This window comes from Corynebacterium sp. HMSC05E07 (genome assembly GCF_001807225.1).
Lineage (GTDB): Bacteria > Actinomycetota > Actinomycetes > Mycobacteriales > Mycobacteriaceae > Corynebacterium > Corynebacterium singulare.
In genome coordinates this window covers 1-56,919 of the sequence record NZ_KV788209.1, presented here as the reverse complement: position 1 = coordinate 56,919, position 56,919 = coordinate 1, and the positions used below count along the sequence as shown (strand labels likewise).

Here is a 56,919-nt window from a genome sequence, read left to right as displayed (position 1 = left end):
TATGCGTTCACACCACGGCGTTTAGCACGAAGGAGCCTGCCACCATGGCGTCAGCTGACCGCACCGCACACCGGGCTCCGGCCTGGGACACAGCCGTTGAAAGGCTCACCAACCTCACTTTCGCTCTTCATGGAGCCGCCCACCAAGGCGGTGTCCCTGACCGCAGCGCTGCATGGATCCGAACTCACGTTGAGGGTTATCAGAGGAAGAGCGATGAAGCCTTTAACAAGCAGCTGTCCCGCGACATCGTGACGCTGCAACGTGCGGGTGTTCCCGTCGTTCACACCAGTGGGCCAGAAGGTCCGCTCTACCGGCTTAACCCTGAGGATTACCAGCTACCACCTGTGGATTTCACCCCCGAAGAAGCCATGGTTCTGGGCGTTGCCGGGGGTATTGGCACGCCCGGTGGGTTGAGCGATTTCAGTCTTTCGGCATGGACCAAGATCGCAGCTTCAGGTGCGTCGCGCGATCTTTCTGGGGCTCCGGTGTATACCGCAGTCAATGACATGACAAAACTCAGTCCGGAGCTGGTGAAGGCAATTATCACCGCGGTACGGGCCGGAGTGCGCATCTCCTTTGATTATTACCCTACGCCGGCCTCCGAACCTATACGCCGCCTCATGGACCCGTGGGGGCTTGTCAACCACCGTGACCGTGTCTACCTCGTCGGTTGGGATGCTGATCGCGAGGCTCCCCGTACTTTCCGTGCCACGCGCATGAGAAATGTTCGCCGCTCCCGCCAGGAAGCCACGCATCTGGAGCCAAGTGCACCACTGCAAGACCTCGTTATCGCCGCACTGGATCGGGGTGAAACCATCAGTGCCGTTCTCAGCGTGCCGGAAGGCCAAGCAGCCGAGCTCGTCGAGGCGGGAAACCGCCGCAACGATGGGCTTCTCGAGCTCACAGACGTTCAGCGCGATTGGCTGGTTCGTACTGCCGCTGGCTATGCGCCCGATGTCATCGTGCTGGAGCCTGAGGAGATCCGCGTCGACATTCTTAGCCTTCTGCGCGGTGGCAGCACTGAGGAGGGGCCCCATGACTGATCACTCACGTAAGCTGCAGGCGCTCGTTCGCTCGCTCAATCTCATTCCGTATCTGCGCAACCACCCGGATCTCACCCCGATGGAAGCGGCAGAGGATCTCGGCATGACCCCAGCGGAGCTGAAAGATGCCGTGGATAGACTTTTCTGCTCAGGCGTGGGGCGTAATACCGAAGAACTCATTGACTTAAGCTTCAGCTACCGCGATGGCATTGAGATCTACAACGACCAGGGCTTAACCCAGGCACTGCGCCTTACTCCGACGGAGGCCGGGGCGCTGTTGCTGACGCTTGAATCTCTAGAGGCAATGCCAGGGCTTGTCGACGTCTCCTCTGTCCATTCCGCCGCCGCCAAGCTGCGCGACATCATGGATGAGAAGACCGCTGCTATCTATGACTCTCTCGCCGCAACTGACCCGGAAGAATCCCAGGTCCAGGCGGCATTGGCAGGAGCTATAAACAACCACAAGCAGGTGCGCTTCACTTACTGGAGTATGTCCTCCAACCGCACACGCGAGCGTACTGTGCACCCCGCTCGTATCTTCATCGTGGACGGTGAACCTTACCTCGTGGCCTGGGATGAGTCCGCCGGTAGAGAAGCGACGGGAGAGCATCGCACCTTCCGTCTCGACCGTATGAAGGACGTGGAGGTGCTGGACGCACCGGCAACCCCGCACCTCCGCGAGCTAGACTTCAACCCTGATTCACCGTTTGGTCTAGATCACACTCTCACCGCTGAGCTCGAGATTCACCAAGAGTTCACCTGGCTAGCAGAGCACTATGACATCACCCTGGGTAAGGACCTTGGAAATGGCCTCATAGCTGCAACGATGCCGATTGGCTCTGAGGCGTGGTTCACCCGTTTTGCGCTCGGCCAAGGCGATAGGTTGCGGGTTACTGGCCCTGCAAAGCTCGTCCTCGCTATTTCGCAGCATAGAAATCGCGCCATCGAGCGTTATACTCAACTCCCAGATTAAGTGCTCTCCGCGTGCGCTCGTTGCGAGGTGTTCTCCACATCCGTAACACGCACCACCGACTATGAAAGAAGGGGCTTCCCCATGACTGTGGGACCTTTGGAAATCGGCCTTGTCGTCCTCGTAATCGTGCTGCTCTTCGGCGCTAAGAAGCTTCCGGAGCTCGCTCGTTCCGTGGGCCGTTCCATGCGCATCTTCAAGTCCGAGGTCAAAGAAATGAAGGACGAGAACAACACCGCTGACGGTCAAGGCCAGATCGCTGCCGCTAAGAAGAACGACGAGGACTTCTGGAACAGCCCGGAGATGCAGCCGCGCTCCACCAAGCCGGTAGACGGCACCCAGAACTAAGCACCATTCACGCCATCTTTCTGCCTGAGAGGGGAGGACGTGTGCCTTGAGCGATATGCGCACACCATCTGCTACAAGTAAACCCACGAGCAGGCAGAAGTGGACCTCAAAGCTACGGCGCAAGCCGAAAAACCCAACCGGGGAAATGACCTTAGTGCAGCACCTTCAGGAGCTGCGCAAGCGCATTGTTATCTCCTTGCTCGCCCTGATAGTGGGCACCATTCTTGGCTTTCTGTGGTACCAGCATTCACCCTTCGGATTATCACCGTTGGGCGAAATCCTGCGTGGCCCGTACTGCTCTTTGCCAGAAGAGCGCCGTATTTCCTTTAGCGCAGACGGTGAATGCCGTCTGCTTGCTACCAGTCCTTTTGAGATGCTTCTCCTGCGTCTGAAGGTTGGTGCTCTCGCCGGTGCGGTGCTTGCCTCCCCAGTGTGGCTCTATCAGATTTGGGCCTTTATCGTGCCCGGGCTGCACAAGAACGAGCGCCGCTTCACTTTCTTCTTTGTCTCCAGCGCCGTGGTTCTCTTTGTTCTCGGTGCCGTTCTGGCGTACTTCATCCTCTCGGTGGGACTGGAGTTCCTCATGGGGATGGGTGAGGAGTTCCAGACCGCAGCGCTCACCGGTGAGCGCTACTTCTACTTCCTGCTCACTCTGCTCATGATCTTTGGCGTGAGCTTCGAAATTCCGCTGCTCATTGTCTGCCTCAACCTTATCGGTGTGCTGGAGTACGAGCACGTCAAGGACAAGCGCCGCATCATCATTGTGGTCATCATGATCTTCGCAGCCGTGGTGACTCCAGGACAAGAACCTTTTTCCATGCTGGTGTTGGCCCTCGCGCTCGTCCTGTTGGTGGAGATTGCCTTCCAGTTCTGCCGAATCCACGATAAGCGCGCTCAGCGTGAACGTCCTGCGTGGATGGACCTCGATGATGAGACGGCCTCGCCGTTGGGCGAGGGCCCCGGGGGCATTGGCGCGCCGACTCCAGTCGAGGCCCCGACGAGTGTCTCTGCCTCCGCTGCACCAGTGAGTAGCCCATCTCCACGGACCACGGGGGCATCGCCAAGCACCAGCACCGCTCCGCGCACCACGCAGCCGCCACAGGGCGGATTCTTCGATGACGTCCTTTAAGGACATACTCGTTAAAGCCGACCTGGCAAAGGCACTGACCGCGTTTCTCCTCGCGCAGCGGTCACCGACTGCGCCGCGGTAACGCTGGGCAGGTACCCTGGTTGCTTATGACATTGACGCATCTGGACGAGTTCACCCGCGCCCTGCCGTACTCCCTGGATGACTTCCAAATCGAGGGTTGCCAAGCCGTCGAGGACGGCCACGGCGTGCTGGTGTGCGCGCCTACTGGTGCTGGTAAAACCATCGTCGGCGAATTTGCGGTCTCCCTTGCGCTGAGCCAGGGCACCCGCTGTTTCTACACCACGCCGATTAAGGCACTGAGTAATCAGAAGTACCACGACCTCGTCGAAGCCCATGGTGAAGACGCCGTGGGCCTGTTGACGGGTGATGTCTCTATCAACTCTTCCGCAGACATCCTCGTGATGACCACTGAGGTGCTCCGCAACATGATTTACGCTGGCTCCGGTGCGCTCGAGCGGCTTACCCACGTGGTCATGGATGAGATCCACTTCCTTGCGGACGCCTCGCGCGGTGCAGTCTGGGAGGAGGTCATCCTCAATCTTGATGAACACGTCTCCATCATTGGCCTCTCCGCCACCGTGTCGAACTCGGAGGAGTTTGGACGTTGGCTGAGCACCGTGCGCGGTGATACCACTGTCATCGTCAGCGAGAACCGCCCCGTACCACTGGACCAGTGGATGATGGTGGGCCGCAAGATATACCCGTTGTTCGAACCGAATTCTGGCGGTCAGGTCAACGCGGAGCTTGCCCGGCGCATCGAGCGCTTGGAGTCGGGGGAGCGCTCGGCTGGTAGCTCTTCTGACGCCTACGAGAATAAGCGAGCTAGCTTCCGCTCGCGGGCACGCCACAAGGGCGGGGGTCGTGGCAGGCACGGTGACCGCAACGGTGGCGGTCACGACAGGCGTAGTGGTGCACCCCGTGCACAGGACCGCTATCGCCCGCTCGGCCGCCCAGAAGTGCTCAAAGAGCTGCAGTCCATGAACATGCTGCCGGCAATTACCTTCATCTTCTCCCGTGCAGGGTGTGACGGGGCGCTCTACCAGTGCTTGCGCTCGCGCATGGTGCTCACCTCCCCGGAGGAAGCGACGGAGATCAAAGCCATCGTGGATAAAGGTGTGGAAGGCATCCCCGAGGAGGACCTCCAGGTTCTGGACTTCAAGCGCTGGCGTGAAGCTCTGTCGCGTGGGTTCGCTGCTCACCACGCAGGCATGCTTCCGGCATTTCGGCATATCGTTGAGGAGCTCTTTGTCAAGGGTCTCGTCCGAGCCGTGTTTGCCACTGAAACCCTTGCCCTCGGCATCAACATGCCTGCCCGCACCGTGGTGTTGGAGAAGCTCATCAAGTTCAACGGCGAAGCGCACGTTGACCTCACGCCAGGCCAATACACGCAGCTCACTGGTCGCGCCGGCCGCCGTGGCATCGATACGCAAGGCAACGCGGTGGTGCAGTGGGCGCCGGCCATGGACCCCCAGGCGGTGGCTGGCCTTGCCTCAACGCGTACCTACCCGCTGATTTCTACGTTTGAACCCGGCTACAACATGGCCATCAACCTGTTGGGGATGCTGGGATTCGAAGAATCCCTGCGCCTGTTGGAGAAGTCCTTTGCCCAGTTCCAGGCAGATGGCTCCGTGGTGGAGGAGACCCGTGAGATCGAGCGTGCTGAGCATCGCGTTCGCGAACTACGCGCACAGCTCGACGACGCGATTTCTCATTTAGCACCACCCACCACGGATGGTGAGGATGCCGCGGAGGTCCTTATGGACTACATGCGGCTGCGCCACGCCTTGAGCGATGAGGAAAAGGCAGCCCAAGCCAACAAGAAGAATGAGCGCCGTAAAGAAGTCGCCGCTGTTCTCGCGCGTCTCCAGGTCGGTGAGGTTATCGCCATCGCAACAAGGAAGCGCCCCACGTTAGCCGTTGTCATTACCCCTGCCAACCAATCTGCTGACCCCCGCCCATGGGTGACCACAGAATCGGGATGGTCCGGGCGTATCGACGCCGAGGGCATTGAGAATCCTCCCATCTCCGTTGGCCACATGAAACTGCCGCGCGCGGCGCAGAAGAATCCGCGCCGCCACATCAAGTACGTTCAGGATGCCTTCAAGCGGGACTTTTATAAGCGTCCGAAAAAGATGCGCACTGCGCCGCGGAATCGCCCCAACAGGAAGGTCGGGGAGTTGCGTGACGCCATCCGCCAACACCCGGTTCACCACTGGCCGGCAACTGATCGAGAGCAACTTGCTGGTGTAGCCCAGAAACTTGCCCGCCGCGAGCGCGACCTGGCCAAGCTCGAAGCCAAGGTAGAGCGTGCTACCGACACCCTCGGCCGCACCTTTGAGCGCATTGTTGATCTACTCTCTGAAATGGACTACGTGGAGTTTGAAGGCTTCGGCGAGGACCGTGAGCCAGTGATCACTGATGAGGGCGAACGCCTTGCCAAGATCCATTCCGAATCGGATCTCCTCGTAGCGCAGTGCCTGAAACGCGGTATCTGGAATGACTTGGATCCCGCGGAGCTGGCAGGTGTGGCATCGCTGTGTGTCTTTGAAAATCGCAAGGCCACGCGCGGTGAGCCCGGTGCAGCCACGGATCCCATGGCGGATGCCATGGACGCCACTTGGCGTATCTACACCGAGCTCGTGGCGGATGAGAGGCGCCACAACCTTCCGCAGACGCGTGAGCCGGAACCTGCCTTCGCACTGGCCATCCATCAGTGGACCGCGGGCGCGCCGCTGGCCTACTGCATGGCAGCGGCCAACGAGGCTGGCGCCGAGCTTACCCCCGGTGACTTTGTGCGCTGGTGCCGCCAAGTAGTGGACCTGCTTCAGCAGGTGGCTAAAACCGGCTACGAAGAGGGCATTCGCCGCAATGCCCGGCGCGCCATCGATGCTATCCAGCGCGGTGTCGTCGCCATCGGCGCCTAATCCCATTCCAAGGCTCAGTTCACGGCTTCTTGGACCGGGTCTCATGTTCATCCGCCCCTGCAAGGAGCGCGGTCGCAGCAGCCACGAGTGCTGGGCGGTGTGTACCAACGAGTGCGAGCGTGGCAATGCGCAGGTTCTTCCCGAAGGGATTGAGTATGAGCGCTTGGGTGCCCACGACGTCATCGCCCACCAGTGCCGGTCCGCCGGAATCACCTTTCACCGCGGGCACTGTGTTGAACACCATGCCGGCGGGGGAGACGGTCGTCAGAAAGTCAACGGACCACGTGCGGAAGAAAGGCATGAGAAAGCGCCCTCGGCGTTGTTGGGCGCGCCGAGCCTTACCGCCGTAGCCCCACGTCACAATCTCCTCGCGGAAGCCTGGGGTCCGTGTGGTCAGCCCCGGCACATCACGGGGAGGAGCTGGGCTGTCCAGCAAGCACAGGGCCATGTCTGTGCCATCAATGGTGCGCACGGCTGTGAGCCTGCGGTTGAATCCGCCGCTAACTTTGTAGTGGTCCCCTTCCTCAATCCCATCACGGAAGAAATGGGCGCAGGTGAGCACCAGCTGGGCGCGGAGCTGCGGGCGGGGTAGAAGGGAGGCGTCAACAAGCACACCCGAGCAGTAACCCTGTCGGGTGCGAATCTTGACGGCAGCGGGATGAGGCTCCATGAACTCCAGCCTAACGAGGAGCCCGCGTACAGCGCGGTAGGCTGGCGGGCATGACTGATTATCCTTCCCGCCTTCAGCGCGCCCGTGAGGCAGTGGCTGCCCAAGGAATCGATGTGGCACTGGTAGGCACCGGTGCCGAGTTTGCTTATCTCACCGGTTCCTGGGTGTCCTCCCATGAACGTTTGACCTGCCTAGTGATTCGCCCTGATGCTGAGCCAGTTATCGTGGCTCCCCGCACGGATATCGAATCCCTTGAGGGCGTTGCTGCCCGTTTGCGTGGCTGGAGTGACGGCGAGAATCCATACGCACTGGCGTTAGAGGGGTGTACACCAAAGAAGGTTGCCCTGGGTTCAAGCCTGACGGCCGATCACGTGTTGCGTTTCCAGGAAGTGCTTGATGGCTCTTCCTTCGTTCTCGCCACCACCGCCCTCGCTGATCTGTTTACGCGCAAAGAGGACGAGGAGATTTCGGAACTGCGCCACGCCGCACGAGCGATCGATGCGGTACATGCGCAGGTACCTGGACTCTTGCAGCCTGGACGTACCGAAGCCGAGGTTGCCGAGGACCTTCGGACCCTCATCTTGCGAGAGCACACGTCGGTGGATTTCATCATCGTTGGTTCCGGTGCCCACGGCGCGAACCCGCATTATGACTTCGGAGAACGCATTCTTGCAGCAGGGGATCCGGTTGTCGTCGACATCGGAGGTACTGTGCCCTCGGGTTATCACTCCGATTGCACGAGGACTTATGTCGTAGGCGGCGATCCAAGTGCTGCACCAGAGGACTTCCTGGACGCCTATGCGGTGCTGGAGCAGGCCCAAGCCGCCAGCCGCGCAACCATCCGCCCGGGAGCGACCGCCCAGGACATTGACCGCGCCACCCGTGAGGTCATTGAGGAAGCTGGCTGGGGAGAGTTCTTTACGCACCGCACTGGCCACGGTATCGGGCTCTCAACCCACGAAGAGCCTTTCATCATGGCGGGAAACAGTTTAGAACTAGCTGCGTCTATGGCCTTTTCCATCGAGCCGGGCATCTACGTGCCCGGGAAATGGGGAATGCGCTTGGAAGATATCGTGGTGACCACTGAGGATGGTTATGAGTCCCTCAACCAGGCACCGAGGGAGCTGCGCTAATGGGAGCACTGCTCATTCTGGGTGGACGCAGCGACATAGGTGGCGAACTCGCCCGCAGGCTCTGCCAGGGCCGCCCGGTGGTGTTGGCTGCGCGTGGTGATCAAGGCATGGAAGCCCTCAGCGAGGAACTCGTTCATGCCGGGGCAACCGCCGTCCATACACTATCTTTTGATGCCATCCAGGTAGACCAGCACCGCGAAGTAGTGGCACAAGCTGCCCAGCTGGCCGGCGAGGAGATCACAACCGCCGTGGTGGCCTTCGGCATCTTGGGGGATCACAACCGCGCAGAGCACGATGAAGCCCACGCTTTCGATATCGCGCTGGTGGACTATGCAGCGCAGGTGTCCATGCTCACCGTGCTAGCTGATGTCATGACGTCGGGCCACATCGTCGCCTTTTCCTCCATCGCTGGATGGCGAGCCCGCCGCGCCAATTATGTGTACGGCTCGACCAAAGCCGGACTCGATGCCTTTTGCCAGGGTCTGGCAGATCGCCTCCATGGCAGCAAGCTCGCCCTCATTACCGCACGCCCCGGATTTGTCATAGGTTCTATGACCAAGGGAATGAAACCTGCTCCGTTGTCCGTTACGCCAGACAGTGTGGCTGAGGCCGTCACGAAAGCCATTGAGTCGGGGACTGAGTCACGAACCGTGTGGATCCCTCGTGCGCTCCAACTCCTAGCCTGGGTCATGAAGCTCGTGCCGCGTCCCATCTGGCGGCATATGCCGCGCTAATCCTGAAGGTGCGGCGAGTTCACGTCGAAGATAAAGCCCCGCGGGGCAAGCACCCGCAGAACAACGTCGGCATCGCCATCGGCAAGGTCGTGGATAACGAGGCCGCGCCACGGAGTGACAGTGACCGGCGCATCGAGCTGTGCAATCAGTCCGGCGTATTCACCTGGCAAAGCGCCCTTGTGGAGACCCGCGCCCAGATCGACTCGTCCTTCGGCAGTGTGCTCGGTAAGCCAACCAATTGGTGCGGGGTGCAGGGATTCCGCTGCCTCCGCTGCCGAATCTGAAGTAGGGCTATCTACCTCATCTATGGTCTTTAGGAGAGCGGTGATGAGGGCGGGGAGGGCGTCGTCAAGCGCAAGCTCCTCGCCTTTTACCTGACCTGCCTCGATGAGGCGAACAACCGTCGAGTCCTCAGGTGTGCGCAGCTGCAAGCCAGTGGACACGCCCTGGCTGAGGATGTCACCTAGGCCGCCATCGATACCAATAACGGTCTCACGTAAAGCGTTCCCCTCCGCTTCGTGTTCAGCAAGTGCAGCCGAGATCTCTTCAGCCACGCGGGCAGCAACCGCTCGCGCCTGCGCAGACAGGGGAGAGGCCACGACGCGTGGAGGAGTCCGTGGAAGAGACACACTGCTCACCGCAGCCTCATCATCAACTCCGCGAAGGGTGAGCACGCTGTGCTCTTCGAGATACACATAGCCATCGGCGTGCTCGCGCGCGACCTGGCCCAGCGCTAGCCACTGCTCAGGGGTGACCACGCCGCCGGCGGGATAGAAGTGCAGGGTATGGGACATGGTGGGCTAGTCTAATAGGCCTGGGAGGGGCAACAGCGAACCGGCTGGTAAAGCAAGTAGGGTAGGCAGCATGCCCTTTGTTCTGTTCATCGCGTACATCCTTCTGGAAACCCTCGCCTTCTGGGCCGTCGCGCAGTGGATCGGCGTCCTCTGGGCCCTACTTGCCCTAGCGCTGACCATGTTCTTCGGCATGACCATTGCCAGCCTGGAGGTGCGCCGCATGATGTCGAGCCGCATCCGCCAGGCAGGTGATGGCATGTACGTCATGGAGGATCCGACCCCTGGAAAGACAGCCGGCAACGTGGGCCTGACGATGGTGGGAGGCATTCTGCTATCCATGCCTGGCTTCGTGTCTACTGTGCTCGGTGCGCTGTTTATCTTTGCACCAACGCGTTCGCTGATTCGCATGATGCTAGCAGCGTCGATGTTTAAGAAGATTGAGGACATGGGCATCCGCGCCTATGAGGCCTCTCCGATGGCTCAGCACCGAGACTCCTATGGTTCCTTCGGCAACGCCGGCCCGATGACGCCGAATACCCCGTCTCCTGAAGTGATCGACGAGGACGAGCTGCGGGATTGGACCAAGAACGTCAAGCCTGAGGACTTTGAGGACGGCAAGAACTAGTGCTGGGGATTATCGCTCGACTGATCCTGGCGGCCACATCCGGCGCCGTCACCTACCTCGCCATCGAACCGCGGGGTTGGTGGGCAGCCGGAATTATCGGCGTGGCGCTGCTGGTGGCTGCGCTCGCGCCGTGGCGCACGACTGAGCCTTCCTTGGCATGGTCCGCACTCATCGCCGCAGTGCACAGTGCTGTGCTCTACGTGTTCACGCTGCCGTGGATTGGCGAGCTTGTGGGCTCGATGCCCTATATCGCACTGGCGTTGTTTTTGTCCCTCTACAGCATCCTGCTCGGCATCGGCGGGTCTGCGCTGCTGCGCTGGAAGTACGGCTTCGCGCTCTTCCCTTTCTTTTATGTTGCGGTGGAGATGCTGCGCTCTTCGGTACCTTTCGGCGGCTTTTCCTGGGTCCGCCTGGCCTGGGGGCAAATTGAGGGGCCACTGGCTAACCTCGCACCGTGGGGAGGCCCCGCTCTCATCACCTTCGCAGCAGTGTGTGCAGCGGCAGGTGTGGTGGGATTGGCTCGTGCACCGAGGCTCGCCTGCGCGCTCATTGCGCTTCCCCTGTTGGCAGGCATTCTGGCAGGACAGGGGATAGGTCGTGATTCACGGACCACGGGAACGGTGACCATCGCGGCAGTGCAGGGCAACGTCCCGCGGCTTGGCCTGGACTTCGCAGCGCAACGCCGCGCGGTGCTGGACAACCACGTGCGCGTCACTGAACAGGCCGCCCACGACGGCGCACACCCTGACATCGTCATCTGGCCCGAGAATGCCTCCGATATCAATCCGTTCACTAACAAGGACGCACGGATGCTTATCGACGCCGCCTCCCGCGACATCAACGCCCCCATCCTCGTCGGCACATTAACGACAGATGAGGTGGGCGCGCGCAACACCATGCAGGTGTTCAACCCGGATGGTTCGGCAGGTGAGCATCACCACAAGAAGTACCTGCAGCCTTTTGGCGAGACCATGCCGATGCGCGACTTCTTTGCCAAGATCACCGATCTGGTGGAGCTTGCAGGGGATATGAAACCCGGAGATGGGCCCGGTGTAGTCACCATGGCTGGCACGACGGTGGGCATTGCCACTTGCTATGAGGTGAGCTTTGACCAGGCCGTCCGCACTGCCATAGATAACGGCGCGCAGATCCTGACCACGCCTACCAACAACGCCACCTTCAGCGATTCCGACATGACCTACCAGCAACTCGCGATGAGCCGGTTGCGAGCGATGGAAGCTGACCGGGCCGTCGTCGTGGCCGCGACCTCTGGAGTCTCCGCCATCGTTCATCCAGACGGCAGCGTGAGCCAAGCTAGTGGCATCTTTGAGCCTGCCTACCTTGAAGAAGAACTCCCGCTACGAGAAGGACGTACTTTTGCGGTGCGTTATGGTTCGATCCTGCAATGGCTCATGACTATTATTGGAACGGTCTGCGCGCTGCTGGCGGTCTATTCCACTTCCTTTACTACCCGGAGCAGCACGCCTCGTCTTAAACCTAAAGGAGCAAAGAACTAGTGAGCTCGACCCGCGAATCCACCCTGGTCATTATCCCTACCTACAATGAGATTGAGAACCTGCCGCTGATTACCGGCCGCGTGCGTAAAGCCACGCCTGAGGTTCACATCCTCATTGTTGACGATAACTCCCCGGACGGCACCGGCGAGGCAGCCGACAAGCTGGCAGCGGAGGACTCCAACCTTCACGTGCTGCACCGCGAGGGCAAGGGTGGCCTGCTGGGCGCTTATATCGCTGGCTTTGAGTGGGGTCTGGAGAAGGATTACCAGGTTCTGTGTGAAATGGATGCGGATGGCTCCCACGCACCAGAGCAACTGCACCTGCTGCTCGAGGAGATTGAGAAGGGAGCCGACCTCGTCATTGGTTCCCGCTACGTGCCGGGCGGCGAAACCGTCAACTGGCCGGCCAACCGTGAGCTTCTCTCGCGTCTGGGCAACAAGTACATCTCCGTCGCACTCGGCGCAGGAATCAGCGACATGACCGCCGGCTACCGTGCCTTCCGCCGTGAGCTGCTCGAGCACCTTGACTTCGATGACCTGTCTAAGGCCGGTTACATCTTCCAGGTGGACGTGGCTTTCCGCGCCATCAAGGATGGTTTTGACGTTCGCGAGGTGCCGATCACCTTTACCGAGCGTGAGCTGGGAGAATCCAAGCTGGACGGTTCTTTTGTTAAGGACTCCCTCCTTGAGGTCACCAAGTGGGGCGTTGCTCACCGTTCCGAGCAGGTCAGCGATTTCAGTGGTGAAGTGTCCAAGCTGGCCAGCCGCACCGTGGAAGATCTCGAACTCGGCGCAAAGGCCACCAAGATCAAGAACGCCGTGAGCGAGTTTATCGGTGACGTTACCCACTTGGTTCAGCGCTCGAGCAAGCGCTAGACGTCCTGCGTGAACCGTGGTGGCCCGTGAGCAGATTCTGCTCGCGGGCCTTTGTGGTAATGACCAGTTGCGGTGCTAATGTCGTAGGTAGCACTATCCCCGGTGCGGCGTGATTCAATTCACGCCACTCTCACACTATGGATCGTTCGGCACGTACCTGCCGATGGAGGAGTTCTTGCTATGGCAACCGTACAGTTTAAAGATGCGTCCTTGACCTATCCGGGCGCTTCAGAACCAACCGTAAAGAAATTCAACCTCGATATCGCCGACGGCGAGTTCCTCGTACTCGTCGGACCTTCCGGTTGCGGAAAGTCCACAACGCTGCGCATGCTGGCGGGGTTGGAGAATGTTACCGATGGAGCCATCTTCATCGGTGACAAGGACGTCACTCACGTTGCTCCGCGTGACCGTGACATCGCTATGGTCTTCCAGAACTACGCGCTCTACCCGCACATGACCGTGCGTGAGAACATGGGCTTCGCCCTCAAGATTGCTGGCAAGTCCCAGGATGAAATCAACCAACGTGTGGATGAGGCCGCGGCCACCCTGGGCCTTACCGAGTATCTAGAGCGCAAGCCAAAGGCACTGTCGGGTGGTCAGCGCCAGCGCGTCGCCATGGGCCGTGCCATCGTGCGTAATCCGCAGGTCTTCCTTATGGATGAGCCGCTGTCGAATCTCGATGCAAAGCTGCGTGTTCAGACTCGTACCCAGATTGCAGCCTTGCAGCGCAAGCTCGGCGTCACCACCGTATACGTCACCCACGACCAGACTGAGGCCTTGACCATGGGTGACCGCATTGCAGTACTCAAGGACGGCTATCTGCAACAGGTGGGCGCACCTCGCGAGCTCTACGACCGCCCAGCAAACGTCTTTGTCGCTGGCTTTATTGGCTCGCCAGCGATGAACCTTGGCACCTTCACTGTCCAGGATGGCGTCGCTACATCCGGCCACGCACGCATTAAGCTCTCTGAGGAGACGCTTGCTGCGATGACTCCGGAAGACAACAATCGCATCACGATTGGTTTCCGCCCCGAGGCCTTGGAGATCATCCCGGAGGGCGAGCCGACTGAGCATTCCATTCCCATTACCCTCGACTTTGTTGAGGAACTCGGCTCTGACTCCTTCCTCTATGGAAAACTTGTCGGCGACGGGGACTTGGGCTCATCCGCAGAGGACGTTCCCGAATCCGGCCAAATCGTCGTACGTGCGGCCCCGAATACTGCACCGGCTCCGGGCAGCGTCTTCCACGCTCGCATCGCGGAAGGCGGCCAGCACAACTTCTCGGCGTCGACAGGCATGCGCCTACCGTAGTTCACACGAGGGAAGGGTGGCTCACCGTGAAAGAGTCCATGAGCATCACCTCTTCGACCTATGCGTCTGCACTCCTCACGCTGCCATGGGATACGCCCTTGGAGCAGTGGCCGCATGAGCTCATCGCGGCCTTGCCCAGGGGAATTTCCCGGCACATTGTGCGCTTCGTTGGGGTCAACCGCGGCATCGTCGCGGTCAAGGAGATTGGTGTGCGCACCGCTCACCACGAATACAAGATGCTGCGCGAACTCCAGCGCCTTGGCGCGCCCAGCGTTCGGCCCGTAGCCGTGATCACTGGGCGCCTTCCAGCGGATGAAAGCTACGGCGAACTCACAGCAGCTCTGGTGACCGAGCACTTGGAGTTTTCGCTTCCGTATCGCGAGATTTTCTCTCGGCAGCTCACCACCATAGAAGCCGAGAAGTTGATTCGGGCCTTGTCTGTGTTGCTCGTGCGTATGCACCTGCTCAACTTCTATTGGGGCGATGTTTCTCTGTCCAATACTCTCTTTCGCCGTGATGCCGAAACTTATTCGGCTTACCTGGTGGACGCAGAGACTGGCGAGTTTCAGCCCAATCTGTCGGAGACACGCAGGCTTTACGACGTCGACATTGCCCGTGTCAACATCATTGGTGAACTCATGGATCTGCAGGCGGGAGACTGCTTGGACTCCACCATTGACGTTATCGCCCTCGGTAGTCTCGTCGAGAGCTCCTACCTGGAACTCTGGGAAGAACTCACCGCGGAAGAAGCAGTCGATGCGAGCGAATACTGGCGTGTTTCCGAGCGAATCGATCGGCTCAACCAGCTTGGCTTCGACGTTGGTGAGCTCAAAGTCACGAAAGATGACTCCAAGCACACGGTTCGCATCCGCCCCGTTGTTGTAGATCCAGGGCATTATCGTGCCGAGTTGCTCAGTCTTACAGGTCTGCGGGTCGAAGAGCACCAAGCCCAGCGTCTGCTGAGCTCCATCCAGGCTTATCACGCAGTGGAATGCGGACCTCACGTGGGGCTAACTCAAGCCGCGCATCGTTGGATGACACAAGAATATGAGCCCACCATTGCCGCCGTTCCCGAGGACATGATGGGCAAGCTCGAGCCCGCCCAGATTTTTCATGAAATAACAGATCATCGGTGGTTCCTTGCAGAGGCTAGGGGAGAGGCGGTATCGCTTCCAGAGGCCACCTCCTCCTATCTCGCCACAGTGCTACCCGCACGCCGCGATGAGGCCCGCCTGCTGCGCACCGAATCCATGCCAGAGGAGACGGGCTAAGTCGATATCACCGCGAGCTTTGTTATAACCGCATCAGTGTCCCCGCCCGTAGCATCAAAGCAACATGGGCGGGGATTCTTGCATGGAAGTTCCCTGCGCTTGTGTGGGTTTTAAGCCCGATTGCCCCATAAATGGGGCCTTTTATGGTGAGTTGATATGCATATAGTCACAATCGGGCGTTCTCACACAAGAATGTTTGGTTCATGTGGATTGCCTCACTAAAGTGGAAGACAGGCTAACTAGTTCATAACCGGGTATATCCCGTTAAACATGCAACTGGTGGGCACCGGGTGTCACTTCTGAACACCAGAAGGTTACAGCTCGGAGACAACCACATAACTGGGGGGCCGATGGTAAATCCTCGGCCTACGCACCCCACTTTTCATCAAGAAAGATGAGGATTCAATGAAGCGTCTCACTCGCATCGCGTCGATCAGCATGGCCTCTATGCTCGCCGCCGCAAGCCTCGTAGCGTGCTCTTCCAATTCCGCTGACGACGAAGGCGACGTATACTTCCTGAACTTTAAGCCAGAACAGGACGCCGCATACCAAGAGATCGCCAAGGCCTACACCGAAGAAACCGGAGTCAAGGTCAAGGTTGTTACCGCTGCGTCCGGCTCGTATGAACAGACCCTCAAGGCGGAGATTGGCAAGGATGAGGCTCCAACCCTCTTCCAGGTCAACGGCCCTGCAGGGTTCATCACGTGGCAGGACTACATGGCAGACATGTCCGATACTGAGGTTGCCAAGCAGCTGACTGAGGACATTCCACCACTCACCACGGACGACGGAGAAATTCGCGGGGTGCCTTTCGCCGTCGAAGGCTTCGGCATCATCTACAACGACGAAATCTTCGACAAGTACATCGCGACCTCCGGCGCGAAGATTAAGTCCACAGATGAAATCATCAGCTACCAGAAGCTGAAGGACGTTGCTGAGGACATGCAGTCCAAGAAGGACGAGCTCGGCATCGAAGGTGCTTTTGCTGCTACCTCGCTGACCTCCGGTGAGGATTGGCGTTGGCAGACCCACCTAGCAAACGCACCGATTTGGCAAGAGTTCCAAGACAAGGGCGTTGAGGACACGAACGAGATTGAGTTCTCCCACAACAAGGAGTTCAAGAACCTCTTCGACCTTTACCTCGATAACTCCACGGTAGAAAAGACCGTGGCCCCGTCCAAGACGGTGTCTGATTCCATGGCAGAGTTCGCTCAGGGCAAGGCCGCTATGGTCCAGAATGGCAACTGGGCATGGTCCCAAATCTCCGAGACTTCCGGCAACGTAGTTAAGGAAGACAAGATCAAGTTCCTGCCGATGTACATGGGCCTGCCGGATGAGGAAAAGTTCGGCCTCAACGTCGGCACCGAGAACTACCTCGGCATCAATTCCGAGGCCTCTGAAGCAGACCAGCAGGCCACCAAGGACTTTGTGGACTGGCTCTTTACCTCGGAAGCAGGCAAGGAGCACGTGGTCAAGGACCTCGGCTTCATCGCTCCGTTCGACTCCTACACGGCGGAGGACACCCCGAATGACCCGCTGGCAGAGCAGGTTGCGGACGCCATCGCGAACAAGGATCTCTCTACCTATCCGTGGAACTTCCAGTACTTCCCGTCCCAGCAGTTCAAGGATGATTTTGGCCAGGCTCTCTCGCAGTATGCCTCCGGCACCCTGAAGTGGGACGACGTCGTCTCCCAGTTCAAGGACAACTGGGCCGCAGAAAAGGAAACCAACTGGGGCTAAGAGGAGCCGCGCGCTCTGATTAAAGGGGGAGCGGCGCCTGCCATGCGGAGCGCCGCCCTCCACGCACCCCACGTGGGGGCGCGTGCCACCCCGCCCACCTGTGCAAGGGGAGTGGTTGCAGGCGCTCTCACTGTCACACGGCGCTTATCGCAAGCACCTTCACACTTACATAGTTTCGTTACATTAAGGTCTCACCACCATGCAAGCAACGCTGAAGAAGTATTTCCCAGTCTTTGTCTTGCCCACTCTGCTGGCATTCATGATTGCCTTCTTGGTCCCATTCATCGTGGGTTTCTTCCTGTCCTTCACGAAGTTCACCACGATTACTAACGCCAAGTGGGTGGGCATTGACAATTACGTCAAGGCTTTCTCCCAACGCGAAGGATTCATCGCAGCCTTCGGCTTCACAGTCCTCGTGGTCATCGTTTCGGTGATCACCGTAAACGTCATTGCCTTCCTCCTGGCATGGATGTTGACGCGCAAACTGCGCGGTACCAACTTCTTCCGCACGGTCTTCTTTATGCCCAACCTCATCGGCGGCATCGTGCTGGGCTACACCTGGCAGACCATGATCAACGCGGTCCTGGGGCACTATTCCACGACAATTGCTGCGGACTGGAAGTTCGGTTATGCCGGTCTCATCATGCTGCTCAACTGGCAGTTGATCGGCTACATGATGATTATCTACATCGCTGGTCTGCAGAACGTCCCACCGGAGCTTATTGAGGCCGCCGAACTCGATGGAGTCAACAAGTGGGAGATGCTGCGACACGTTACTATCCCGATGGTCATGCCATCGATCACCATCTGTCTGTTCCTCACCCTGTCGAATTCCTTCAAGCTCTTCGATCAGAACCTGGCACTGACAAACGGCGCTCCTGGCGGTCAGACGGAGATGGTGGCGCTCAACATCGTTAACACCCTGTTCAACCGCATGAATGTTGAAGGCGTTGGCCAGGCGAAGGCAGTTATTTTCGTCGTCGTTGTGGTCGTCATTGCATACTTCCAGCTGCGTGCGACCCGTTCCAAGGAAATCGAGGCTTAAGTCATGACTAGCAACGCGTCTACCCAGGCCGTTCCGGCCTCGAAGAAGAAGGACCACCAACTGCCTTCTGACAATGAAACCCGCATGTCTGGCGGGGCCAAGTTCGTGGTCTACGCCATCTTGGTGTTCTTCACCATCGTCTTCCTCGGTCCGATTCTCTTCATCTTCATTAACTCTTTTAAGTCAAAGTTCGCCATTTCCTCGGACCCATTCTCTCTTCCTCTCGGTGAGACGTGGGTGGGCTTCGAGAACTTCATGGTGGGTCTGACCAAGCAGGGTTTCTTGGAGGCCACGCTGTGGTCCTTCATCATCACGATTCTCTCCGTCATCGTCATCGTCTTTTTCTCCGCCATGACGGCCTACTACATCACGCGAATCAAGACGTGGTGGACAAACCTGCTGTACTACCTGTTCGTGGTCTCCATGATTATCCCGTTCCAGATGGTCATGTTCCCAACGGTCAAGATTGCGGATATGCTCCATCTCAATAACCCACTAGGCATCGTTGTCCTGTACTTGGGCTTTGGTTCCGGTCTCTCGGTGTTTATGTTCGCGGGTTTCGTGAAGTCCATCCCGATCGATGTCGAAGAAGCCGCAATGATCGACGGCTGCGGTCCAATTCAGAATTACTTCCGCGTCGTATGGCCCATGCTCAAGCCGACTGCCGTGACGGTGGCCATCCTCAACGCTATGTGGGTCTGGAACGACTACCTGCTGCCGTACCTCGTCATCGGCTTGTCTACTCGCTACAAGACGATTCCGGTGGTTATCCAGTCCTTCGTGGGCTCAAACGGTAACCGCGATATGGGTGCCATGATGGCCATGCTTGTGCTCGCTATTATCCCGATCGTTATCTTCTACTTCTCCACCCAGAAGCACATCATCGAAGGTGTCGCTGCCGGCGCGGTCAAGGGCTAAGTACTGGAACCGGATAGCGCCTTTACTGCAGACGTCAAGCCTCCCGTCTATGACTGGGAGGCTTAAAGTCATTCTGTCCACTCGTATCCGATAGGTTAGGAAAACATGAACCGCTTCTTGGGCCCTGAGTCGAAGTTCTATGCCGTGCTCAGCTTGTTTGCTGACCTCGTCATCGTCAACGTTCTCCTCATCATCACGTGCTTTCCGGTATTTACTGGGGGAATGTCGCTCCGTACAGCCCATGAGGTTACGGGCCAGATGGTCCGGGAAGAAGGTTCACGCCGCGGCTCCATGTTTGTCCGCAGACTACTGACACGCCCCAGCATAAACACCGCTTGGTGGCTCATCTGTCTCGCTGTGTTAGGACTGGCAGCGTACGAGTTCGCCATCATCGCTCAGGCGGATCTCGGACGGATGGAGCTCGTCCTTCGCGCAGCGCTCATCTCTGGGCTGATTGTTCTTGGATGCATAAGCGTATGGTTTTTTCATCTCGATGCCCCCGATTTCAGCTTTCGCCAGCGTTGCACAGCAGCGATTACCCACGCGGTCTCGCATTTGCCGCGCACGGTATTGGCCATCCTACCCACAGCGCTGCTGGTGCTGTATCCGCTCTTTTTCCCCAGCCAGTGGGGAAACTACCTCTTCTTTCTTGCCGTACTTGGTCCGGCATTAGCTGTCTATTTAGCTGAGCTTGTTCTGCAGTGGCCGGAACTCAATACCACTCATGACGGCGCGTAGATGACCAAAACAACAATAGGGTAGAAGCCCCTATGCGGCTTCTACCCTGTGTCTTCGCCGCACAGATGTCTGTTACGGTTAGGACTCGCTTTCTTCCTGTTCCTTCTGCTCCTTCAACAGGCGGGCAGCCGCGCGGCGGCGGGAGCGAAGGTTGTCAATGCGTTCGGTCAACAGCTCATCCAATTCCTCAATGGAACGGCGCTCACGCAGCATATCCCAGTGGGTGCGCGGCGGCTTAGTGGGCTTGGACTCAACACCTTCACCCTCGACGAGGGTGCCGAGCTTGCCATTCTTGCACATCCACTCCTCAGGGATTTCCGCATCATCAGCGAACGGCACCTCGTAAATATCGCCGTCCTCAGTGCGGTACTTCACCATCTGGCGCGGTGCCAAGTCGTGGTCACGGTCGGTTTCGTAGCTCACAGCGCCCATTCGGCTGCCACGAAGCACGCGATCTGCCATGCAACATCATCCTTTTCAAGTAGTGAGGGAGGGATCAGGATCGACCTTTATCACTTAAAGTTCCTCCAGTATAACGAACAGACTTTAGCCTTTGTTCCCACCCTCAGCTTTATGGGCTAAGGTGTGTGGAGTGATTGGTACACAGGATCGGCAGCCAGGTTCGCCTCGTCGCAACAATGCCGCAACCTGCCAATGGTGCGGCAAGGAGATTGAGCAGGGCGGCCGGGGTCGCCCACGAAAATTCTGCTCACCGTCGTGCAAGCAGCGTGCGTATGAGCAGCGCCACAGCGTCGCCGGAACCACGATTCCAGCCGATGCCGTTATCCTCACCCCAGACAAAGCCGATCAGCTTCGAGATGGCCTCTTTGAGCTGCGCTGCTGTGCAGAGGATGTGGCAACGGCGGCGTCGGAAAGCGCCACCGCCGAGGAAATGGAAGAACTGTGTTCCGAGCTGGTCACGTTGGCTCGCAAGCTTGAGGAATTGAGATAGAACATGAAATCGTTGTTGGGAAACCGCAAACTGGTCATCAGTGTCTTCGTGATCCTGATTCTTGTTTCGACGGCCCTAGCCCTTGGCCCCTTGGTATTCTCACTGGTCATGGGCCGCGGCGTCAAGACTGAGCCGATCAATCTGGACAGGGTTAAGGCAGCAACCACAGAGCTCGATGGTGAGTGGCACGTGGTGAAGGGTTCTCCCTACAATTTCACGTCCGCCGGCTTTACTATCGATGAAATCCTGCCCGCTGACAAACGCACGACCTCCGGTTCCACCAAGGAAGTGACTGGTCAGGCCAGTATTTCGGGCTCTAACGTCAAGGAAGCAACCATTACCGTCGACATGACCACGCTGACTACGGATAAGAAGGTTCGTGACCAGAACATGAAGACGAAGCTCTTTGAGGTCGCCGACTTCCCAGAGTCCACGTTTACGTTAACCACACCGGCTGATCTCTCGGCTGTGCCTGATGATGCCTCACCGGCCACCGTCTCGCTCACCGGTGACTTGACCATCCACGGTGAGACCAAGAACGTGACCACCGATTTCCAGGTCGTTCGAGATGGAGACACCATCATCCTCGGCGGCGATATCCCGATTAATCGCTTGGATTTCGGCGTAGAGACTCCCGAGATGATCGCCGCCAAGATTTCTGAGGTCGGCGAAGTGAACGTCCGCGTGACCCTTCAGAAGTAGCACCATGGAATCTCGACACCTCATCACCGTCCTGTGGGTGCGCCTCGCTGTGCTTGCGGGTTTCGGAATCTTTATCTGGATTACGGGTACGAAAGTCCTGGCGGCGTTCTCAGCAGTTCTGGTTGCTTTAACTCTCATACAACTCGTCATTGCCTACCGACAGCGCTAAAGTGCCCAATTTCCCCGCACTTTCCGCATACCCCAAATAAAGTCACTTGACGTTAATGGGGAAGTTCATCAAAGCTCTTCAGGAGATCCGCACTGGGGACGAAGAAGTTCGTCCCGGTTAAGGCGGTGGAAAAATCGAGAATGCGATCATAATTACCGGCAGGCTCGCCAACAAACATCTGACGCAGACGCTTGTTGATATTTTCCGGATCATTCGCATAACCAATAAAGTAGGTGCCCATCTCGCCGGAGGCGAAGGAACCAAAGACCATATTCTCGCGGTAGATATCCTCATCGAGGTCATTAAGCGCAACGTGGGAGTTACTGGGCTTGTCCGCTTCACCAAGCTCAATATCGTCCGCTTTAGTGCGCCCAATAACTTTTTCTTGCTCCTCAGTGGTTAGCTCGTGCCACGCGTCCATGTCATGGATGTATTTTTGTACTGTGACGTAAGATCCGCGTGGATAATCAGCATCGTCGCCGAGTAGCACCGCATCCAAAGCCTCCTGCGCCAGGGGGTTTGCCGTTCCATCCACGAAGCCCAGAAGATCACGCTGGTCAAGGTATTTAAAGCCGTGCGTCTCATCGACCACGGTGGCAGCCGGACCGAGCTGGTCGAGCACTTGACGAGCCAGCTCATGGCAGAGGTCGTAACTATTGGCACGGAAGTGCAGCAAGATATCGCCAGGAGTTGACGGCGCCTTGTGCGCGGCGTCAATGGCCTCAAACTCACGGAGATGCTGAGGAATGGGCGCGGTGGTGAGGCGCGGCCACAGAGAAGCGCCAATGCCCACGACGGTGAATAGATCCGCCTCGTTATAGCGGAAGTTGACTGACTTATATAGTCCGCTGAATCCGGTGAGCATATCCCGAACCGCATCCTCGCCGCCGGGATTGATATCAAGGACGAGAAAGAGCGCAGCCCGCGACGGCTTATCTACGATGTGCTGAATAGTCATATATCCCAGTGTAGCTACCGGAGGGTGGGACGAGGCAGCGCCGTCAGTACCACAGCCTAGCACTGCTTATATAACTGTCCGATAATGTACATTATGTCAGATTGAATAAGACTCGCCACCCCAGCGCGCCGACGAGCATCCATTTTGCCCAATGCTGTTGCCATATCCCCAGACCTCGAACCCCAGACATGCAGGTCGCGCACAGCCTGCGCTTGCCGACACCCCCACGCCCACCAGGATGTCTGGGGTTTCAACTCTGGGGGTTTGTGAGGGCCACCCTCGGGCGCACGGCTTCACGCCAGGCGTCACAGTAAGCCCGCAACCGCTTTCGCGCGCCAGCAGGCACACGACCGTAGCGAATATTTCAGTGTGTGGGACTTGTATTCCAACCTGTGAGACTTTATGATTCTCTATAACCAATCAACCTATTGAAATACCCAAGGAGGCGCCCCATGACTGCAGTAGACAGCGCGGTACCAACGCGCACTGGCAGCTCGGCCGAACTCACCAAACGCGATCGTGTGCGCATCGCCGTAGCTTCAACCATCGGCACCACAATTGAGTTCTATGACTTCTATATTTATGCCACCGCAGCTGTAGCCGTCTTTCCTTTCCTCTTCTTCCCCAAGACCGAGGATCCGACGGTTGCCTTGCTGCAATCCTTCGCCACCTTCGGCCTAGCGTTTATTGCCCGCCCCGTGGGCTCAGTCCTCTTTGGACACTTCGGCGACCGCATCGGCCGCAAAGCCACCCTAGTGGGTGCCCTGCTGACCATGGGAATCGCGACCTTTATCATCGGTCTGCTGCCCACATACCAGACGGCAGGCATTATTGCCCCGGCGCTGCTTGCCCTCATGCGCTTCTGCCAGGGGCTGGGCCTGGGCGGCGAATGGTCCGGTGCTGCGCTGCTGGCCTCCGAGACTGCTAAGGACGGAAAACGTGCATTTGCCGCGATGTGGCCTCAGTTCGGAGCTCCGGTTGGCTTTCTGTTGGCCAATGGCTTCTTCCTGACCCTGGTTGCAACGTTGGACTACAACCGTGGTGATACCACGGGCGCGTTCATGGAATGGGGCTGGCGCCTGCCTTTCTTGGCCTCGGCGGTCATGGTCCTTATTGGCCTGTACGTGCGGTTGCGCTTGGAGGAAACCCCGGTCTTCCAGAAGGCCGTGGACCAAGGCAAGAAGGCTAAAACTCCTATGGTCGAAGCCTTCAAGACCTCGTGGAAGCCAATGATCATCGGCACCTTCGTCATGGTCTCCTGCTACACCCAGTTCTACCTGGTAACCACGTGGATTTTGTCCTACGGTATTGGTGATAAGGAACTGGGCCTCGGCTTGGGCATTCCCTATTTGGAGTTCCTGGAGATTCAGCTGATCTCCATCTTCATGTTCATCCTCGGCATTCCGGTTTCCTCTATGCTCTCCGATAAATATGGCCGCAAGCCGGTCCTCGTGGCAACGTCGATCGTGATGATTGCTTTCGGCTTCAGCTTCCCATACTTCCTGGGCCTTGAGGTTGCTGACCGCAACTCGGTGCTGGGCTTCCTGCTCATCGGCATGTTCGCCATGGGACTCATCTTCGGCCCCATGTCCGCTGTTCTTCCAGAGCTCTTCCCCACCAATGTCCGCTACACGGGTTCGGGAATCGCCTACAACGTCTCTTCCATCCTGGGAGCAGCAGTTGCGCCGTTTATCGCCACGTGGCTGGTCCGTGAGTTCAACGTGAACTATGTGGGTTACTACCTCATCATTGTCTGCTTCATCTCCCTCATCGCTATCTTGGCCATGAAGGAGCTGAAGGATCAGGATCTCAGCGAGGTCTAGGGTTGAGCAAGCTCGTCGTCGAGGGGCTTGCGTCGAACAATAGCCGCGAAAATGGCCCCCGTGACATTTGCCCACACGGCAGCAACCACGCCAGGCAAGGCCGCCTCCGGGGTAAAGAACTGCAGCGCTAAGGCTGACGCCAGGCCGGAGTTCTGGGTGGCCACCTCAATGGCCGTGGTGCGGGCAGCGGACTCGCGTTCACGGGCTATCTTGGCCAAGTAGTAGCCACAAAGGAAACCAATAGCGTTCTGGATGGCTACGCCCACGAAGACAATGAGACCCACGGTCACCAGCTTGTCCTGTGACTGTGACACCACCGCCATGACCACCGCTCCGATGCCGGCGATGGCCACCCACGGCAGTACGGGAAGGATCTTGTCCACGACCGTGCTCGCGATGACCCGCAGTAGCAGGCCGAGTCCCACGGGGATCAGAACGGTCTGCACCAGCGACCACATCATTCCTTTACCATCGACGTCTGCCGTCTCCCCCGCCAACCACAGCATGAGCAGAGGGGTCATGATGGGTGACACCAATGTGGATACCGACGTCATCGCTACCGACAAGGCCACATCACCCTTGGCCAAGAACGCCATGACGTTGGAAGCCGTACCACCGGGGACGGAACCTAAGAGGATGAGGCCGACAGTAGCGGCGTCAGAAAGCCCCAGCACTTTTGCCACCAGCAACGCGCTCGTGGGCATAATGGCGAACTGGCAAATAACCCCCAAAAGAATCGGCATGGGACGCTTAGCCACGAGCGCAAGGTCCGGAATCGTCAGCGTGAGGCCCATGGAAAACATGATGACCATGAGCAGCTGCTTGGTGTACTGCCCCACCGGCTCGAAAGTACTCGGGGACATAAAGGCCACGGCGGCGCAGGCAACAATAACGAGGGGAAAGACGTAGACGGCGAGTTTCTCGCCAGCCTCCCCCTCCGTGCGCGGGCTGGACATAATGCTTCCTTTCATAAAATAATCTCACTAGATGAATCAAGTATCCCACATAGCGAATTCACCGTACCCCGTTTGCCCCATATTTACTATCAAGCGATAGATTAGAGATATGTCCAAGCTCTTCAGCCCCGATACCTCTCGCCTTACCCGCCCAGAAGGAACCACCAGCCAGGCCGACGCCGTCTCCGCCCGCTACCGCCACGGCTCCACCGCCGAGCTCGTCGCGGACATGGAAGCCATCGTTGGGGCAGATAACGTCCACGGGCGTCTCACCGACCTCGTGCGCTTTTCCTCCGACGCCGGCCCCTACCGCTCTATTCCCAACATCGTGGTCTCCCCACGCAATGCCGCTGACCTCTCCGCACTCATGGCATACTGCGAGGCCAACGACCGCCACATGACCTTCCGTGCCGCCGGTACCTCCCTCAACGGCCAGGCCATGAGCGATGACATCCTCGTCGACGTCAAAACGCACTTCTCCGGCATGGAGGTGCGCGATGGCGGTACCAAGCTCTGGTCACGCCCGGGTGTGATCCTCGGTGATGCCCAGGCGGTACTCGCCCGACACGGATTCATGCTGGGCCCCGACCCAGGCTCCACTTCGGTGTGCACCATCGGCGGTGTGTTGGCGGATAACTCGGGCGGCATGCGCTGCTCCCTGGAGCGCGATAGCTACCACAGCGTGGAGGAGCTCGTCTTCGTTCTACCATCCGGCACCATCGTGGACACGGCTCGCGGCGATGAGGTCTTCCGTGCCCAGGAGCCGCGGCTCCACGCGGACATACTGGCTTTCCGCGACAAGTTGCGAGCGAACACAGACCTGGTGACGTTCTTGCGCACGAAGTTTTCAATCCGCAACACCAATGGATTGCGTATCGACGCCTTCCTCGATGAGGACGAGCCGGTGCACATTCTTAAGCGCCTGCTCGTGGGCTCCGAGGGCATTTTTGGTGCCATCACCGAGTCCGTCATCCGCACAGTGAAGTTGCCGCGCGTGAAGGCCACGACGTGGGTCGAGCTGCCGAACTTGCGCGATGCCGCCAACTTTGTCCACCCCATCATGGAGACCGGTGCGGAAGCTTGCGAGCTCCTTGTTGCTCCTGTGATGCGCCGCTCCGCCGAGCACTACGCCCACGCACCACAGTCCTGGCGCACCCTCGACGATGATGCGGCGGCCCTTCTCGTGGAGGTCGGCGGCAGCGATGAAGAGGAACTCAACCAGGCTATGGAGCGTCTTCGCGCCGTGCTTGCCGACGCCCCACTGCTGAGCCCCCTCGAATTCCTCACCACCCCAGAGGGGATGCGTGGAGCCTGGGAGCTGCGCAATGGCCTCTATGGTCTGCTCGGCGCTGACCGTCCCAATGGGACGGCTTACATCACCGAAGACGTCTGCTTCCCACCGTCCCAGGTGGGCGAAGCTGCAGCAGATCTTATGGATCTGCAGGCCAAGTACGGGTATCCCGAGTCTGTTATGGGCCACGCCGCCTTTGGCAACCTCCACTTCTTCTTCACCCCGCGCTTTGACCGCGAAGAAGAACGCGAGTCTTATGCTAACTTCCTCGATGACCTCGCTGAACTGGTCATCGACAAGTACCAGGGATCAATGAAGGCCGAGCACGGCACCGGCGTGAACATGGCTCCCTACCTAGAGCACGAATGGGGAACGGAGGCTTTTGAGCTTTTCTGGGAAGTCAAGAACATGATCGACCCCAAGGGCATCCTCGCTCCCAATGTGAAGCTCACCCGGGATGAAACCATTCACTTGCGCAATTTCAAGTCCTTCCCCAAGGTCGAAGACGAGATTAACCCGTGCGTGGAATGCGGTTTCTGTGAGCCGGTCTGTCCCTCGCGGCATGCCACGGTCACCCCGCGCCAGCGCATCGTGCTGCGCCGCGAGATGGCGCGCCAAGAAGAGGGTTCCGAGGTTCTTGCCCAGCTACAGGAAGAGTACCAGTACGATGCCGTGGACATGTGTGCGGCCGACGGCACGTGCTCTATCCCCTGCCCCATCAGTATCGATACGGGTGCCGTGATGAAGCAGCTGCGCGCCAAGCAGGCAACACCTGCCCGCGAGAAGGTGGCGCTGACCACGGCCCAGCGTTGGGATGTGGTGGAAAAACTAGCGCGCGCCGGTGTTATTTCGGCTAACAAGGTGCCACACAAGCCGCTAGAGCTGGGTGCGAACATGGCCCGCAACGTCGTGGCGCCCGACTTGCTGCCGACTGTTCCCGGCCCGCTGCCGAAGGGCGCATCACGCCTGCCACAGACCCCGCGCGCGGGTGCCCAGGCGCTCTACTTCCCTGCCTGCATCAACCGCATCTTCGGTCGTCCCGCAGGCGCCGCGAAGGACTCGGTGGATCTGCCGCGCGCTGTAGTGGAGTTAGGCCGCCGGGCGGGCCAGCCGGTGTGGATTCCAGAGGATGTGGCTGGCGATTGCTGCGGCACGCCGTGGTCCTCCAAGGGCTACAAGGACGGCTTTAAGTATCAAGCACAAAAGATCGTGCGCGATCTCTGGCACTGGTCGGAACACGGCCGCCTGCCCATTGTGGTCGATGCCGCCAGCTGTACCCACGGTCTGCTGGATTCGGTGCCGGACGCACTGTCTGCGGCCGACCAAGAACTCTGGAAGGACCTGCGCATCCTTGATCTCGTGGAGTGGCTACGAGATGAGATTGCACCGCACCTACCGATTGTCAAAAACATGGGATCCATTGCCGTTCACCCCACGTGCTCGACGGATCACATGGGCATCAGCCAAGACCTTGTCGACTTGGCCAACCTCTGCGGTGACGCCAAGATTCCGGAAGGCGCGATGTGTTGTGGCTCCGCCGGCGACCGCGTCATGCTACACCCAGAGCTCGTCGAGTCCGCTACTCGCGAGGAACGCGCCTCGCTCGACGCTGAGCACTTCGAAGCGTACGTCTCCGATAACCGCACCTGCGAGATGGGGCTCGAGATGATCGCGGGCAAGACCTATGACTCTATTGCTGTGCTTCTCGAACGCGCGTCTCGTCCGGTCGTGACCCCATAGCAACGCGCCGGTGGCGGTTCCCTGCGTGGGAAGCCCTCCCACCGGCGCGTCGGATGTGGTGAAACCAGTTTTAGAGGTAGTCGTAGTTGATTTCGGTATCTGGGGCGAAGAACACGCAACCGCCTTTCATCGGGCGCAAGTAGATCGTGTCGCCCTGGTGCACGTCAATGCCGCGCGGTACCTTCACCGTGATCCGGTCACCACGGACCGCGATGACGTCGTCAGCCGACTCCTCGCGGCTGCCGTAGACGTACAGTTCGGAGCCTAGGTGCTCGACAATATCGACCCGGACCGGGAGACCATACTGCTCACCGGGCTGGTTCACGCCGACGATTTCCCAGTTCTCTGGGCGCACGCCGACGATAACGCGATCCGAATTCACCTTCGCCGCCTGCTCCTGTGGCATGTAGTAGTCCAGAGCATGGTCCTTGCCGCCAACGACACGCCCGTCAACGAACGGGACGTTCTCGATGAGGGTCATAGCCGGCGAACCGATGAACGTCGCCACGAAGGAGTTGCCGGGGTTCTCATACAGCGTGTTCGGCGCATCAACCTGCTGGATGATGCCCTGTTTGAGAACGCACACGCGATCTCCCATGGTCATCGCCTCAGTCTGGTCATGGGTAACGTAGACCGTTGTGGTGTTGAGCTCGCGCTGCAGCTGCAGGATTTGCGCACGCGTGGAGACACGCAGCTTTGCATCCAGGTTAGACAGCGGCTCATCCATAAGGAAGACCTTGGGCTGGCGCACGATAGCGCGCCCCATGGCCACACGCTGGCGCTGGCCACCCGACATCGCGGACGGCTTGCGGTCGATAAGGTCTTCCAGCTCGAGCATCTTTGCGGCAAAGTTCACGCGCTCTTCGATGGTTGCCTTATCCACCTTGGCGTTTTGCAATGCAAACGCCATGTTCTGGCGCGCTGTCATATTGGGATACAGCGCATAGGACTGGAACACCATGGCTACATCGCGGTCCCGCGAACGGGTCTCAGTCACGTCAGCCCCATCGATGAAGATCTGCCCTTCGTCGACTGGCTCAAGGCCAGCGAGCATGCGCAATGTCGTCGACTTACCGCAGCCCGACGGTCCGACGAGTACCAAGAATTCGCCATCCTTGATATCGAGGTTAATGCGGCTGACCGCCGGAGGCTTCTTCGGATCGTAAATCCTGGAAGCTTGGCGGAATTCAACAGTAGCCATGATGTCCTTTCAAACGATGCGAAGAGTTACTTCAGCTTCGGGGTGATGTCACGGTCGATAACGCTCTGAGTCTCCTTCTGCAGGTCACCGAATGCGGACTCCACGTCCTCATTGCCCACAGTGATGCGGTCAAGAACGCCACCAATACGCTGTCCACCGCCTGGCACGAAGACGCGTGCGTAATCCTGCGGCTTAGTGTTCTCGTTGAGCTGCTCGATTGCGGTCTGAGCGTTCGGGTTCTCCTCCAAGAACTTCTTCTCTTCCGGATCATCCAGGGCGTCCTTGCGCACCGGCATGTAGCCCGTCTTCTGGGAGAACTTGATGGTGTTCTCGGTGTTCGTCAGGAAGTCAATGAACTTGACCGCATTAGCCTTGCGCTCGTCGGAAATGCCAGCCGGGACGGCAAGACCAGCACCACCGGTGGCTGCCGAGGGGCCCGGGCCCGGGAGGTAGGTGGTAATGAACGGGATCGTCGCCGTCTCCTTCAGACCACCCAGGGAACCGGTGGACTCCAGAAGACCGGAGGCCTTTCCGGAGCCGAATGCGACGGTCGGGTCGGTAGAGATTTCGATGTGACCGGCCTTGACCTGGTCCTGCAGGAACTTACCGGCCTCGATGGACTCCTTGGAGGTAAAGTTCGGTTCCCACTCATCAGAGTAAGAACCACCGAAGGCCCAAATCATGCCCTGGAAGTACCAGTCGAGGTAGTTGGAGCCATCCGGTACGGTGACGGCAGGCTTGTCGAGCTTGTCCTTGATCTTGGTTGCCCACTCGTCGAACTCTTCCCAGTCCTTCGGACCACGGTCGGTGGGAAGACCAGCTGCCTTGAGGTCATCGGTATTCCAGTACATCAGGTTCGTGGAGCGGGAGTACGGAACGCCGTAGTGCTTGTCCTTGTACTTGTAGTCCTCACGCAGGGTGTCCACGTAGCTCTCAGAGTCAATAACGTTCATCTCCCACAGCTCATCGAGCGGCGTGGTGGCCTCATTCAGCGCGAAATTGAACCAGGTGACGTCAGACGCAACGAGGACGTCAGGCAGGTCGCCACCTGCGAGGGCAGCGTTGAAGCGCTGTGCAACTTCCTCATAGTTGGAACCGGCGGTGACCAGTTCAACCTTCAGATCGGGGTTTTCTTTCTCGAACTCATCGATGAGCTCCTGCTCCAAGTCGCGGGAGGAACCCGGGTGGTTGGACCAGAAGGTGATGGTGTTGGCGTCGCCGCCGTCCTTGGAACCGCTTCCTGCGGTGGTCGAGCCACCAGCACAGGCGGTCAGGGACACGGTGGTCAGGAGTGCTGCACAAACGGCAACGATGCGGGTAGAAGTCTTACGAGACATGGTGGCGGTTCTCCTAGAAAAGTGAAAAGTAGAGGGGGACTTGATTGAGTTGGGCGTTGGGATGACAGGCCGGCGGACTAACCCTTGACTGCGCCCGCAGTCAGGCCCTTAATCATCGGCTTCTGGAGTATCAGGAAGATAATGATCATGGGCAGGGTTGTCAGCACCGTGCCAGCCATCACCGGCGCCCAGTTGGTGACGCCTTCCGCGTCCTGCAAACGGGTCAGGCCCACCGGCAGCGTGGCTGCAGCCGGTGTATCCGTAATCAGGAAGGGCCACAGGTATTGGTTCCATTCATTGACCACGGTGATGAGGACAAACGCGGATAGCGTTGGCCACGACATCGGCAGGACCACACGGAACAAGGTGGTGAAGAATCCCGCTCCGTCCATGCGAGCGGCCTCGAGAATCTCCGGGGGCAATGACTGGAAGTGATTGCGCATGAGGAAGGCACCAAACGCCACGCCCGCCAGTGGGATGATGACACCGGCGTAGGTGTCTCTCCAACCCCATGACGCAACCAGCGAGTAGTTCGAAATAATGGTGATCTGGTTGGGCACCATCAGCGAGGCAATGATGAGCAGGAACAGCAGATTTCGACCTGGAAAGCGAATGAAGGCGAAAGCATAGGCAGTCAGAACGCCGAGGACCACTTCCACCACCGTCAGGACAAGCGTGATGATGACGGAGTTTTTCAGGTAGCTCGAAAAGCCAGAGGTCTGCCAGACGTAGGAGTAGTTTTCTGCCTTGAAAGGATTTGGCCAGAAGGAAATCGGATCTGAGTAGACGTCCTGGAAAGACTTAAAGCTGGTGATAAAGATGAAGTACAGCGGCACCAAAATCATCAGCACTGTAAGAACGAGGGCGATGTAGCCGACGACCTTCGTTGCTGGATGGCTGTGATCGATTGGCTCGCCTTTGCGTTTACGCTGGGCCTCGGTGATGACGGGCGCTGCGATGGACTGGGAACCGGGAACCGGCGGCAGCTCACCTTGAGCTTGTGGCAGGCCTACGCGTACGGACGCCGGAATTGCGCGATTGTCGGACATTTACTTATCCATCCTTTCCTGCAGCTTGATCTGCAGCACCGTAATGACTAGCACCACGAGGAACATGATGGTGGCCACGGCAGCGCCATAGCCGGCGCGATTGTTGATAAAGGTTTCCTGGTATACCTGGAAGACCATCGTGGAAGTTCCGTAGCCAAAGGGCCCGCCACCGGTCATCGCATTGATGATGTCGAAGACCTGGAAGGAATTGAGCAGCACAGTAATCAACAAGAAGAAGGTGGTGCCGCGAAGCTGCGGAAGGACCACGCGGAAGAAGTGCCGCGCGGCCGGTGTTCCGTCAATCTCCGAGGCCTCATCAAGATCACGGCGGCGGCCCTGCAAGGCTGCAAGATAGATGACGAAGACGTAGCCGACGTTCTTCCACACATACGTCACCGTGATCATAAACAGTGCCCAGTTCTGCTGCTGATAAAAGTTGGGCACCTCAACCCCCATAAGGCCCAAAAAATATTGGATGAGACCGTAGTTAGGATCGAAGACAAACTGGAACGCCACGCCAATGGCCGCGCCAGCGATAACGTAAGGTGCAAAGACCATCGAACGCACTGCCGCGCGACCAAACAGTTTCTGATCCAGCAGTAATGCCAGCGCTAGTCCAAGCACCATCGAGCCGGCCACTGCGAAGAAGGTGAACACGACAGTGTTGAACACCACGCGTCCGGTATCCGGCGCTTGGAACCAGTCGATGTAGTTCTGCAGGCCGACGAAGGTCATCGTCGGCGAAGAGATATTCCAGTTAAAGAAGGAGATTCGAATGTTATCGATGAGCGGCCGATAGGTGAAAAGAATGAGAAGGAGAAGGTTCGGTCCAATGAGCAATGCCGCGAGGCCGATCTGTCTCCAGTCGAGCTTCTGCTTGCGTGGATGACGCGCGTACTCCTCGGAGACGACCGGCTTCTCGGTGACTGCAGGGATTGCAGTCATTTGCCCGTGTGCCGGGTTGGATAATGCCATGGAGAGAAAGCTAGACCAAGGCGGTAAACAAAAAGTTGACTGCAAGTTTTGCTAAGAAAAACTGCGGGCGAATTTCAAGGGGCTGACCCACGAAATCTCAGCATAAAAGTGGTTTCAGTCACATGCACAGCCGTGAAATGGGTCGAGTCACGCGCTACTCAAGAAGGAACTCCACTGCTTTTATGGCTAGACCTTTTCAGCTCAAGCGCGCAGTCTATGCAGGCATAGCTTGGTGCTGGTTAGCTGTGTGAAAGCACCTCGAGCGCCAGCTCAGGCAAGTCTGTTGCCATGAGCTCTACTCCGTTATCGCGGCACCACGCCATGTCCTTGGGCAAGTTCACCGTCCACACGTATAACGGGCTTTCAGCGCCGCCAAAGAAATCAGCTTCACTCCGTGCCTGGCGAATGGAAGGCCCGAAACCTGTCGCGCCCTCACGCGACGCCGGACGTACGTCCTCCGGTTCTAGGAGCAAAAAGGATTGCAGGGACGGCAGCAGATTTCGGAACCGGGCAATTGCCTCAGGGTCAAAGGAAATCAGGCTAATCCGTGGATCGGCATCGAGCTGCCGGTTGTGCATAACCTCCGCCACCGATTCCTCCAGCCCCGCACCGAACGGGGACGGGTGTTTAGTCTCAATGAGTAGCTGCTTGCCGGGATAGGACTCGACGAGGTCAAGCAGTTCGTCGAGAAGCATGATGCGTTGCGGATCCTCAGCGGTGCCGACATTAAGTGCGCGCAGTTCCTTGAGAGTCATATCACCTACTGCACCGCTGCCGTCAGATGTCCTGTCCACCGTCAGGTCGTGGATGACCACGACCTCCCCGTCCTTGGTCAGGTTGACGTCACACTCCACACCAGCGACATCGAGCTTGAGGGCTTCTTCGAAGGAGCGGCGGGTATTTTCCGGGTACCAGCCGTTATAACCTCGGTGTGCGATAATTCCTGTGCGGTCTGACATGCTTTTCCTCCAGGCTGCGAGGTGGGTTGTGATGGTGGCGCCGCCCAGTGTAGACCGCTAACGGCGCCCGCCGCGGTGGCGGTGGGTTGCCACGGCGTGGACCGCGTCCAACATACCTAGGGTGAGCAAAGCCTCACGCAGGGCAAACTGAAAGGTCCACAGACGGCGGAAGACGTGGTCAAAGCCGGCGGCTGCTGCCTCCCGCAGGCGTCCGTCGAAGAAACTGCGCTGAAAGCGCACGGTCTCCAGATAGTGCGTACCCACGTGGGTTTGCGCCACAATGCGCAGGTTGGAGCGCCTATCAAAGAGCTGGTGGGTTTCCTCCAGCGTAGGATAGTCCAGCCCGGGCCAGATATAGCCACGCATAACCTGCACTGCGGAGCGTGCCGCCGGGGACATTTTTTCCGTGGCGAACAGCGACGCCAAGCCCACACGGCCGCCATGAACGAGGGAACGGTCCAACACCTGCACAAAGCGGCGACGCTCCTGTGGCGACAACGTCTCAAGCTTCTCCACGCTCACAATGGCGTCATAGCGACCGCGCCACTGCCGCGGATCCGGCAGCGGGGAGTTAATCGTCTGGACATGCACCGAATCGGCGGCTCCTTCGAGGAGCAGTTGTTCGTCGATAAGCGCGCGCTGCTCTTCATCGCCGGTGAGCACGTCTACCGTGGCGCGCCGGACGACCGCCTGGACCGCCACTTGAAGGCCGGTGGCGGGATAAACCAGAAGGTGTGTGCCGGCGCCGGTATGGGTAGCGTCGAGAAGCCACTGCGCCGAACGACGCTGGGCATCACCCAAATCCTCGCGGTCCGTCGAGGTGGGCTCGCTCACTGACGTCACATCGACGAAGTGCTCTTTGGGCTCCTTGCGGCCCGCATGCGCGCTATAGCTGCGCACGGCCTCGCGCACAGTGGTGGGCACGCCGCTGGCGAAAATTCCGCCGGAATGACTCAGCGCATCCCCCGCATACAGCTTCACCACATCTAGTGGAAGTTCACCTGGAGTGGATTCCTCCACCGCAACGTCTTTTGCCTTCGGGCGGTAGCCTACGCCCAGCAAACGCAGAAGAACCTTGACCAATCGGTCTGAATCGGGGGTAGTCCACTCCCCTGCCATGTAGGACTCCGCAAGGCCAAGCCAACCGGAATCGGCGATGCGGGAGAAGAGGGCGTCGTGAAGCACAGCGATATCGGGGTCGTTGCCTTCTAATTCCACCCCCGCTTTGGCGCAGGCCTGCGCAAACTCCGACTCGGCGCGCCCCGCCGAGAACCGCAACAGGCGTGAGGACGGCACAGTCGCCACACCCGGCCAGGCCTCAGCATCAATCGAAGCCAAGTGGGAATACACGGTCAAGCCAGCCTCCTCATCGCACACACGTATCGTTAACAATAAAGCGCGGGGCACTGGGAGGGACGGAGGCGCGGCCCAAAAAGCCAGTTAATCCCCCAAAAAGTATGCATGTACCGCTAGAAAGGTTTAGACTAACTCGCGTAAAATTTTCTAGCTTTCTGAGGAAGGTAACCAATCGCTATGGCGCACACTCCCCACCGTCCAGCTAACGGCCGCCACCACGTCGTTGTTATCGGTGCAGGTTTCGGCGGCATCAATGCCGTTAAGAAGCTCAAGGACGCAGACGTTGAGATCACCCTCATCGACAAGAAGAACCACCACCTCTTCCAGCCGATGCTCTACCAGGTAGCCACCGGTGTTATCTCCGCGGGCGAGATCGCCCCGTCCACGCGCCAGATCCTGCGCAACCAGGACAATGCCCACTTCGTGAACGGCGAGGTCACTGATATCAACATCAAGGACCAAACCGTTACCGCTGAGCTCGATGGGGCTACCCGCACCTACGAGTATGACTCCCTCGTCGTCGCTGCTGGTGCCGGCCAGTCCTACTTTGGTAACGACCACTTCGCCCAGTACGCACCGGGTATGAAGACCCTGGATGATGCCTTTGAGATCCGCTCCAGCATCATCTCCGCCTTCGAGAAGGCAGAGCTGGAAGAGGATCCGGCAAAGCGCGAGAAGCTGCTCACCTTTGTCATCGTTGGTGCTGGCCCGACCGGTGTGGAGCTCACCGGTCAGATCGCTGAACTTGCGCAGCGCACCTTCGCCGGCGAGTACTCGAACTTCGGATCCACGTCTGCCAAGATTTACCTCCTCGACGGCGCCCCGCAGGTGCTGCCGCCGTTCGGCAAGCGTCTCGGCCGCAAGGCTCAGCGCACCTTGGAGAAGCTCGGTGTCGATGTTCGCCTCAACGCCATGGTGACGGACGTAACTGCGGACGCTGTGACCTACAAGAACATGAAGAACGACGAAGAGGTCACCATCGAGGCTGCAACCAAGATTTGGTCCGCCGGTGTGGCCGCTTCCCCGCTGGGCAAGCTCATTGCTGACCAGGCTGGTGTGGAAGCCGACCGTGCAGGCCGCGTCGCCGTCAACGAGGACCTGACCGTCGGCGAGTACAAGAACGTCTACATCGTCGGTGACATGATTTCTCTCAACCGCCTTCCGGGCGTTGCCCAGGTGGCCATCCAGGGCGGTAACCACGTGGGCAAGCTCATCGAGGCCAAGATCGATGAGGAGTCCACCGCGAATGAGGCTGAGCCGTTTGACTACTTTGACAAGGGCTCCATGGCAGTTATCTCCCGCTTCAACGCCGTGGTCAAGCTGGGTAAGACGGAGTTCTCCGGCTTCCCGGCATGGCTGTCCTGGCTGGGCCTGCACATCGCCTACATCGTGGGCTTCCGCAGCCGCGTTCTGGTGGCCCTGCACTGGCTGCTCAATGCGGTCTCACGTGACCGCGGCAACCTGGAGATTACTCAGCAGCAGCGCGTTGCACGCAACGTCATTGACCGCGACCTTCACTAAATAAGGCTCACGGCAGTGGGGAGAGGAGAAATCCTCTCCCCCTTTTTCCTGCCGCAGCAACGCTTTCTCAGATACAGAGGCGCATTCCCAGATACGGTGGAGAAGAAACAGAGTTGCCAAGCCCCAAGGAGTTTCACCATGACCCTGCCCCGAGTCCTGAGCATTGCCGGCACTGACCCCACCGGTGGCGCGGGCATCCATGCGGATCTTAAATCCTTCGAGGCAGCCGGTGCCTATGGCATGGCGGTGGTCACGGCGCTCGTGGCCCAGAACACCCAGGGTGTTCGCAGCATTCATACTCCTCCGGTGAGCTTCCTGCAGGAGCAGTTGGACTCGGTGAAGGACGATGTGCTTATCGACGCCCTCAAGATCGGCATGCTCGGCTCTGTCCCCATCACCGAAACGGTGAGTCAGTTCGTTGCCTCGCTGCCGGAGGGTGTCCCCGTGGTCTGCGACCCGGTCATGGTGGCGTCCAGCGGAGATCGTCTCCTCGATGCGGACGCCGAGCGTGCAGTACAGGAGCTGGCACGCCGCTGCACCGTCGTCACGCCAAACCTCCCGGAGCTGGCGGTGCTGGCAGGAGTTGCAGAGCCCCAAACCTTGGACGAGGCGATCGCCGTGGCCTCTACATGGGCACGGGAAAACAACACGTGGGTTGTGGTGAAGGGCGGACACCTCAACGGCGAGCATGCTGATAACGCCACCGTAAGCCCGGAAGGCCAGGTTAAACGGGTTCCTTGCCCGCGGGTGGCGACAAAAAATACACACGGCACGGGCTGTTCCCTTTCCTCCGCGTTGGCGGCGCGCTTGGGTGCGGGCGATTCACTTGATGATGCCCTCACATGGGCCACTGCTTGGCTCCACGAAGCCATTACGCATGCCGACGAACTGCAGGTGGGCACAGGCCATGGCCCGATTGACCACGGCCACCGTATGCGCCGGCTTGCGGCGCAGGGTTAGCGCGCTTGTCTAGCCAAGCAGGTCCGCGCCGGGGCGGGCGAGGACGGCGACCATAAAGGTTGAGTTCTCCTTGAACACCTTCATGTCCCAGGATGAGAACGTAAAGTCCACGCGGTAGCCCACCTGCTGAGCGAGCTCGAGAAACTCGCCGAAGCCCCATCCACGGCCCTCACCAAAACCCACGACGAAACGCCCACCCGGACGCAGTGCCGTAAAAACATTGCGCAAGGCGGCCCCGCGGCCCTCGGTCGCAATGAAAGTCATAACGTTGCCAGCGGCCACAGCGATGTCGAAATTTCCCTCAGGGATCTCATCTTCCGATAAATCCCCGATGTGCCACTCGGCCTCCGGATAATCATGCTCTGCATGCTCGATGAGGATTGGATCGACGTCAACGCCAAGTACGATGTGGCCGCGCTTGGCCAACTCGCCGCCGAGACGCCCCGATCCACAGCCTGCGTCAAGGACACGGGAGGAGCGTTCACTCATGGCGTCGATAAGCCGGGCTTCGCCATCGATGTCCTTGCCCTGGGCTCGAAGCGTCTTCCACTTCCGTGCAAAATTGTGGGAATGGGCCGGGTTAGCTGCGGTAACTTCTTTCCAGGTAGGCATAAAAGCGATTATATGCCCTCACACGGTGTAAGCTTTACCCGCTCACATAAAATCGCCGGGGAAGCACGCCTCCCGGGCCCAGAACACGCGAAGGAGGCTGTCCCACGATGCCGTCTGTACCGTCGCCCTTTAGGCCACGTAAAAAGAACGATCCCCCCAGCTCCTCACCTACGTTCTCCGTGCCCGTAGAGCGCGCAATCGAGCACTGCCGTGTCTTCGTCGATGGCGAGGCGTTGCCCGGCGAATTTACGCCGCATAGCGCGGTGCAAACCATCGAAGAATACGGTCGCGGCTTTGTCTGGGTCGGCCTTTATGAGCCCTTCGAATCGCAAATGACGAAGGTCGCCTCAGAGTTTCGTATCCACGAACTCATCGTTGAGGACGTTGTCCAAGCGCATCAGCGTCCCAAGCTGGAGCGCTACGATGACCAGCTCTTCGTCGTCGCGCGCTCGGTGAATTACCGCGACCATGATGAAGTGACTGATAAGCGCCAGATCATTTCCACCGGTGAGGTGCAGATGATTATTGGTGACACGTTCATCATCACCGTGCGCCACTCTGCCAAGTTGCCGAATCTGGCGTATGTGGTGCAGGACGAACAGGATCTCGTCGAGCAAGGCCCCGTCGCGATGGCGTGGAAAATCCTCGACATGATGGTGGACCGGTACTCCGAGATTTGTCGCCTCATCGCCATCGAGGTCGACGAGCTCGAGGAGGAGGTTTTCACCCCCAACTCGCTGCCCAACATTGACCGTATCTACATGTTCAAGCGCGAGATCCTCGAGATGAAGCACGCTATCGATCCGCTTTCGGCGGCGTTGCGCGCGATGAATTCCGACCATAAGGATCTCATCTCGAAGACAATTCGCTCCTATCTGCGTGACGTTAACGACCATGAGCTCGTGGTGAAAGACCAGGTGGCGGGCTTCGATGAACGGTTGACTTCGCTTATCGACGCCTCCGTGGCCAAAGTCACCATGCAACAGAACTCCGACATGCGCACCATCTCCGCTGTCGTCGGCATGTGGGCTGCGCCGACGCTGGTAGCCGGCGTATACGGTATGAACTTCGATGTCATGCCAGAGCTTCACTTCAGGTGGGGTTACTTCGGAGCACTGGGCCTCATGGTGCTGGTTGTGGCAGCCATGTGGTGGTGGTTCCGCCGCAACCACTGGTTGTAGGCCGCAGTGCTTACTGAACGGTCATCGTACGCAGCGTGGAGGCTGCGAGCAGGACGTCACCCTGGCTGATCTTGACCTCCCACAGCTGCGTGCGGCGCCCCTTGTAAAGGGGGGTAGCAACCGCAGTGACGATCCCGTCTGCCACGGGCTTGAGGAAGTCCGTGTTGTTGTTAACGCCCACCACCGGCTTGCCCGCCACGATAAGGCTGCCTACCGACGCCGTCGATTCTGTGATCGTGCAGTACAGACCACCATTGGCCACGCCCCACGGCTGGTGGTGATCCGGCACCACCTCAACCTCAGAGCGAATCTCGTCTTCCGAGATGTGCGTATAGCGCAGGCCGATCAGTCCTGCCAAGCCCTGTGGGTTGGAGTTGATGAGGCCAAGTTCTTCCTCGTTGAGAGGGCGTGACTGGGCAGCCGCGAGGAGCTTTACAAAGATTTCAGAGTGTTCCATGCCACACAAGGCTAGTCGATTCTGGTGACGTAGGATGGTGGACATGACTCAAACTGCTGAAAAGACAGATCTCGCTCAGATTGGCGTTGTGGGCCTTGCCGTCATGGGCTCTAACCTGGCGCGCAACTTTGCTCGCAATGGCAACACAGTTGCGGTGTACAACCGCAGCCCCGAGAAGACCCGTGCACTCATCGCAGAGCACGGCGAGGAAGGTCACTTCATTCCGTCTGAAACCGTCGAGGATTTCGTTGCCTCGCTGGAGCGCCCGCGCAAGGCCATCATCATGGTTCAGGCAGGAAAGGCTACCGATGCCGTCATCAACCAGCTGGCTGACGCCATGGATGAGGGCGATATCATCATCGACGGCGGTAACGCGCTGTTCACGGACACCATTCGCCGTGAGAAGGAGGTCGCTGAAAAGGGCCGCCACTTTGTCGGCGCCGGCATTTCCGGTGGCGAGGAAGGCGCGCTCAACGGCCCCTCCATCATGCCAGGAGGTCCAGCCGAGTCCTGGGAGACCCTCGGCCCCATCCTGGAGTCCATCGCGGCCAACGTTGATGGCACTCCCTGTGTCACCCACATCGGCCCCGATGGCGCCGGCCACTTCGTAAAGATGGTTCACAACGGCATCGAATACGCCGATATGCAGGTCATCGGTGAGGCTTACCAGCTGCTGCGTTACGGCGCAGGTATGGAGCCCGCGGAAATCGCAGAAATTTTCCGCGAGTGGAACTCCGGTGACCTCGACTCTTACCTCATTGAAATCACCGCCGAGGTTCTGGCACAGAAGGATCCGGAGACGGGCGCCCCGCTTGTCGACGTCATCGTGGACGCCGCCGGACAGAAGGGTACCGGACGCTGGACTGCCATTAACGGCCTCGAGCTCGGCGTGCCTATTACCGGTATTGCCGAATCTGTCTTCGCCCGCGCCCTGTCCTCTTCCACCGCACAGCGCGTTGCCGCGCAGGAAGGCCAGCTCCCATCCGGCACTATCAAGCAACTCGACGTCGATAAGGCCGAATTCATCGAGGACGTTCGCCGCGCACTCTATGCTGCCAAGCTCATCGCCTACTCCCAGGGTTTCGACGAAATTAAGGCCGGCTCTGAAGAGTTTGGCTGGGACGTGGACCCACGCGATCTAGCCACTATCTGGCGCGGCGGCTGCATCATTCGCGCCAAGTTCCTCGACCGCATCCGCGAGGCCTACGACAACAATGCTGACCTGCCCGCACTCATCCTGGATCCGTACTTCAAGGGCGAGTTGGAAGGCCTCATCGACCCGTGGCGCCGCGTCGTCGTCGCAGCAACCCAGTTGGGCCTGCCGGCACCAGTGTTTGCGTCGTCCCTTGCTTACTACGACAGCCTGCGCGCTGAGCGTCTGCCCGCTGCTCTGATCCAGGGCCAGCGTGATTTCTTCGGCGCCCACACCTTCAAGCGCGTGGACCGCGAAGGTACCTTCCACATCGAGTGGTCGGGTGACCGTTCCTTGAGCGAGTACTAAGCTCAGTCATCGGCCACGACACGTACAAGCCCCTCCTCGTGAGGGGCTTGTTTCGTATCGTTTGTGCCTTAGTGTTTCGGCTACTTTTCTTATTTACGGTCGCGCTCGACAATCCCGGCATCGACGAGCGGTTGGCGCAGCAGTACCTGACTCGTGTCGGAGATGTATTCGATCGCGGCAGTCTCCCCCGCAAGAACTTCCGACATCACGAATTCCTTCTGGCCTTCATGCGAGTTGTAGATCAGGAAAAGCATCGAACCGCGGGTCGTTTTCACTTCATTAGCCCGTCCAGCTAGATTAAGTCTGCTTGAAAGGCTCCCTAATTTTCCTACGTGCTCCTTGACCGGTTTCGCTGCGGCAGCAATGGCGTCCTTATTTCTGGTGTAGTTGACTTGGAGTTCGCCCTCCTTACCGAAGAAGCAGGTAATCGTCGGCACCATGCCACTAGAGAAAAATCCCTGGTCATCAGGCTTTCCGAAGAATGAGGCGCTTTGGATACACGTGTCCGTCAACCCAGCGAGCTCTTCCGGCACTGGGGCTTCAACAATCTCACCTTCTCGGATCTTATCCGCCTCCTCCATAGACAGCGAGTGGTCGAAGTAGTCAGCGGGCAAGCCTTCCAGCGGCGCGAGAGGTGCGGCCTCGACCTGTGTGGCCTCTTCGTTGTGGGAAGTGGGATTCTTAGAAGCCTCTGCGGCCTCACTCGGGCTCGGAACCGCTGAAACCTCCGTGGTCATCTCCACAGCCGTCGGCGTCTCGCTCAGTGGCGCTCCGAGGTGCGAATCCTCTCTATCGTTGCCTGAAATCAGGCGGTATGCCGCGAAACCGAGACCGGCCAGAACCAGCGCAAGGATGAGAAATACAAGAATAATCCATCGTGCGGTCGAGGACGATGATCTCTGCGGCTCATCGACTGCGGGAAAGGGCTGCGCTCCTGTTCCATAGGGGACAGACTGATGCGCTGCGTATGGGTCAGGATGATTGACATTGGTGTGCGGTTGGTGCGAATTCTGGTTGCCCTGCGGATAAGGCGACTGATTGTGAGGGGGCGTCATGCTTGACAAAGTAGCAAAATCCCAGCACACACTCTCGCCAAGGTAATAAGACATGGGTGGAAGTCCCCGCAAGCCGCAACGTTGAGCACCTGAGCAGCTAACGGCAAGCTACACGGTGATGGGCGTATCAGTCATTTCGGTATCACTGCCACGAACACTAGACTTGTGAAGCAATGACTACTTTTGCCGAACTCGGCCTTCCCCGTGACGTTGTGCGTGTCCTAGACAAGCAGGGCATCACAACTCCTTTCCCAATCCAAGCAGCCGCAATTCCGGATGCCCTCGCCGGAAGAGATATCCTCGGCCGCGGGCCAACCGGTTCCGGCAAGACTTTCACTTTTGGTCTGCCGATGCTCGCCCGATTGGCGGAATCCGGAGCCTCACGTCCTGCCCGCCCGCGTGGACTCGTTTTGGCACCGACGCGTGAGCTCGCCACCCAGATTCAGCAGCGACTCAACGAACCTGCAGCAGCTCTGGGGCTGCGTGTGCTCGCAGTGGTCGGCGGTATCAACATCAACAACCATATTCGCTCTCTTGCCCGGCCGGTAGACCTACTCGTTGCCACACCGGGCCGCGCGCAGGATCTCATTGATCAGGGCAAGTTGTTTTTTGATGATGTCACCATCACGGCACTGGACGAAGCTGACCAGATGGCGGACATGGGCTTCCTCCCCCAGGTGCGGAAGCTACTCAAGCTCACACCGGATAACGGGCAACGTCTGCTGTTCTCCGCAACCCTCGACGGAGAGGTCAACAAGCTGGTGAACCAGTTCATGCATGACCCCGTCACTCACTCGACTGCACCGGTTGAAGCAGCGGTGGACACGATGGATCACCACCTGATTTTCGTTGGCACACGTGAAGCTCGTAATGACGTCGTGCTGCGCCTAGGCGCACGCAAGGGTAAGACCATCATGTTTATGCGCACGAAACATGGTGTCGACCGCCAAGCCAAGAAGCTGCGCCGAGTTGGTATCAACGCGCTTCCCCTGCACGGCGATAAGGGCCAAGGCTCGAGGACTAAAGCCATCGAAGGTTTCGCCGATGGCAGCGTGCCAGTCCTTGTCGCCACCGACATTGCGGCTCGCGGCATCGACATCGCGGACGTATCGCTCGTCGTCCACGTTGACCCGCCCGCTGAGCACAAAGCCTACCTACACCGCTCGGGGCGCACGGCGCGCGGCGGCGAGTCCGGAACCGTCGTTACGCTCGTCACCGATGAACAGCGCGACGAGGTAGCCAAGCTCATTAAAAAGGCCGGTGTTGAGCATACGGATCTCGACATCAGCGTTCGACAGAACCCAGCCAGCAGCCCAGATCTAGCCCAGATGACAGGAGCTCGTAAACCTTCAGGCGAGCCGCTTGGACCGCCACACCAGCAACAGCCGAAGAAGCGAACCCAGAAGACTCCCCAGAAACACGCTAAAGAGCAGACTTCACACCGCCGAGCAGGAAGCCAAAGCCAGCGTGGACGCCGCCGAAACCAGCGTCGCCGGACAGGACATTCGGGTCAGCGATGATTCTCCAGCCCAAGGATTGGCAGGCCCGGATGCGTGCGCACGAGGAAGCTGCGGATGAGTACCTTACTCGCTATCGCCATCCAGGTTCCTACCATCCTGTGTATGACTTTCTCTTCGAGTACTATCCTGTGCGACCATCGCACTTGCGCCGTTGGCACCCTGGCCTCGGCGTGGTACTTGCCGGGGATACGGTGCCGCATGAGGAGTGGCGTTTCTACCACCACAGCGACGCGGGCATCACACTCGACAGCGAGGCTTTCTTAGAAAAGCGTGGCGGTACGGTGCGCTACATCCTGGAATTGCTCGATAAGACCACTCACAACCCTAGTCAATTCGATTGTTTTGGCCTGCATGAATGGGCAATGGTCTACCACACTGATTCCCCTCGCCACGATCTGCCTTTGCGGCTGGGGGCAGAGGGGACGAATGAGGTCGTCGACAAGCACCGCATCAAATGCACACACTACGATGCCTTTCGTTTCTTCACTCAACCTGCACGTCCGCTTAACCTTACGGTCCTGACTCGTGAGGACCAGCCGCAGCACGACCAAGCCGGGTGTGTGCACGCAACGATGGATCTCTACAAATGGGCGTGGAAATTGGGGCCGCTCGTTCCCGGTGAGCTCTTTTTGGACACCTTCCGGCTGGCGGTGGCTGCCCGCACATTAGACATGGAGGCTTCGCCATATGACTGCCGCGACTGGGGTTTCGGGGTCGTGCCCATTGAAACTCCGGAAGGAAAGGCTGAGTATGTACGCCGCCAGCGCGCGCTTTCCGACACCGCCGAGCCTCTCCGCGCGCGGCTTGTCTCCCTTATTCGCACAGCGCTGCCCGCTACAATGAATAACCATTGATGTGACCTGTCGGCGCGCGTGACGTTGAGTCGATAGGTCAAGTGGCCCCCAGCGCGGAAGGAACATGATGGCCCAGCACTCGGATGGAAAGAATAACTACGCACTTGCTCCGTGGCTCATTATCGTGGCCATCCTCGCGGTGCTCGCGCTTGTTATCGGTGGCTTCTTCCTTTTCCGTGGAAATGACCCTGCTTCATCCGAGACCGTGGCAGAAAAATCCTCCACAGCGCTTACGCCCGAGGAGACTTCCGGGAACGCCACCACAGCAGTCTCCCCTACCGCGAAGGCAGCTCCATCATCCTCCGTAAGCTCAACATCGACCGAAGCCTCTGAGGACGCGTCATCCTCCACTGTCACTGCGCCTAGCTCGGAGAACAAGCCCGACGGCGCAGCCGATGAGGTCGCACCGAATACGTTGTTCCTCCTCGATACCTCTGAGAATCTCACTCCGTACTTTGATCCGGTAAGCCAAGGTGTAGCTGAGGCCGCACGAGCTGCCGGTGCACAAGGAAGCCAGGTGGGGTTGTGGAACTACTCCTCTCCCATTTCCGCTACCGCTACGGTGGGTTATCGCCAAAACGTAGCTTATGGCGATGCTGACAACGTAGCTTATGCCGCCCAGATGTTTGGCACCGGCGGAGTTCCCCAAACGCGCAGTGCTGTCATCGCGGCCCTGGGCAACGCCACGGACCAAGTGTCCGAGAGCGGAAAGGACACTCGCGTCGTTCTCATCACGACCGGCACGCAGCAGGATATGGATGATGCCTCTTTTACCGAGGCAGTGAAAAATGCACGCGGCGACGGTGTGAGCTTGAGCGTTGTTCATATTGGTGACGGCGACAATGACGCCGAACTAGAAAAGGCAGCGGATTCGTTCACCGCCGTAGCAAATCCCGCCGACCTTACCGAGGACAAGAACAGCATCGCTGCCGCCGCGGGTGCACATTAGCGTCACCCCTAAGCCCAGACGAGTACGAGTTCTATGCCTAACACGTACTAGCTCTTGGGGGTGAAGGCTACTTTCTGGAATGACAAAGCCGCCGCGCACCCCGGTTGGCACTGACGTGAGCAGCAGTGCTGGGATGTGCGGCGGCTAAAGATGTTCCTCAGCGGGCCTCGGGCTTACGAGGTCTTGCGCTTACGACGAGCTGCGAGCTCGTCAAGACCGACGACGACATCAGCCTCTTCTTCCTCCACGATGCGCTCTGCAGGGAAGGAAGTAATGGTGCCGGAGAGTTCCTTCAGGATGCCAGGCACTGCAATTCCGAAGACGCCCTGGCCACCGGCAAGGAGGTCAATGACTTCGTCGTTGGAGCGGCACTCGTAGACGGTCGTACCATCGGAGACAAGGGTAAGCTCAGCCAAGTCATTGACGCCGCGGTCACGCAAAGAGTCCACGGCCAAGCGGATGTTCTGCAGAGAAATGCCCGTATCGAGAAGCCGCTTGACAATCTTGAGGACGAGGACGTCCTTGAAGGAGTACAGACGCTGGGACCCGGAACCACGGGCGGTTCGGATGGAGGGCTTCACCAGATCGGTACGCGCCCAGTAGTCCAGCTGGCGGTAGGTAATGCCAGCCACCTGGCACGCGATGGGCACGCGGTAGCCCAGTTCCTCATCCGGGCCAATATCAAAGAGTGACTCTTGGACGTAGCTTTCGCTCGTGCCGTAGTCCAGCTGGCTTTCGGCCTCGAGATTCTCGATGTAAAGGTCTTTACTGCTCACGTAATTACTCCAATGGTGTTTGAAGGGAGTTCTAGTTTTCTATTAAAGGCCACGCCGTTACCCGCGTCAAGGGTAGACCGCGCTGAACCTCTAGTAGAACTTTAGACTTGTTTCATCCCTTTGTCATCATTAGTCACACGCGTGTCATTAAAAATCTCCCAGGCAGAAAGAAACAGCGGCGCCCTGGACGGGCGCCGCGTGATGATAAACCAAACGGGAATCTAGTTCTCATCCTCCGATTCATCCTCGCTGAAAAGATCCTCTTCGGAGATTCCAGAATCGCGCATTAGCTGCTCAAAATCATCATCTTCCTGGGCTTTCCTTTGAGCAACCCGTTCATTGAAATCACGCAGTCGCTTTTCAGGGAAGGTTTCAGGGGATTCGGACTCACGTTCAAGTCCGTAGTACTCCTTCAGGTCTTCATCACTGATATAGATAGCAACCTCATTGAGCACGTCCTTCTCAAAAGTAATGGGCACGCCATAGTGATCCGCCAACACAAGAGCATCGCACATGCGGGCGTCGTGCTCCTCCCCCGTTCCGTCAATAAGATCCACCATGAATGCACCCTTGCGATATTCCGACACACAGATGCTCTCAATGCCATCGAGTTGATCAGCGAAGGCAATCAGGAGTTCGTAGGTACTGGGCCGCGCATTAAAATGGCGCTCCAACACCTGCATCACACGTGCGCCGTCGATGGGTGACAGCCACACGGGTACGTGGCGGTCTGCTTCTTCCCAATAGAAAAGGGCGCACAGATTGTTTTCGGGGCCGACTGGATGGATACCTAAAAACTTCAGTTCTTCAGAATTCATGGCTTCCACTCTCCCACACTTTTGCAGTGCATGGATGTCGCGCCAGCTCTCACGGCTGAAGCGACAGAAACTACTGCAGGAACTCGTCGCGCAGCTCGGTTTTCACCAGCGTGCTGTGCAGCGAAAGCACCAGCGCTGCCATCTGCTGGGAGAGTTCTTCCGCCTGTTGCGGTGCGGTATCGGACTTCGAGTGAGCGACGGGCGTGGCAACCTGCGCAATAAGGTCAGCTTGCCGGCGAGCCGCGTTGCGCAGGGACTTGAGCTGGCGGGCTTCGAAGCCGAAAGACTCGAGGGCAACCGCAGCCGTGACTATAGACACATCATCTGTGTCGAAGAAGCCGGCCGCGTCTGGTTTGATGAGCCCCACCTTGACCAAGCTCGCAATTTCTTCCTGGGTGGCGCCTGCCTGATCGGCCACGTCGGCATCAGTAAGTCTATTGACCACTGGAGCGCGGAGCTGTTCAGCGCTGATCAGGGCCTCAGCCTGCGAGGACACAATCGCGGTGACTTGGCCGGAGTCCATTGCTTCCAGCTGCTCACGGATGACCTTCAGCGGAGTATAGTTATCGCGCTGCGCAGTCAGAATGTAGCGCAGACGATCCAGATCCTTCTGGTAGTAGCGGCGGTAGCCCTTAGGCGTGCGTTCAGGGGTAATCAGCCCCTCCGACTCAAGGAAGCGAATCTTGGACACCGTGACATCAGGGAACTGCTTTTGCAGGTGCTTCAGCGTCACGCCGATAGACATCGGCTTCTGCTTGGCGGCCTTAGGCTTCCTAGCGGCAGAGGGTGCCGCGACGGCGGAGGAGTTCTGTGCGCTCACGATGGGGACTACTTCTGCTTTCTACACGGTCTTGAGAACACAGCGAGGCAGAGACAACTATCCCCGCCCCGCCGGTTGGAACTTACTTGGCGGCGATGAAGACCAGACGGAACTTACCAATCTGAATCTCGTCACCGACCTCGAGGACCTGTGCGTTACGTGGCTCGCGGTTAACGTAGGTGCCATTGAGGGATCCGACGTCGACGACCTCGAACTGACCATCGTTGGCACGGAACTCAGCGTGGCGGCGGGAGACGGTGACGTCATCGAGGAAGATGTCTGCCTCTGGGTGGCGTCCCGCGGTGGTGGTGGGCTGATCCAGCAGGAAACGCGCACCAGCGTTGGGGCCGCGCTTCACGACGAGCAGCGCCTGGCCCTCAGCCAGGTTCTCAGCGCCAGCGACGGAAGCGTCGGAGCTCGCCGCGGTGCCGTTTTCCATCTCCTTGAGAAGATCGGCGCGGAAGACAGAAGTAGTCTCTGCCTGCGGTTCCGGCGTTCCGGTGTTCTCGCTCATTTTTACCTCCGAAGGGTCGGATCGATGTTGACCTAATCTATATTAGCGACTCCGCTGCCCGCGCGAGCCGCCTCGCTGTAATTTACATTAGCGGAAGATGTTACCTATACCCTTGAGCACCGAATTTCCGCCCCCTGACAGCGGATTATCAGACACCATGTAGGTCCACGTCGCACTCGGCCGGGACAAACCGTGGTCTTCCAGATGTGCACCTTCGGCATCGATGACAACGCTCTTGAATGTATCGACGGCATCATCCACTGCGCGCTGCGCCAAATCCTTAAACTCGCGCACAGCAATGCGGTGATACTCATCGATGGGAGTCTCGCGGGCGATCGCGCGCAAGTGGATGGACTCGCGGACATCGTCCATGAGCTCAAGATGATCTGCCCAGGCTAGATCCAAGTGATAAAGCATGATTTCGCGGGCGGCGCGTTCGCGGGCGGCGGCAGGGACATCGCCAAGCTCGGCGGCTCGGTCAGGCGCACGCTCCGCGAGCTCCTCCCAAGCCTGGGCAGTATCGAGAAGCTTCGCGCGACGCTCATCAATGATGACGCGTTGGTCTGCGAGCAGCTGGTTGTACTTCCAGGTCTGGGCATGAATCTCAAGCAACTGGCCCTCGGTCACGCGTTGGCAATGTGCCACAAAGTCGCTGACTCGCTTGGACTCAATGAGTCCATCGGCATTGGGGCGCGCCGACAGGGATTCATCCTCGCCACCCTGCTGTACGACGTCATCCTCAAGGGACACGAAGAATACCGACATGCCAGGGTCTCCTTGGCGGCCCGCGCGGCCGCGCAGCTGATTGTCTAGGCGGGAGGAACGGTGACGCGAGGTTCCCAGAACAGCAAGACCGCCCTTTTCCACGACAGCATCACGATCTGCTTCATCCGCGCCGCCAAGCTTGATATCGGTACCACGACCTGCCATCTGGGTAGACACGGTCACCCGTCCCACATCGCCGGCCTCGGCCACAATGCGGGCTTCGTCCTCGTCGTTCTTGGCGTTGAGGACGTTGACCGTAATCCCCCGTTCCCTCAGGGCATCGGCCAAATCCTCTGACTCAGCCACATCGTGGGTACCCACGAGAACCGGCTGTCCGGTGGCGTTAATGGCGGCGATCTCTTCGACGATGGCCTTCGACTTATCGTCCACCGTTGCATAGATACGGTCAGCCTCATCGAAGCGCTGCAGCTCCTGGTTGCGATCAATGACGGAGACGTGCAGGTCATAGAACTGACGTAACTGGTCGGTGGCCTCCACCGCCGTACCCGTCATGCCACACACCAGCGGGTAGCGGCGCATCAGTTCCTGGAGGGTAATGGTGTCAAGGATGCGACCGCCCTCGGAAACCTCAAGGCCCTCTTTGGCTTCCACGGCTGCTTGGAGACCATCGGGCCAGCGCTGGAGGTCGGCAACGCGGCCGCGGGAGGCGTCGATAAGCTGCAGCTTGCCGTCCGTAATGATGTAGTGAATATCCCGGATGAGCAGGGCCTTAGCATGCAGTGCCAGGTTAACCTTGACCAGCACCGTTCCGATGTTCTCCTCGGAGTACAAGGAGTCCAGCCCCAGCTCGCGCTCAACCCGCGCCGCGCCCTCATCCGTGAGCGCAACCGTGCGCCCATCCTCCGCAATGACGTAATCGTGTTCTTCGCGTAGTCGGGAGACCACATTGGTGATGTGGCCCGTCGATTCTTCGCCCGGCCGGTTTCCAGCGAGAACTAGCGGCACGAGGGCTTCATCAACGAGGACGGAGTCGGCCTCGTCCACAAGCGCTACATCTGCGCGGGCTTGGACCGTTTGCTCACGCGAGGTGATTTGGTTATCGCGCAACACGTCAAAGCCCAGTTCATTGACCGGGGCATAAATAATGTCCGCTTGATAAGCCGCGCGGCGCTCTTCTGGTCCGAGCTTTTCCGTCACGGAAGCCACGGTAAGTCCGAAGAACTCGACGAGCGGGCGCATCCACTCAGCGTCGCGCGCAGCAAGGTAATTGTTCACTGTCACCAGGTGCACGCGCTTGCCAGTCAGCGCAAAGCCCGTTGCTGCCATGGCTCCCACGAGCGTCTTGCCCTCTCCGGTGGCCATCTGGATGACATCGCCCTCCAGCAAACGCAGGACTGCCTGCGACTGCACGTTGAAGGGGCGCATCCCCAACTTGCGCTCACTCGCAACGGCAAGTGCCGCGAGGAAGCGGGACTTATCCGCAATGGCACCATCCTTGACGCAGGCGCGGGCGGCGTCGGCCACAGCGGCATCATCCAGCGCAGCAACATCTTCCACAGCCGAATCCGCGGCTGCCACTACAGCCTTAGATTTCTTGTTGTTGCGCTCGGACTGCGCGCCCATCGCCTTCCAGAACCAATCGAATGCACCCATGAGCACTCCTCACCTTTCTGTGCGGCCTACACATCTCCCTTCGACTTTAGTCAACCCCGGTTCGCCGGCGCGCACTTGCCCTTATATCCTTATGAGCATGCAATCCGTGAACGTGACGCTCCCCTCCAGCACCGGCACCACGATGGCCGGCACCATCGATTTTCCTGACACCCCGCCGCAAGCATTCGCCATTTTTGCGCACTGCTTCGCCGGCTCCCGCCACACCCCGGGCGCAGCTCGCGTGAGTAAGCAGCTCACCAATTTTGGTATCGCTACCCTGCGCTTCGACTTCCCCGGCCTAGGCCAGTCCGAGGGCAACTTCAGCGAAACCAACTTCAGCCAGAACGTCGCGGACATCCAGGCCGCAGCAGAGTGGCTGGCTGAGAACTACTCCGCCCCGCAGCTGCTCATGGGTCACTCTCTGGGTGGCGCAGCTTCTCTCGCCGCCGCGAATGACATCCGTTCACTCAAGGCCGTGGCCACGATTGGCGCACCGTTCGACCCAGCGCACTCAGTTCTTCACTATGCCGACAAGATTGGTGAAGTCGACGCCAACGGTGAAGTTGAAGTGACCCTAGGTGGTCGCGCCCTCATCATTTCCCGCCACTTCCTCGAGGACCTCGCGGAGACCAACCCGGAAGCGTACCTCCCACGCCTGCGCAAACCACTGTTGTTGCTGCACTCCCCGATTGACCAGACCGTCGGCATCGATAACGCCCAAAATATCTTCCTCACCACGCGCTACCCCAAGTCCCTTGTCGCCTTGGATAAGGCCGATCACTTGGTAACGAAGCAGGGAGCCGCCGCACGCGCCGCTGACCTGATCGGCGCCTGGGCGGAGCAGTACATCGTGCCAGAAAACCTGCCTGAACCGGTCGCTGCTGACACAGCCGTGGCCACCCCCGCGGTGGGCACGCGCATGGGCGTTGTCGTGCGCAACAACGAACGTGCCGTGACCGCTGACCGCACGAAGAAGGGCGGCGGCAAGGGACAGGGCTTTACCGCCGAAGGTCTGCTGATGTCCGCACTTGCCACCGCTACAACACAGGCGCTCAAAGCTGCGGGCAAGGAGCAGAAGGTCGACACACAGGCACTGGAGTCACTCACCGTCACCGTCACGCAGGACTCTGAGCGTTCTTTCACCCGCACCATTTCCCTTCCGGATTCCTTGAGCGCTGCTCAACGTACCGCGCTTGTCGACGCCTCCACGGCCACCCCCATCGATTCCCTCCTTGATGCCACCGTCACCACCACCGTCGTGACGAGCGAGACCGTCACCACCACCGCCTAGGCACGCCGATGATTGTCCTCAATCCCCTCGAACCTGGGGCACGTTGTCCCTGCGGAACCGGCCTCACTTTTGGCGAGTGTTGCTCGCGGTATCACGCTGGTGCACCCGCCCCCTCTGCGGAAGCACTCATGCGCTCCCGGTTTAGCGCTTTCGTCACCGGCGACGAAGAGTACCTCCTACGCACGTGGGATCCCAGAACCCGCCCTGAGCGCCTCGATCTGGCCGAGACCGGAATCCGCTTCTACCGGCTGGATATCCTCGACACCGTGGCTGGCGGGCCTCTTGACGACACTGGTGTCGTCGGGTTTGAGGCATTTTACAAGGGCGCTGCCACAGGGTCCCAGCGCGAGCGCTCCTCCTTCCGCCGCCAGGACGGGCTGTGGGTGTACTCCGCTGGTGAGTTCTAGTACCTTCGGGCAAAGCCCTCGCCCCATCCAACCGCTGAGCGAAATACACCCCCGAACAGCAATTTGTTGAAGCGAATACCGCTGGTGTAATCTGTAGCAGTTGCACCAATGAGTGCGACGGCGGACTATGGCGCAGTTTGGTAGCGCACTACACTGGGGGTGTAGGGGTCGCAGGTTCAAATCCTGTTAGTCCGACAGCTTTCCGGCTGGTCAGAGAAGTTCTGACCAGCTTTCATTGTTTTATTGTTCGTCCGTCCGGATGTCGTAGTCTACGAGCCCGTCTACAAGGTGAACTCGGCGGGGACTCGAGGACGCAATGTCCTCATCGTGAGTGACCACGACAATCGTCGTGCCCGCAGAGTTGATATCACGGAAGATGTCCATCACTTGGCGGCTATTCTCACTGTCCAACGCACCCGTGGGCTCATCAGCGAAGATGATGCGCGGTTCATTGATCAACGCGCGGCAGATGCCGACTCGTTGGAGTTGGCCGCCCGAAGCTTCGGTGATGTCGCGGCCCGCTAGGGGTTCTACGCCCAAGTTCTGCATGAGTTCGTGTGCGCGTTCCACGAGCTCATCCCGCGGCGCAAGGCCGGCAAGGAAGGCTGGGAAAATGATGTTGTCGAGCACATTGAGGTTAGTCAGCAGGTGGATCTGTTGGAAGACAAAGCCCATGTGGGTCAGTCGCAGTCGCGCCAATTCCTTCTGGCTGAGCTGGGTGAGGTCCTCGCCGCACAGTGTCACCTGCCCCGAGGAAACGCTATCCATTCCACTGAGCGCATACAGCAGTGTGGATTTTCCTGAGCCAGAAGGCCCAGTAATGGCTACCATGTCCCCGGCAGCAATGTCGACGCTAATTCCGTGAAGCACGGTGTTATCGCCGAAAGCCTTGGTTACGTTGCGGGCGGACAGAATGGTTGTCATTGCGCAGTCACCTCCGTGATATGGGTACGGCTGATGGAGCGGCTACCCAGCCACGTGGCAGCGGCAACCGAAAGAGAAAGAACGAGAGGAACAAGACCATAAACCAACCAGGGATTAACCATGAGCTGAATCTGGCTGCCACCTTGACCGGCCGCCTCCATCCCGCCGAAGATGAGTTCCATTCCGAGGTTGAACACACCTTCCCCGGCGATGAGGGCCAACACCATTCCTACCGGAACCGCGCACGCCAGCACGGACAGAGTCCGAGTGAGGTACTGGGTGCGGATGCCGTCGTCGGTATTTCCCAACGCGCGCTGAATGGCAATCGGCGTCGAATCAGTAGCAATAAGCATACGTACGAACATCAGCGTGATCAGGGCTGCGAGCAGTGCCGCTGTGGCCAGGATAATGAGAGCTACCGTACGCAGGGAGCGTGCTACAGGTCCAAAGGTTTGCTCTGCCATGGTCTCCAAGGCGACGGGATTAGCTTTAGGCCAACGGTGAGACCACTCCTCCAGGACGTCCGCAGGCTCAACGCCAGGTTGAAGATCAACCAACACCGTGTACCACGTGACATCTTCAGGCTTTGTATCCAGCAGCGCTTTGGCAGTCTTACCACCGTTGGTGATGTCCTGGTATGAACCAACGATGGTCAGAGGTTTCAGTTCTCCCCGTACTTCCACGGGAATCGTCTCCCCCACCTCATATCCGGTTGCGCTCAAGGACATCAGCGGCAGCGCGATCTCATCAGGGGTATGTGGTGCACGGCCTTCGACATAGGCGGTGGGCATGGTGTCGTGGTCGCCGCTGACGATGTTCATGCTGATGCGTTCTCCAGAAACCGCGAGAACATCGTGACGGGACGTTGTGGTGAGGACGTGGTGAGCCACGGAATCGGCGTGGTGTAGGGTGGCGTCAATGTCGTGAGCAATGTCCGCGTCTGCAGGTGATTCCGCTCGCCAGCCCATGTACACGTCTGCCTGCGCGATACCCATATAGGTGCTAAACCGTGGATCATTGGCTGTGTTGGCTGCAGCGGTGGGCACAATGACGATGAAGGTAGAAATTACCAGAACGCAGAAAAGAAGGACGTGCGCGCTCAGTCCACGCAACAGCGCTATAAAGCCCAGACGAATATTGGTCGGTGTCCGCTTCGCCGTAGCGAGGCGGAGGCGCGGTCCCCTGCCAACCTCCTGTGTGCCTCCTGCTCGGAGGGCCTCTACGGCGCTCGTGCGCCCCACCCTGCGCAACATGACGAGGACAAATAGCACGGTCAGAACAAACATCAGCAGCGCGCCACACATCGCGCCGGCCACGCCCGCCGCACTATGCTGCACGCCTTGGTAGGCAGATAGCCGCTGAGTCATCAGGGGTAACAACCCTAGACCAAGCGCCAACCCCACTACGGCAGCGACGGCAGCTAGCGCAGTGTATTTCACCAAATAAAGCCGCCGGATCCGGCTTGTGGGGACGCCAATAGCGCTGAGCACGCCAATCTCCTTGGCGTCGTGGCGCAACGTTGTCAAAAACGACAAGCGCAGAACGAGCAACCCCACGATGAGAAGAAGCAACGACGCCAAGATGATCGCTCCGGCACTAAACCCCTCGCCTACTGCAATGAACATGCGGAAGGTGGCACGGTCCACCGTAGGGCCATTAGTCGGCAATCCTGCATCCATGTATGCGGTGCTCACAGTTGGGATCTGGGTGTCCGGGTCCTGTACCCACAACTCGATGAGGTACTCTCGCGTGCCGTAGTTACGAGCGATATCCACAAAATCCGCGTCGTTGACCGCGATACGCTTAGAACCGGCAATCGGTGGATTCATGATGGAATCCCTCGTGAAACCAACAACCGTCAAGGATCGCGCGCCGGGACCAGTGCCGATCTCCACAACGTCCCCTACCTGCAGGGAACCCTCAATCTTGTACATGATGGGCATGATGACGGTGCCGGGCTCTACCGCTCCAATGGGCTGGTTGTCCTCATCGAGTAAGAGGTCCCCACTCTTCGGCGGAACAACAAGTGAGTTCTGCTGGACGTTATTGCGTTGGTCCACACCAGCGAAGACAAGGTCGGAGCTGTTGAGCGTGAGGAGCTCCACGATCTGGTGGTCGGTGACATTCGGGGTGTCCTGGGCAAATCTGTCAATGCTGTGCTTATCGACGTCTCCTGCGTGCATCTGCACGAGGTGTGGTGCCCGCGCTTGGTCGAGCAAAGCATCGGCTGCCCCGCCCAATTGCGCGATGAGCCCAGCACTTGCCGTCGCCAGCGCGACCGAGACCGCCATGAGGGCCGTAACTGCAAAGGTCAACACGGTATTTCGACGGACATCGTTGCGAAGCATTCTGCCAAACATTGGGTGGATCACCTCACCGTCGAAAGAGAGCCTTACTCTGTAAGGTTGAGTTTACTTCAGCACCCCCTCCCACGTACGGATTATGCGACATGATGTACCCCAGGACATCCCTCCATAGGCGATACCTCCCGAGTTAGCAAACAACACAAAGAAGCCACCGTGCCCGGCAAAGATACCGGAGACGGTGGCCTTGATTGCTCGCTCTAGGGTTTACAGAGCCTTTGGCACAGTAGCTAGCGCATCCTTAGCGGCCAGCACGCCACGGAATGCCTTCCTTAGGCAGGTAACCCAGCAGGTAAAGGTAATCCATCGCACCAAGTACAGAGACGATGAGGCCGCCACCAAGAAGGGCCGCGAGGAAGGAATAGCCAACCATAGAGGACATATCGGCGTCCTTGCCATCCTTACCGTCCTTGCCGTCGACGCCATCACGGCCGTTAAGACCGTTCAGGCCATCGCGACCATCTTGCCCGTTGATACCATCGCGACCTGGTGCGCCGTTGGCACCGTTCATGCCATTCGCACCATCACGGCCATCTTTGCCGTCAACGCCATCTTTACCGTCGCGGCCCGACTCGCCATCTTTGCCGTCGACACCGTCCTTGCCATCGCGGCCGTCACGACCATCGCGGCCGTCACGACCATCGCGACCGTCACGACCTGTCTCGCCATCTTTACCGTCACGGCCGTCACGACCGTCGCGGCCGTCACGACCTGGCTCGCCATCTTTGCCGTCCTTGCCATCG

At 58.8% G+C, this 56,919-nt stretch carries 52 protein-coding genes, 1 tRNA gene and 1 pseudogene (1 of these 54 only partly in view); 32 read left to right on the top strand and 22 right to left on the bottom strand.

The features are described 5' to 3' along the window. From pafA to HMPREF3149_RS02720, 6 genes are all read left to right on the top strand, one after another. Positions 1–25 carry the final stretch of a Pup--protein ligase gene (gene pafA, locus HMPREF3149_RS02745; RefSeq protein ID WP_070536702.1) on the top strand. Its footprint begins 1,358 nt before the window's first position, so the window shows 25 of its 1,383 coding nt (coding positions 1,359–1,383); its start codon lies off the left edge, out of view; the stop codon is at positions 23–25. A gap of 19 nt (positions 26–44) precedes the next feature. Next, positions 45–1,043 carry a helix-turn-helix transcriptional regulator gene (locus HMPREF3149_RS02740; RefSeq protein ID WP_070536425.1) on the top strand — a complete coding sequence of 333 codons (999 nt, stop codon included), beginning with the start codon at positions 45–47 and terminating at the stop codon, positions 1,041–1,043. Then, positions 1,036–2,016, top strand: coding sequence for a helix-turn-helix transcriptional regulator (locus HMPREF3149_RS02735; RefSeq protein ID WP_070536423.1), 981 nt, complete (start codon positions 1,036–1,038; stop codon positions 2,014–2,016). Before HMPREF3149_RS02740 ends, HMPREF3149_RS02735 begins: the two co-directional genes overlap by 8 nt. Before the next feature lie 81 nt (positions 2,017–2,097). Continuing rightward, positions 2,098–2,361: a Sec-independent protein translocase subunit TatA gene (tatA, locus tag HMPREF3149_RS02730; RefSeq protein ID WP_042530855.1), complete on the top strand. Its 264-nt coding sequence runs from the start codon at positions 2,098–2,100 to the stop codon at positions 2,359–2,361. Between the two features lie 145 nt (positions 2,362–2,506). Continuing rightward, positions 2,507–3,490 carry a twin-arginine translocase subunit TatC gene (gene tatC / locus HMPREF3149_RS02725; protein WP_070536421.1) on the top strand — a complete coding sequence of 328 codons (984 nt, stop codon included), beginning with the start codon at positions 2,507–2,509 and terminating at the stop codon, positions 3,488–3,490. Between the two features lie 107 nt (positions 3,491–3,597). Further along, on the top strand, positions 3,598–6,435 hold the full coding sequence (locus HMPREF3149_RS02720) for a DEAD/DEAH box helicase (protein ID WP_070536419.1): 2,838 nt from the start codon (positions 3,598–3,600) through the stop codon (positions 6,433–6,435). A 19-nt stretch (positions 6,436–6,454) separates the two neighbouring features. On the opposite strand, the gene HMPREF3149_RS02715 is transcribed toward HMPREF3149_RS02720, so the two are convergent. Continuing rightward, entirely contained in the window at positions 6,455–7,105 is a 651-nt protein-coding gene (locus HMPREF3149_RS02715; RefSeq protein WP_239179153.1) for a hypothetical protein, read from the bottom strand. Positions 7,106–7,155: 50 nt separating this feature from the next. On the opposite strand from HMPREF3149_RS02715, the gene HMPREF3149_RS02710 reads away from it, so the two are divergent. Together HMPREF3149_RS02710 and HMPREF3149_RS02705 are read left to right on the top strand one after the other, a co-directional pair. Continuing rightward, entirely contained in the window at positions 7,156–8,238 is a 1,083-nt protein-coding gene (locus tag HMPREF3149_RS02710) for a M24 family metallopeptidase (protein WP_070536417.1), read from the top strand. Beyond that, positions 8,238–8,972, top strand: coding sequence for an SDR family oxidoreductase (locus tag HMPREF3149_RS02705; RefSeq protein ID WP_070536415.1), 735 nt, complete (start codon positions 8,238–8,240; stop codon positions 8,970–8,972). The genes HMPREF3149_RS02710 and HMPREF3149_RS02705 overlap by 1 nt, the downstream gene beginning before the upstream one ends. Here HMPREF3149_RS02705 and HMPREF3149_RS02700 read toward each other — a convergent pair. Next, a complete protein-coding gene (locus tag HMPREF3149_RS02700; protein WP_070536414.1) occupies positions 8,969–9,766 on the bottom strand; it encodes a cobalamin biosynthesis protein in 798 nt (265 codons plus the stop codon). The two genes, HMPREF3149_RS02705 and HMPREF3149_RS02700, sit on opposite strands and share 4 nt — an antisense overlap. 70 nt (positions 9,767–9,836) lie before the next feature. Between HMPREF3149_RS02700 and HMPREF3149_RS02695 the strand changes: the two genes are divergently transcribed. From HMPREF3149_RS02695 to musI, 9 genes are all read left to right on the top strand, one after another. Next, the gene (locus HMPREF3149_RS02695) at positions 9,837–10,391 is read left to right on the top strand and encodes an FxsA family protein (RefSeq protein WP_070536412.1); all 555 of its coding nucleotides are present in this window, start codon (positions 9,837–9,839) and stop codon (positions 10,389–10,391) included. Beyond that, positions 10,391–11,908, top strand: a complete 1,518-nt coding sequence (gene lnt, locus HMPREF3149_RS02690; RefSeq protein WP_371440939.1) for an apolipoprotein N-acyltransferase — start codon at positions 10,391–10,393, stop codon at positions 11,906–11,908. The genes HMPREF3149_RS02695 and lnt overlap by 1 nt, the downstream gene beginning before the upstream one ends. After that, positions 11,908–12,783 carry a polyprenol monophosphomannose synthase gene (locus tag HMPREF3149_RS02685; protein WP_042530871.1) on the top strand — a complete coding sequence of 292 codons (876 nt, stop codon included), beginning with the start codon at positions 11,908–11,910 and terminating at the stop codon, positions 12,781–12,783. Before lnt ends, HMPREF3149_RS02685 begins: the two co-directional genes overlap by 1 nt. Positions 12,784–12,963: 180 nt before the next feature. Beyond that, complete coding sequence (locus HMPREF3149_RS02680; protein ID WP_070536410.1) at positions 12,964–14,094, top strand: ABC transporter ATP-binding protein; 1,131 nt, start codon at positions 12,964–12,966, stop codon at positions 14,092–14,094. A gap of 26 nt (positions 14,095–14,120) precedes the next feature. Beyond that, positions 14,121–15,365: a DUF4032 domain-containing protein gene (locus HMPREF3149_RS02675; RefSeq protein ID WP_070536408.1), complete on the top strand. Its 1,245-nt coding sequence runs from the start codon at positions 14,121–14,123 to the stop codon at positions 15,363–15,365. Between the two features lie 405 nt (positions 15,366–15,770). After that, entirely contained in the window at positions 15,771–17,105 is a 1,335-nt protein-coding gene (locus HMPREF3149_RS02670) for an ABC transporter substrate-binding protein (protein ID WP_070536406.1), read from the top strand. 199 nt (positions 17,106–17,304) lie between these two features. Continuing rightward, the gene (locus HMPREF3149_RS02665) at positions 17,305–18,150 is read left to right on the top strand and encodes a carbohydrate ABC transporter permease (protein WP_070536404.1); all 846 of its coding nucleotides are present in this window, start codon (positions 17,305–17,307) and stop codon (positions 18,148–18,150) included. A 3-nt stretch (positions 18,151–18,153) separates the two neighbouring features. After that, on the top strand, positions 18,154–19,068 hold the full coding sequence (locus tag HMPREF3149_RS02660; RefSeq protein WP_070536402.1) for a carbohydrate ABC transporter permease: 915 nt from the start codon (positions 18,154–18,156) through the stop codon (positions 19,066–19,068). 105 nt (positions 19,069–19,173) lie between these two features. Next, positions 19,174–19,806 carry an ABC transport system MusEFGK2I component MusI gene (gene musI / locus HMPREF3149_RS02655; RefSeq protein WP_070536400.1) on the top strand — a complete coding sequence of 211 codons (633 nt, stop codon included), beginning with the start codon at positions 19,174–19,176 and terminating at the stop codon, positions 19,804–19,806. A 78-nt stretch (positions 19,807–19,884) separates the two neighbouring features. Here musI and HMPREF3149_RS02650 read toward each other — a convergent pair whose 3' ends face one another. Next, positions 19,885–20,268 carry an RNA polymerase-binding protein RbpA gene (locus tag HMPREF3149_RS02650; RefSeq protein WP_042530873.1) on the bottom strand — a complete coding sequence of 128 codons (384 nt, stop codon included), beginning with the start codon at positions 20,266–20,268 and terminating at the stop codon, positions 19,885–19,887. 130 nt (positions 20,269–20,398) lie between these two features. Here HMPREF3149_RS02650 and HMPREF3149_RS02645 point away from each other — a divergent pair, with 130 nt between their 5' ends. From HMPREF3149_RS02645 to HMPREF3149_RS13530, 3 genes are read left to right on the top strand one after another with little or no spacing between them, the layout of a single operon-like run. Next, complete coding sequence (locus HMPREF3149_RS02645; RefSeq protein WP_070536397.1) at positions 20,399–20,758, top strand: hypothetical protein; 360 nt, start codon at positions 20,399–20,401, stop codon at positions 20,756–20,758. A 3-nt stretch (positions 20,759–20,761) separates the two neighbouring features. Next, complete coding sequence (locus HMPREF3149_RS02640; protein WP_070536395.1) at positions 20,762–21,460, top strand: YceI family protein; 699 nt, start codon at positions 20,762–20,764, stop codon at positions 21,458–21,460. A 4-nt stretch (positions 21,461–21,464) separates the two neighbouring features. Further along, a complete protein-coding gene (locus HMPREF3149_RS13530; RefSeq protein ID WP_168162174.1) occupies positions 21,465–21,629 on the top strand; it encodes a hypothetical protein in 165 nt (54 codons plus the stop codon). Positions 21,630–21,681: 52 nt separating this feature from the next. Here the strand turns inward: HMPREF3149_RS13530 and HMPREF3149_RS02635 are convergent, their stop codons facing one another. Then, the gene (locus HMPREF3149_RS02635) at positions 21,682–22,587 is read right to left on the bottom strand and encodes a Dyp-type peroxidase (protein ID WP_070536394.1); all 906 of its coding nucleotides are present in this window, start codon (positions 22,585–22,587) and stop codon (positions 21,682–21,684) included. A 452-nt stretch (positions 22,588–23,039) separates the two neighbouring features. Between HMPREF3149_RS02635 and HMPREF3149_RS02630 the strand changes: the two genes are divergently transcribed. After that, complete coding sequence (locus HMPREF3149_RS02630; RefSeq protein ID WP_070536392.1) at positions 23,040–24,410, top strand: MFS transporter; 1,371 nt, start codon at positions 23,040–23,042, stop codon at positions 24,408–24,410. Here the strand turns inward: HMPREF3149_RS02630 and HMPREF3149_RS02625 are convergent. After that, the gene (locus tag HMPREF3149_RS02625) at positions 24,407–25,366 is read right to left on the bottom strand and encodes a bile acid:sodium symporter family protein (protein WP_070536390.1); all 960 of its coding nucleotides are present in this window, start codon (positions 25,364–25,366) and stop codon (positions 24,407–24,409) included. The genes HMPREF3149_RS02630 and HMPREF3149_RS02625 overlap by 4 nt on opposite strands. 109 nt (positions 25,367–25,475) lie before the next feature. Between HMPREF3149_RS02625 and HMPREF3149_RS02620 the strand changes: the two genes are divergently transcribed. After that, positions 25,476–28,397 carry an FAD-binding and (Fe-S)-binding domain-containing protein gene (locus HMPREF3149_RS02620; protein ID WP_070536388.1) on the top strand — a complete coding sequence of 974 codons (2,922 nt, stop codon included), beginning with the start codon at positions 25,476–25,478 and terminating at the stop codon, positions 28,395–28,397. A 70-nt stretch (positions 28,398–28,467) separates the two neighbouring features. On the opposite strand, the gene HMPREF3149_RS02615 is transcribed toward HMPREF3149_RS02620, so the two are convergent. From HMPREF3149_RS02615 to HMPREF3149_RS02590, 6 genes are all read right to left on the bottom strand, one after another. After that, on the bottom strand, positions 28,468–29,598 hold the full coding sequence (locus tag HMPREF3149_RS02615; RefSeq protein ID WP_070536387.1) for an ABC transporter ATP-binding protein: 1,131 nt from the start codon (positions 29,596–29,598) through the stop codon (positions 28,468–28,470). A 26-nt stretch (positions 29,599–29,624) separates the two neighbouring features. Further along, positions 29,625–30,935 carry an ABC transporter substrate-binding protein gene (locus tag HMPREF3149_RS02610; RefSeq protein WP_070536385.1) on the bottom strand — a complete coding sequence of 437 codons (1,311 nt, stop codon included), beginning with the start codon at positions 30,933–30,935 and terminating at the stop codon, positions 29,625–29,627. A 77-nt stretch (positions 30,936–31,012) separates the two neighbouring features. Beyond that, positions 31,013–31,984, bottom strand: coding sequence for a carbohydrate ABC transporter permease (locus HMPREF3149_RS02605; RefSeq protein ID WP_070536383.1), 972 nt, complete (start codon positions 31,982–31,984; stop codon positions 31,013–31,015). After that, positions 31,985–32,959, bottom strand: coding sequence for a carbohydrate ABC transporter permease (locus HMPREF3149_RS02600; protein ID WP_246819925.1), 975 nt, complete (start codon positions 32,957–32,959; stop codon positions 31,985–31,987). It lies immediately after the preceding gene. A gap of 239 nt (positions 32,960–33,198) precedes the next feature. Then, positions 33,199–33,918, bottom strand: a complete 720-nt coding sequence (locus HMPREF3149_RS02595) for a glycerophosphodiester phosphodiesterase (protein WP_070536379.1) — start codon at positions 33,916–33,918, stop codon at positions 33,199–33,201. A 57-nt stretch (positions 33,919–33,975) separates the two neighbouring features. Further along, on the bottom strand, positions 33,976–35,268 hold the full coding sequence (locus HMPREF3149_RS02590; protein WP_070536697.1) for a class I SAM-dependent methyltransferase: 1,293 nt from the start codon (positions 35,266–35,268) through the stop codon (positions 33,976–33,978). A 183-nt stretch (positions 35,269–35,451) separates the two neighbouring features. Between HMPREF3149_RS02590 and HMPREF3149_RS02585 the strand changes: the two genes are divergently transcribed. Both HMPREF3149_RS02585 and thiD read left to right on the top strand, forming a co-directional pair. Then, entirely contained in the window at positions 35,452–36,795 is a 1,344-nt protein-coding gene (locus HMPREF3149_RS02585; RefSeq protein ID WP_070536377.1) for an NAD(P)/FAD-dependent oxidoreductase, read from the top strand. Between the two features lie 138 nt (positions 36,796–36,933). Then, positions 36,934–37,755, top strand: a complete 822-nt coding sequence (thiD, locus tag HMPREF3149_RS02580) for a bifunctional hydroxymethylpyrimidine kinase/phosphomethylpyrimidine kinase (RefSeq protein ID WP_070536375.1) — start codon at positions 36,934–36,936, stop codon at positions 37,753–37,755. Positions 37,756–37,764: 9 nt separating this feature from the next. Here thiD and HMPREF3149_RS02575 read toward each other — a convergent pair whose 3' ends face one another. Further along, entirely contained in the window at positions 37,765–38,367 is a 603-nt protein-coding gene (locus HMPREF3149_RS02575) for a class I SAM-dependent methyltransferase (protein WP_042530903.1), read from the bottom strand. Between the two features lie 107 nt (positions 38,368–38,474). Here HMPREF3149_RS02575 and corA point away from each other — a divergent pair, with 107 nt between their 5' ends. Continuing rightward, positions 38,475–39,548 carry a magnesium/cobalt transporter CorA gene (corA, locus tag HMPREF3149_RS02570; RefSeq protein ID WP_042530906.1) on the top strand — a complete coding sequence of 358 codons (1,074 nt, stop codon included), beginning with the start codon at positions 38,475–38,477 and terminating at the stop codon, positions 39,546–39,548. 10 nt (positions 39,549–39,558) lie between these two features. Here corA and HMPREF3149_RS02565 read toward each other — a convergent pair whose 3' ends face one another. Continuing rightward, positions 39,559–40,005 (bottom strand): PaaI family thioesterase, encoded by a 447-nt coding sequence (locus tag HMPREF3149_RS02565; protein ID WP_070536695.1) that lies wholly within the window; start codon positions 40,003–40,005, stop codon positions 39,559–39,561. Between the two features lie 43 nt (positions 40,006–40,048). On the opposite strand from HMPREF3149_RS02565, the gene gndA reads away from it, so the two are divergent. Beyond that, positions 40,049–41,506 (top strand): NADP-dependent phosphogluconate dehydrogenase, encoded by a 1,458-nt coding sequence (gene gndA / locus HMPREF3149_RS02560; RefSeq protein ID WP_070536373.1) that lies wholly within the window; start codon positions 40,049–40,051, stop codon positions 41,504–41,506. Between the two features lie 89 nt (positions 41,507–41,595). Here gndA and HMPREF3149_RS02555 read toward each other — a convergent pair whose 3' ends face one another. After that, complete coding sequence (locus HMPREF3149_RS02555; protein ID WP_141741436.1) at positions 41,596–42,561, bottom strand: hypothetical protein; 966 nt, start codon at positions 42,559–42,561, stop codon at positions 41,596–41,598. A 173-nt stretch (positions 42,562–42,734) separates the two neighbouring features. On the opposite strand from HMPREF3149_RS02555, the gene HMPREF3149_RS02550 reads away from it, so the two are divergent. The 3 genes from HMPREF3149_RS02550 (at position 42,735) to HMPREF3149_RS02540 (ending at position 45,884) form a co-directional block, all read left to right on the top strand. Beyond that, positions 42,735–44,081, top strand: coding sequence for a DEAD/DEAH box helicase (locus tag HMPREF3149_RS02550; RefSeq protein ID WP_070536368.1), 1,347 nt, complete (start codon positions 42,735–42,737; stop codon positions 44,079–44,081). After that, positions 44,078–44,935 (top strand): 3-methyladenine DNA glycosylase, encoded by an 858-nt coding sequence (locus tag HMPREF3149_RS02545; protein WP_070536366.1) that lies wholly within the window; start codon positions 44,078–44,080, stop codon positions 44,933–44,935. Before HMPREF3149_RS02550 ends, HMPREF3149_RS02545 begins: the two co-directional genes overlap by 4 nt. 67 nt (positions 44,936–45,002) lie before the next feature. Next, complete coding sequence (locus tag HMPREF3149_RS02540) at positions 45,003–45,884, top strand: vWA domain-containing protein (protein WP_070536363.1); 882 nt, start codon at positions 45,003–45,005, stop codon at positions 45,882–45,884. A 173-nt stretch (positions 45,885–46,057) separates the two neighbouring features. Here HMPREF3149_RS02540 and HMPREF3149_RS02535 read toward each other — a convergent pair whose 3' ends face one another. The 5 genes from HMPREF3149_RS02535 to secA2 all read right to left on the bottom strand — a co-directional run bounded on the left by HMPREF3149_RS02535 (position 46,058) and on the right by secA2 (position 51,191). Further along, on the bottom strand, positions 46,058–46,612 hold the full coding sequence (locus HMPREF3149_RS02535) for a MerR family transcriptional regulator (RefSeq protein WP_141741443.1): 555 nt from the start codon (positions 46,610–46,612) through the stop codon (positions 46,058–46,060). Positions 46,613–46,881: 269 nt separating this feature from the next. Further along, on the bottom strand, positions 46,882–47,478 hold the full coding sequence (locus HMPREF3149_RS02530; RefSeq protein WP_070536693.1) for a bifunctional nuclease family protein: 597 nt from the start codon (positions 47,476–47,478) through the stop codon (positions 46,882–46,884). A gap of 70 nt (positions 47,479–47,548) precedes the next feature. Then, a complete protein-coding gene (locus HMPREF3149_RS02525; protein WP_070536361.1) occupies positions 47,549–48,298 on the bottom strand; it encodes a transcriptional regulator FtsR in 750 nt (249 codons plus the stop codon). An 82-nt stretch (positions 48,299–48,380) separates the two neighbouring features. After that, positions 48,381–48,812, bottom strand: a complete 432-nt coding sequence (odhI, locus tag HMPREF3149_RS02520; protein ID WP_070536359.1) for an oxoglutarate dehydrogenase inhibitor Odhl — start codon at positions 48,810–48,812, stop codon at positions 48,381–48,383. Positions 48,813–48,899: 87 nt separating this feature from the next. Further along, entirely contained in the window at positions 48,900–51,191 is a 2,292-nt protein-coding gene (gene secA2 / locus HMPREF3149_RS02515) for an accessory Sec system translocase SecA2 (protein ID WP_070536357.1), read from the bottom strand. A gap of 97 nt (positions 51,192–51,288) precedes the next feature. On the opposite strand from secA2, the gene HMPREF3149_RS02510 reads away from it, so the two are divergent. From HMPREF3149_RS02510 to HMPREF3149_RS02500, 3 genes are all read left to right on the top strand, one after another. After that, positions 51,289–52,482, top strand: a complete 1,194-nt coding sequence (locus HMPREF3149_RS02510; RefSeq protein ID WP_210385395.1) for a bifunctional alpha/beta hydrolase/OsmC family protein — start codon at positions 51,289–51,291, stop codon at positions 52,480–52,482. A gap of 8 nt (positions 52,483–52,490) precedes the next feature. Continuing rightward, on the top strand, positions 52,491–52,889 hold the full coding sequence (locus tag HMPREF3149_RS02505) for a YchJ family protein (RefSeq protein ID WP_070536353.1): 399 nt from the start codon (positions 52,491–52,493) through the stop codon (positions 52,887–52,889). Positions 52,890–53,010: 121 nt separating this feature from the next. Then, positions 53,011–53,084: transfer RNA gene (locus tag HMPREF3149_RS02500), tRNA-Pro, on the top strand. Positions 53,085–53,129: 45 nt separating this feature from the next. On the opposite strand, the gene HMPREF3149_RS02495 is transcribed toward HMPREF3149_RS02500, so the two are convergent. From HMPREF3149_RS02495 to HMPREF3149_RS13525, 3 genes and pseudogenes are all read right to left on the bottom strand, one after another. Next, positions 53,130–53,813, bottom strand: coding sequence for an ABC transporter ATP-binding protein (locus HMPREF3149_RS02495; RefSeq protein WP_070536352.1), 684 nt, complete (start codon positions 53,811–53,813; stop codon positions 53,130–53,132). Beyond that, a complete protein-coding gene (locus tag HMPREF3149_RS02490; protein ID WP_168162173.1) occupies positions 53,810–56,161 on the bottom strand; it encodes an FtsX-like permease family protein in 2,352 nt (783 codons plus the stop codon). The genes HMPREF3149_RS02495 and HMPREF3149_RS02490 overlap by 4 nt, the downstream gene beginning before the upstream one ends. 256 nt (positions 56,162–56,417) lie before the next feature. Continuing rightward, positions 56,418–56,919 (bottom strand): annotated as a pseudogene (locus tag HMPREF3149_RS13525) (collagen-like protein); the annotation flags it as partial.

Bases quoted from the DNA above. Each gene is read 5' to 3' on its own strand.
- HMPREF3149_RS02540 (WP_070536363.1), top strand. From the start codon at position 45,003: ATGGCCCAGCACTCGGATGGAAAGAATAACTACGCACTTGCTCCGTGG.
- HMPREF3149_RS02510 (WP_210385395.1), top strand. From the start codon at position 51,289: ATGCAATCCGTGAACGTGACGCTCCCCTCCAGCACCGGCACCACGATG.
- HMPREF3149_RS02530 (WP_070536693.1), bottom strand. From the start codon at position 47,478: ATGAATTCTGAAGAACTGAAGTTTTTAGGTATCCATCCAGTCGGCCCC.
- HMPREF3149_RS13530 (WP_168162174.1), top strand. From the start codon at position 21,465: ATGGAATCTCGACACCTCATCACCGTCCTGTGGGTGCGCCTCGCTGTG.
- HMPREF3149_RS02630 (WP_070536392.1), top strand. From the start codon at position 23,040: ATGACTGCAGTAGACAGCGCGGTACCAACGCGCACTGGCAGCTCGGCC.
- HMPREF3149_RS02715 (WP_239179153.1), bottom strand. From the start codon at position 7,105: ATGGAGCCTCATCCCGCTGCCGTCAAGATTCGCACCCGACAGGGTTAC.
- HMPREF3149_RS02665 (WP_070536404.1), top strand. From the start codon at position 17,305: ATGCAAGCAACGCTGAAGAAGTATTTCCCAGTCTTTGTCTTGCCCACT.
- HMPREF3149_RS02695 (WP_070536412.1), top strand. From the start codon at position 9,837: ATGCCCTTTGTTCTGTTCATCGCGTACATCCTTCTGGAAACCCTCGCC.
- HMPREF3149_RS02705 (WP_070536415.1), top strand. From the start codon at position 8,238: ATGGGAGCACTGCTCATTCTGGGTGGACGCAGCGACATAGGTGGCGAA.
- thiD (WP_070536375.1), top strand. From the start codon at position 36,934: ATGACCCTGCCCCGAGTCCTGAGCATTGCCGGCACTGACCCCACCGGT.
- HMPREF3149_RS02545 (WP_070536366.1), top strand. From the start codon at position 44,078: ATGATTCTCCAGCCCAAGGATTGGCAGGCCCGGATGCGTGCGCACGAG.
- HMPREF3149_RS02600 (WP_246819925.1), bottom strand. From the start codon at position 32,959: ATGGCATTATCCAACCCGGCACACGGGCAAATGACTGCAATCCCTGCA.
- HMPREF3149_RS02735 (WP_070536423.1), top strand. From the start codon at position 1,036: ATGACTGATCACTCACGTAAGCTGCAGGCGCTCGTTCGCTCGCTCAAT.
- HMPREF3149_RS02650 (WP_042530873.1), bottom strand. From the start codon at position 20,268: ATGGCAGATCGCGTGCTTCGTGGCAGCCGAATGGGCGCTGTGAGCTAC.
- tatC (WP_070536421.1), top strand. From the start codon at position 2,507: ATGACCTTAGTGCAGCACCTTCAGGAGCTGCGCAAGCGCATTGTTATC.
- HMPREF3149_RS02495 (WP_070536352.1), bottom strand. From the start codon at position 53,813: ATGACAACCATTCTGTCCGCCCGCAACGTAACCAAGGCTTTCGGCGAT.
- HMPREF3149_RS02610 (WP_070536385.1), bottom strand. From the start codon at position 30,935: ATGTCTCGTAAGACTTCTACCCGCATCGTTGCCGTTTGTGCAGCACTC.
- HMPREF3149_RS02615 (WP_070536387.1), bottom strand. From the start codon at position 29,598: ATGGCTACTGTTGAATTCCGCCAAGCTTCCAGGATTTACGATCCGAAG.
- HMPREF3149_RS02680 (WP_070536410.1), top strand. From the start codon at position 12,964: ATGGCAACCGTACAGTTTAAAGATGCGTCCTTGACCTATCCGGGCGCT.
- HMPREF3149_RS02585 (WP_070536377.1), top strand. From the start codon at position 35,452: ATGGCGCACACTCCCCACCGTCCAGCTAACGGCCGCCACCACGTCGTT.
- tatA (WP_042530855.1), top strand. From the start codon at position 2,098: ATGACTGTGGGACCTTTGGAAATCGGCCTTGTCGTCCTCGTAATCGTG.
- HMPREF3149_RS02640 (WP_070536395.1), top strand. From the start codon at position 20,762: ATGAAATCGTTGTTGGGAAACCGCAAACTGGTCATCAGTGTCTTCGTG.
- HMPREF3149_RS02605 (WP_070536383.1), bottom strand. From the start codon at position 31,984: ATGTCCGACAATCGCGCAATTCCGGCGTCCGTACGCGTAGGCCTGCCA.
- secA2 (WP_070536357.1), bottom strand. From the start codon at position 51,191: ATGGGTGCATTCGATTGGTTCTGGAAGGCGATGGGCGCGCAGTCCGAG.
- HMPREF3149_RS02625 (WP_070536390.1), bottom strand. From the start codon at position 25,366: ATGTCCAGCCCGCGCACGGAGGGGGAGGCTGGCGAGAAACTCGCCGTC.
- HMPREF3149_RS02505 (WP_070536353.1), top strand. From the start codon at position 52,491: ATGATTGTCCTCAATCCCCTCGAACCTGGGGCACGTTGTCCCTGCGGA.
- HMPREF3149_RS02550 (WP_070536368.1), top strand. From the start codon at position 42,735: ATGACTACTTTTGCCGAACTCGGCCTTCCCCGTGACGTTGTGCGTGTC.
- HMPREF3149_RS02700 (WP_070536414.1), bottom strand. From the start codon at position 9,766: ATGTCCCATACCCTGCACTTCTATCCCGCCGGCGGCGTGGTCACCCCT.
- gndA (WP_070536373.1), top strand. From the start codon at position 40,049: ATGACTCAAACTGCTGAAAAGACAGATCTCGCTCAGATTGGCGTTGTG.
- HMPREF3149_RS02720 (WP_070536419.1), top strand. From the start codon at position 3,598: ATGACATTGACGCATCTGGACGAGTTCACCCGCGCCCTGCCGTACTCC.
- HMPREF3149_RS02620 (WP_070536388.1), top strand. From the start codon at position 25,476: ATGTCCAAGCTCTTCAGCCCCGATACCTCTCGCCTTACCCGCCCAGAA.
- HMPREF3149_RS02490 (WP_168162173.1), bottom strand. From the start codon at position 56,161: ATGCTTCGCAACGATGTCCGTCGAAATACCGTGTTGACCTTTGCAGTT.
- corA (WP_042530906.1), top strand. From the start codon at position 38,475: ATGCCGTCTGTACCGTCGCCCTTTAGGCCACGTAAAAAGAACGATCCC.
- HMPREF3149_RS02595 (WP_070536379.1), bottom strand. From the start codon at position 33,918: ATGTCAGACCGCACAGGAATTATCGCACACCGAGGTTATAACGGCTGG.
- HMPREF3149_RS02575 (WP_042530903.1), bottom strand. From the start codon at position 38,367: ATGCCTACCTGGAAAGAAGTTACCGCAGCTAACCCGGCCCATTCCCAC.
- HMPREF3149_RS02555 (WP_141741436.1), bottom strand. From the start codon at position 42,561: ATGACGCCCCCTCACAATCAGTCGCCTTATCCGCAGGGCAACCAGAAT.
- HMPREF3149_RS02565 (WP_070536695.1), bottom strand. From the start codon at position 40,005: ATGGAACACTCTGAAATCTTTGTAAAGCTCCTCGCGGCTGCCCAGTCA.
- HMPREF3149_RS02740 (WP_070536425.1), top strand. From the start codon at position 45: ATGGCGTCAGCTGACCGCACCGCACACCGGGCTCCGGCCTGGGACACA.
- HMPREF3149_RS02635 (WP_070536394.1), bottom strand. From the start codon at position 22,587: ATGACTATTCAGCACATCGTAGATAAGCCGTCGCGGGCTGCGCTCTTT.
- HMPREF3149_RS02670 (WP_070536406.1), top strand. From the start codon at position 15,771: ATGAAGCGTCTCACTCGCATCGCGTCGATCAGCATGGCCTCTATGCTC.
- musI (WP_070536400.1), top strand. From the start codon at position 19,174: ATGAACCGCTTCTTGGGCCCTGAGTCGAAGTTCTATGCCGTGCTCAGC.
- odhI (WP_070536359.1), bottom strand. From the start codon at position 48,812: ATGAGCGAGAACACCGGAACGCCGGAACCGCAGGCAGAGACTACTTCT.
- HMPREF3149_RS02710 (WP_070536417.1), top strand. From the start codon at position 7,156: ATGACTGATTATCCTTCCCGCCTTCAGCGCGCCCGTGAGGCAGTGGCT.
- HMPREF3149_RS02660 (WP_070536402.1), top strand. From the start codon at position 18,154: ATGACTAGCAACGCGTCTACCCAGGCCGTTCCGGCCTCGAAGAAGAAG.